This is a genomic window from Paenibacillus sp. LK1 (assembly GCF_002750415.1).
GTDB lineage: Bacteria > Bacillota > Bacilli > Paenibacillales > Paenibacillaceae > Paenibacillus > Paenibacillus taichungensis.
In genome coordinates this window covers 1-57,671 of sequence record NZ_PEII01000020.1, presented here as the reverse complement: position 1 = coordinate 57,671, position 57,671 = coordinate 1, and the positions used below count along the sequence as shown (strand labels likewise).

The following is a 57,671-nucleotide window of genomic DNA, read 5'->3' as shown; positions in this document are numbered from 1 at the left end:
TTGCCGTAGGGATAGGTTCACTTGAAACACATCCCCTTGCCGGATATATTCCTGCACTGTGCGTACCGCCTGCTCAAAGTCCTCTTGAGGAAAGGAGGTATGCCACCCTTCCGTTTCCCGCTCCGCATCCGCTGATTGCGCAGTGAGATGAATGTGGCTATGGCGATGCTCCAATGCCTGCTGCTGCTCTTCCGCCTGGGCAAATCCCAGAATATGCAACCATCGCTGCTGCATGGCTGCTGCCCGCTCTTCTGCTTCTGCGTACAGCATACGGAGCTGAGCTTCATCCTGATTCGGCCGTACAGCCAGATGAACCATGCAGAACAGTGCCTGCTGCTCATGGTCATACGCCCATATTTCTTCAAACCGCATCCACCAATAATCCGGGAGAGCTGGGTTGTCTTCTGCCAAGGTTGGCAGCTTTTCCAAAGATCTGGCTACGTCATAGCTTAGATAACCTGCACATCCACCACCAAAGTCTGGAGCCCCGCTCACCTTTGGTGCGCTGTACGGCGCAGCCCATCTTTTTAATACTTCAAGCGGTTTACCACAGTCTGTCCGGGTACTGCCTTGAATAAGATCATGAATAACAGCTTCGTTGCCCTTGCCGGAGATAACGGATACCGGGTTTAATCCCAGAAAGGTATACCTTCCGCCTTTACCATTCTCCAACACCATTGCATAGGGTGACGCCTGCTGCCAGGCTGCTTCCCACGTTAACGGTAAACCGCCATGATACGGTCCCTTATCCGACTTGATCATATACGGCATCATGGTCCAACCTTCTCCGGCCCACTCTGTCCAGTCGGCGTATGTTGTCATCAGGTGTGTCATTGCGGTTTGCCGCCCTCCATCTGTCGCTAGTTCTATTGTCTGATAGTATACTAAAGCGCCGCTGCTTTTAAAAGCATTCAGCAAAAAATCCTCCACACCCGGCATACGGGCAAGGAGGATTTGTTTCATCACTTGTTAGGCTTAAGCTTCGAAGTTGTAAAGTGGCGTACTGAGGTAACGTTCGCCGTTACTTGGCACGATCACGACAACGCGTTTGCCTGCACCCAACTGTTTAGCCACTTGCAGACCTGCACGGATGGCTGCACCAGAAGAAATACCGGACAGAATGCCCTCTTCCTTCGCTACCTGACGAGCCGTCTCGAACGCATCATCGTTCTCGATGTGAATGATCTCGTCATAGATTTCCTGATCAAGAATCTCAGGAATAAAGTTGGCACCGATCCCCTGAATTTTGTGAGGACCCGGTTTGCCACCTGCCAAGATTGGCGAAGCTGCTGGTTCAACGGCAACGATTTTAATCCCAGGGTAGGATTCCTTCAACACTTCGCCTGTACCTGTAATCGTTCCGCCTGTACCGATTCCTGCAACGAAAGCATCCAACGTACCGCCTACAGATTGAATAGCTTCAACAATCTCAGGGCCAGTCGTTTCACGATGGATCTTCACGTTGGCTTTATTTTTAAATTGCTCAGCCATGAAATAAGATGGATTTTCCTTAAGCAATTCCTCAGCTTTTTTAACTGCACCATTCATACCTTCGGCTCCCGGTGTGAGCACAAGCTCAGCTCCGTAGGCGCGAAGCAGGTTACGACGCTCCATACTCATCGTTTCCGGCATAACAATAACAGACTTATAGCCTTTGGCTGCAGCCACCATAGCCAGTCCAATTCCTGTGTTACCACTTGTTGCTTCGATGATGGTATCACCCGGTTTCAGCTTGCCTTCTTTTTCCGCTTCTTCCACGATGCTAATCGCGATACGGTCTTTGACGCTTGAACCTGGATTCTGGTATTCCAGTTTCACGAATACTTCAGCACTGCCTTCAGGTACGATACGGTTCAGACGAACAAGCGGAGTACCTCCGATAAGTTCTGTTACGTTATTAACTACTTTAGCCATATGAATGCCCTCCTTAGTGGGATGAATACTACTTAAGTCCTGTTGCCATATACATGTGTGGCCGAGCAGCCTCTAGATGTTATAGAAGAACTACGGAAATCCGTCTGAGTTCATTCCGTCTGCAATAAACCGGACAGAAACTGGGTTTTCGAAGATTTCTTTGTTCATATAAATGGTTTTATTCCGAGTAAATGAGTAGGTTTTTGATTATTTTTATCTTATCAACGTTACACCCTATTGTCAATATGAGTACTCAAAAAAATACTCCGCCTTGGGCCCTAAGGCCGTAGACAGAGTATTTTTATCAAGATGCAGTAGGACATTCGTTTGCAGGATAATCAGGATGCCGGAATTTCAGCGATGATGACAGCTTCATACTTGTTGCGTAACCTTTCCTCCACCTGGGGGAGGGGATCAGCCTGGCTTAGAGCAAGCTGCATCCGAATTTCTTCACGAACCTCTTCTGCAGATTGCACTTGACGCTCTTGTTTGTCATTCATTTTAATGATGGCGTAACCTTCTTCCATCTTCACTGGCCCCGCAATATCACCAACGTCCAGTTGAGCTGCAAGTTTGAGAATTGCTTCGGACTGAAACGGATCGTTCTGCTCAATCCATCCCAGACGACCGCCCGAATCACGGGAGTAACTGTCTGTCGATTCATTACGTGCGGTTTCTTCAAAGTCTGCTCCCTTGTCGAGCGCATCCAGAACTGATTTTGCCTGGTCCTCTTCCTTCAATACAATAATAGACAGATCATATTTCTCTGGGGAAACATAGTCTTCATGGTGTTCGTTCCAATAATGCTCGATATCTGCATCCTTGATCTGTATACCGCTCGTTGCGATTTTCTCAAGCAGAAGTCGGTATCCCGCCTCCAACTCAAGGTCCTGCCTGGATAAACCCAGTTGAGACTGCATTTCGTCAAAATAAGCCTTCTCCGAATCATATCCATCCATGGCCGCGGCAAGTTCCTTCGCAATTTCTTTGGGAGTCACCGTCAGATTACGATCGAGTGCTTCCGCATATACGGCTTTGCGATTGAGCATCTGGAGCAGCAATTCACTGCCATAGCGCCGTTTCAATGCCTCGGTCCATTCCTTGTTGGTGATGACCTCCCCATTGATCGTTGCTACCGCATTTCCCTCTTCCTGATTGGTATCCTGAGGCGAATCTGCTCCTTCACGTCCATTTCGTAAGCCTTGCACAACCATAACTGAACCCATCACCAGCATTCCAAGCGTCAAGACAATTACAGCCGTCCATAACCCTTTTTCCTGTCTTGTCATTCCGCGTCCCGTCCCCGCATAAAATCAGTTCTTGGCTTGCTCTAGGATGGTCTCAAGTTGTTCCTTGTTGAAATCGTAAGCCTCATTGCAAAATTGGCAGACCACTTCAGCCTGGCCTTCTTCCTCAATCAATTGTTCCATTTCGGATTGACCCAGACTGATCAACGTTTTCTCTACCCGCTCACGTGAACACTCACAGTGGAAATGAATATCCATTTCGTCCATGACCTGTACATCAAGCAGTACACGACGAAGCAGCGCTTCTAGTTCAAGCCCCTCAGCCAGCAGTGATGTCACTGGCGGCATTGTACCAATGGCATTTTCAATCACAGTAATTTCATCATCCGTCAAACCTGGAAGCAACTGTACAATGAATCCACCGGCTACAATAACCGAATTGTCGGTATCCACCAGTACACCAACGCCTACAGCAGAAGGCGTCTGCTCCGATTTGGCAAAATAGTACGTAAAGTCTTCACCAAGTTCTCCCGAAATAATTGGCACACTGCCGCGGTAAGGCTCTTTCAGCCCCAAATCCTTCGTTACGTTCACGAATCCTTCGGTTCCAACTGCGCCAGCAACGTCCAGTTTACCCATACTGTTGCTCGGCAGATGTACATGCGGATTGCTTACATAACCACGAACTTCACCCTTCGCATTAGCATCGGCAACAATCTGTCCAATGGGACCGTCACCTTTGACTTGAATTGTGAGCTTCTCTTCTCCTTTAAGCATAGCACCCATAATGGATGCTGCTGTAACCGTACGCCCCATAGCTGCTGTAGCCGTGGGAAACGTATCATGTCTTCTGCGCAGTTCCTCAACCAGTTCTGTCGTTTGAACAGCAAAGGCCCTAACCCGTCCGTTCATTGCTGTACCGCGAATTAACCGGTCTTGTTTGTTGTTGTTTTCCAAGTCATTCAGCCTCCTTTGGCGTAATCGCCAGTTATAGAAAAAACGGCATAACATATAAGACTGTAATCTCAGCCCGCTGTTTGCCGTCTCTGTTCTTACCTTTCCCGGTTCCGCTCATAAACGATACGCAGCCCTTCAAGCGTAAGCAGCGGATCCACTTCATCGATGCTGCGTGTTTCTTCTGCAATCAGCTTGGCAAGGCCTCCGGTTGCAATAACTCTAGGCTTGGCTCCCATTTCCTCGCGAATACGCTCCACGATACCGTCCACCTGTCCTGCATAACCATAAATAATGCCGGCCTGCATCGCATGAATGGTGTTGCGACCAATGACTTTCTTGGGCTTCTCCAATTCAATACGAGGTAGCTTGGACGCTCGTTCATAGAGTGCTTCGGTTGCAATATGGATGCCGGGTACGATAGCCCCGCCCAGATAATTTCCTTTCTCGTCAATACAGTCAAATGTAGTCGCTGTACCGAAATCGACCACAACGAGAGGGCCGCCATACTTCTCAACGGCTGCTACTGCATTAACAATGCGATCCGCGCCAACTTCACGAGGATTCTCATACCGCAGGTTCAGGCCGGTTCGGATACCAGGCCCAACAAGTAACGGTTTTTTGCCTACGTATTTCTCACACATGGCTTCAATCACATTCACCAGCGGTGGAACCACGGATGAGATGATCACACCTTCAATGTCGCGTGTTGAAATACCCGACATATGAAATAAATTATAAATCAATACGCCGTATTCATCCACTGTCGACTGCCGGGATGTACTCAGGCGAAAATGGTGGAGCAACTCCCGGCCTTGATACACGCCGAGTACGATATTACTGTTGCCCACGTCTACCACAAGAATCAAAGAGGTTCACCCCTCTTTCTTTTCGTTTAAATCCAGGCTAATATCCAGGCTCTCAAAAGAGTAGGTTAACCTGCCAACTGAAATTACATCCACTCCGCTCTCTGCAATACCACGAATGGTATTTAGCGAGACGTTGCCCGATGCCTCAACTTTCACATGCGGAGCCTGCTCACGAATAAGAGCAACGGCCTCACGCATCCGGTCTGGGTGCATGTTATCCAGCATAATGATATCTGCCCCAGCCTGCAAGGCTTCTCTGACCTGTTCCATGTTTTCGGTCTCTACTTCAATGGTCATTGTATGCGGAATGACAGATCGCGCACGCTGTACAGCTTCAGTAATCCCGCCTGCGCCCTTGATGTGGTTATCCTTAATCATGACGGCATCATAGAGGCCGAACCGATGATTTGCTCCGCCACCAACCCGCACTGCATATTTTTCAAGCAAGCGGTGTCCCGGTGTTGTTTTACGAGTATCGACCAGACGTGTAGAAAGGCCTTCCAACGCATCAACATAAGTACGTGTGCGGGTAGCGATACCAGACATGCGCTGAAGCAGGTTAAGGGCCAGACGCTCTCCTGTCAGCAAGCTATGTGTGCTTCCTTCTACCTCAGCCAGAATCGTACCATGCGTAACTGCATCACCGTCTTTTACCATCGGTGTGAACGCAAGGCCAGGATCCACTACCTGAAAGACGAGTTCTGCTACCGTAATTCCTGCAATGATTCCATTGTCTTTGGCATGTATCACGGCCTTGGACTGACTGCCGGCGGGAATCGTCACAGTTGTTGTGACATCCCCTGCACCAACATCCTCACGAAGCCAGTTTTTAATTGATTCGATGAGTCCTTCATTATATCCGTTCAGTATCATGACATCAATTCCTCCACAATCGCTTGTTCTCGCTGCTGCAGACTATGCTTCTGCCATACGGCATCGTCACGCTGCGGGAAATCCTCACGGTAGTGTGCTCCCCGACTTTCCTCGCGGTGTAATGCTCCAGTGGTAACCAACCAGGCACAGGTCAAAAGGTTGGCATATTCCATCTCTTCTTTGTGAGTAAACTTCTGATCAAAAAATTGCAGTTCATGTTGCAGTTTCTCTATTGCTGCTTGCAGGTTAGCGCCATTCCGGCGCAGCCCCACTTGACGCACCATCATTTTTTGCAGACGCAAACGTCTTTCGGACACCGGCTTCTGCTCTTCCTTTATGATCCTGCGAATACTTGTTAATGTGGGAACCTTTGTCTGGATTGAAGCAAGCGGAGGAAGGGATTGAATTCGATCCACGATTCTCCGGCCAAATACGATTGCTTCAGACAGAGAGTTGCTCGCCAGACGATTGGCTCCGTGTACTCCAGTAGAAGATACCTCACCACAGGCAAATAACCGGCTAATGCTGCTCTCCCCACTGAGATCCGTCTTCACTCCGCCCATCATGTAATGTGCAGCAGGAGCAACTGGAATCCAGTCTGTGGTCATATCCAGTCCGTATCGCATACAGGTCTCATAAATGGTAGGAAACCGATGTTTAATCATCTCCGCTGGTTCATGAGTGATATCCAAATATACAAAGGTACTGTTTGTCGATTCCATCTCACTGACAATGGCCCGCGCAACGATATCCCGTGGTGCCAGTTCAAGTTGTGCATGATACCGTTCCATGAAGCGCTCGCCTTTCACATTGCGCAAATAAGCTCCTTCGCCACGTACAGCCTCGGACACCAGGAAACGTGGTGCTCCCGGATAACAAAGGGAGGTCGGGTGGAATTGGATAAACTCCATGTCCCGGACAACTGCTCCGGCACGATAGGCCATCGCCACGCCATCTGCTGTAGCCACTTCCGGATTGGTCGTATATCGATACAACTGTCCAGCCCCACCAGAGCAGAGAACGGTTGCCTCTGCCTTCACAAATACTTGCGAACCGTCAGCCTTCTGTACTAGCGCACCTACACATTCTCCCTGCTCTGTAATCAGGTCAATGACAAAATGCTCATCCCACACTTTAATCCCCGGATGTTCATTCGCCTGTACAGCCAGTGCACGCACAATCTCATATCCCGTTGCATCCCCATTGGCATGCAAAATACGGCGGTGGCTGTGCGCACCTTCCTGCGTCAACGCCAACTCGCCGTTCTCCAGATCAAACAAAGTACCCAGTCGAATCAGTTCTTTCACTCCATCCGGGCCCTCGTTCACCAATGCTTCTACTGCTTCGGAGCGGCATAATCCCGCTCCTGCAACAAGTGTATCCTGCAAATGGTAGGCAGGTGAATCATCCTCAGCGATAACCGCAGCGATTCCCCCCTGCGCATACCGGGTGTTACTTTCCAGTAACGACTTCTTCGTGATCATCAACACACTGCGTTGTTCACTCGCCTTGATCGCAGTAAACAAACCAGCAATGCCCGAACCAATAACCAGCACATCCGTCTCCACCATCGGCAGCGCGGACAGATCAAAATCCACTAAATATTGCGGTATCATGTTATTTCACCTGTCTTGGAGCAAGAGTAACGCATGCTACTTCACCAGTAACATGCGCTCTAGTGATTCTCTGGCTTTGTCGGCAACGGCTGGAGGCACGTAAATTTGCGGCTTCATCGTTTCCAAGCATTTAACCAGCTTTTTCAAGTTATTGACTTTCATGTTCGGACATACGAGGAACTTGGTAGCAAAGTGGAATTGTTTGTCCGGGCTATCGAGACGCAGTTGGTATCCTGTACCGTCCTCGGTACCTACGATAAATTCTTTAGCGGACGAATTCTTACAATATTCCAGAATGGCGGTTGTGCTACCTACGAAATCACCCATCTCTACAACCTCAGGACGACATTCCGGGTGAACAACGAACTCGGCATTTGGATGCTTCGCTCTCATCTCTACCACGTCTTTGACAGTCAGCATATCATGGGTATTGCAGTAACCTTCCCAGATAATCATTTTCTTGTCTGTATGTTGTTGCACATAATGTCCCAGATTTTTATCCGGTACCCAGATGATTTCATCGGAATCAACAGATTGAATGACTCTGACAGCATTGGCCGATGTACAACAGATGTCGGTCTCTGCCTTGATCTCAGCTGAGGAATTGATGTACGTTACAACTTTGGCATTCGGGTGCTGTGCTTTCAATTTACGTAAGCCTTCAACGTTCACCATGTCCGCCATTGGGCAGCCTGCACGCTCGTCGGGGATGATAACCGTTTTGTTAGGGGCAAGAATTTTAGCGCTTTCACCCATAAAATGAACTCCGCAGAAAACGATAACATCCGCATCGGTTTGTGCCGCCTTCTGAGCCAGCAAAAACGAATCTCCCCGGAAATCAGCGACTTCCTGTACCTCGTCACGTTGATAATAATGGGCAAGAATAATGGCATTCCGTTCCTTCTTCAACTCCATCAGCCGCTCGCGCAGCTCCCGGTTCATCTCAGCCTTGCGCTCTAAAGCCAGAGCTTCCACCTGTGATCCTCTCCTTATCGGGACAGCCTTATACGCTGTTTCATATGGCAAATCCAAGTCGTTATTTTCGCTTGAGAAACGAATCACAAGCGGTTTAACACCTAATGTACACAACGTTCACGACTCTGTCAATAAATGAAATCGCCCCAGAACAAGGGCATAACCACCCATTTCCTACGTAGTTCGCCCTATAGCTCCCGGTTATCATTATCTATACAATTTGAAGGAATACATAAAAAAAGAGAGCCCGAAGGCTCTCCTTGTCATCTGCCACTATAGGACAGATGGTGTTATAAATTAAGACGTTGGCTTCGTTCCACCATCATCCGGGTCATTGCTGTTTCCTTTGTCCAGATTCGGAGCTTCGTTAGGAATATCTCCGGCTGGTGGTTCAGGCGTTTCATCTTTGCCTTGGATACGGACGCGTACATCACCGATGTTGTCGATGATCGCTTCTCCGCCTTCGCTAGGCGTACCTTCTCCATCGTTGCTGTTCTCATCTTTTGGAGTCAGGGCACCTGTCTCGATCAATTGCTTGATCTGATCCATTTCCAATGTCTCCACTTCCAGCAACGTGTTCGCGATCAGATGCACTTCTTTAGAATGTTTAACGAGTAAGTCTTTACACTTCTCATAGCATTCGTTGATGAAGCGTTGCATCTCCTGATCGATCTCGTAAGCAATGGAATCTGAGTAATTCTGTTCGTGACCGATATCACGACCCAGGAATACCTGTCCCTGCGAACTACCGAACTGCATAGGTCCCAGCTTCTCGCTCATACCGTACTCCATAACCATGCTACGGACGATACCCGTCGCTTGTTGGAAGTCACTGTATGCACCCGTACCGATTTCACCGATAAACAGTTCTTCGGAAACGCGGCCACCAAGGAGTCCAGTAATTTTGTCCAGCAATTCTTGCTTGGTAACAAGCATACGATCTTCTTTTGGCAACATGATTACATATCCACCCGCACGTCCGCGCGGAATAATGGTAACTTTATGTACCATATCGGCATGTTCCAGGAAGTAGCCTACAATGGTATGACCTGCTTCGTGATAAGCAACAATACGTTTTTCACGGTCACTGATAACACGGCTTTTCTTCTCCGTACCAACAATGACACGGTCAATCGCTTCGTCTACTTCACGCATGGAGATATCTCTGCGATTACGACGTGCCGCAAGCAATGCCGCTTCATTCAAGAGATTTTCCAAATCGGCACCGGAGAATCCGGTAGTACGCTTCGCAATAATGTCCAGCTTCACATCTTTGGTGAGTGGTTTGTTGCGTGAGTGTACTTTCAGAACCGCTTCACGACCTCTCACGTCAGGGCGATCAACCGTGATTTGACGGTCAAAACGTCCTGGACGCAACAAGGCAGGGTCCAGAATATCAGCACGGTTCGTTGCAGCAACGATGATAATACCTTCATTGGCTCCGAATCCGTCCATTTCAACGAGCAACTGGTTGAGTGTTTGTTCACGTTCGTCGTGACCACCACCAAGACCAGCACCACGCTGACGTCCTACAGCATCAATCTCATCGATAAAGATGATACATGGGGCGTTTTTCTTCGCATTTTCAAACAAGTCACGTACACGAGATGCACCGACACCGACGAACATCTCAACGAAGTCAGAACCGGAAATACTGAAGAATGGCACACCCGCTTCACCGGCAACAGCACGAGCGAGCAAGGTTTTACCTGTACCCGGAGGACCTACAAGCAGTACGCCTTTAGGAATCCGTGCACCTACTGCTGCGAATTTACGAGGGTCTTTGAGGAAGTCCACGACTTCAACAAGCTCCTGTTTCTCTTCGTCAGCACCCGCAACATCTTCAAACGTAACCCGTTTCTTCTCTTCGTTATAGAGACGAGCACGGCTTTTACCAAAGTTCATTACTTTACCGCCGCCGCCTTGAGCCTGATTAAACAGGAAGAAGAACAGCAGGAACATAATGATCAAAGGAATAAAGGAAGTCAGCAACGTCAACCAGATGCTGTCACCTTTCATAGGTTCCTGATGATATTCGAAATTGTTCGTTTCGCTTGCAGCTACAAGCTCACTAATTGCCTCATCCGTAGGAGGAATATACGTTGAGAAATTTTCTGATTTGGCTCCGTCAGGCGTCTTCCTGTATTGACCGGTCACGAGGTACGTCTGACCGTTGAATTGAACCGTCAATTCAGAGACATTATTGGTCTTGATCGCCGCGCGCAACTGATCATATCTAGGATTATCGGTGGCTTCGCCGCCATTGCTGACGAACTGGACTATCCCCACCACAACTAAAAAAAGAATCAAATAAAAAGCAGAATTCCGGATGAACCGATTCATCCCCTACCTCCTCTCGAGACACTTTAATTATTTTAACATAGCCCAACATGGCTTCTCAACAGAAGCCACCAACAGATATGGGCTTGGAACTAGCTTAAGCATTAGTTGCTGTAAACTTCCGGTTTCAGAATCCCGATGTAAGGGAGGTTCCGGTACTTCTCGGCATAATCCAGGCCATAGCCAACGATGAATGCGTCCGGAATGTCAAAGCCAGTGTAATGGGCTTCAAGTTCGACTTTGCGACCTGAAGGCTTGTCAAATAGCGTAACCACGCGGACGGATTCAGCACCGCGGTTCTGCAAGAGTTCGATCAGATAACTGAGCGTGAGTCCACTATCAATAATGTCCTCTACAATCAGAACCTCGCGTCCCTCAACGGATTCATCCAGATCCTTAATGATTTTAACCACGCCGGATGATTTGGTGGAAGCGCCATAACTCGATACTGCCATGAAATCCATCTCAACAGGTACCGTAATGTTCTTAACCAAATCAGCCATAAATATAAACGCACCCTTAAGCACACAAATGACCAAAGGATTGCGATTTGCATATTCGGCACTTATTGTTGCGCCTAATTCCTTGATTTTACTCTGAATCTCTTCTTCACTGATCAATACTTCCTGAATGTCGTTCTGCAACTGTGCGAACCTCCTAAGTTATACATATGAAAGCCTTACCTGAACCATAACCACTACCCCTGAATCGCTGAATCGCCTACAGTCATGTACAGGATTGCGGAAGTATCCTCCCTGACAGGAGCTACACTAGACCGGCGAACACCCGGTAACCAGATGATATTGCCTGCTCCATCACATACCACGGGAACCCGTGAACGGACAGAAGGGGGAATTTTCTCATCGATGAAAATATTTTTCACCTTTTTGCTTCCGTTTAATCCCATCACTTTCATGGTATCTCCAGGTAACCGTGAACGCACAACCAGCGGCATAAGCAGTTGATCTGCATCAAATGCGGCATGATCCGCCGATTCTGGTACATGATAGTCCTCGGGACTCATCGGAACGATCCGAACATGCCGGTCGATTTCCGTGAGAGAAAGCTCATAGGTTCCGCTCGATTGAGCAAGACGATATTCGTAAGATTGACCCTGTACGTCAGTCCGTACGCCGAAAGAGATCAGATCATACTCCCGGGTGCAGGCGAGTGTCTGTCCTATATCCAGGCTCCAGGTCGTCGCTTCAGGCTGAATAACCTTGCGGCGAATGGTCTCAATACGGGTAAAGTCGACAAAATCACTGTCCAAAGGCAGATAATTCAATATTAGTTTAATCAACCTTCGTTGTAAAGCGACATGTAACTTCAAAAAGGAAGGCACCTCAAAGGTTTGCCTTCCGCCGTTCGCCTGCACTAGACACCTGTATGCGTCATATGCACCTTGTTCCATGAAATCGTCTTCATCGCCCACGATTTCGGCAAGTCGATTCAAAGACGGCGTCAACTGTCCATTATATTGCCCCAAAAATGGGAGCACATCCAAGCGAATGGCATTACGCCGATATTTACGCAGGGAATTGCTTTCATCATTAAAATACAGAAAACCCTGGGTATTACAAGCTTCTACAAGGTCTGTCTTGTTTATACGAAGGCATGGACGAATAAGTTCCACATTTTTTTCTCGTCTTTTAAACTTCATTCCTGCGAGTCCGGAAAGACCACTCCCACGCAGCAAATGAAGCATAACCGTCTCTGCTTGATCATCGGCATGATGGGCCAGTGCAATGCTCGCCGCATCGTATTTGGCAGCCACTTCATGCAGAAATTCATATCGTTTGTTGCGCGCGGCCTCCTGAGGACCTTGACCGGTAAGCTTCATATAAGAAGGTACATCGGCCTTTACCCATTCAAATGCTATGCCAAGCCGGTGCGCAAGTTCTTTCATCATCTCGGCTTCATGATCGGATTCAATCCGAAAACCATGATGTACATGGGCGCAGATCAACTCCAGCGGGACATGCCTGGTACTGATCTCATGCATGATATGCAAAAAAGCTACCGAGTCCGGTCCGCCCGATATTGCGACGACAATCCGATCCCCGGGAACCCATAACTGATGCTCTTCCGCTGCATCCAGCACGTTATTCACCAGCTTGTTCCAGCGTAAAGCCTCCATACCTGTTCCTCATTCCTTACGTTATGTATATGCACTCTCACAGGTCAGAATCGTAGTGCATAGATGAGTACCCCGATAAGTAATATAACGGATACAGCAAATGCATTTTTGAGCCAACGCGGTGTTGTACTTTTGGAACGTCGGCGAAGAGGAGAAGGGCGTGCCATCATCTCTTTCCAGACCTTAGCCGCGTGTCCGGCATCCTGAAACTGACCTCGTAATGCCTGAATAGTCCAGTTTCGAAAGGGGCGAAGACGTTCGCTGCGCTCCACAAGGGCTGTAAGCTGGTTTACACTTCGCAGTTGGGGTAATCCTTCTGCAGCCAGCGCTTTGAGTGCATCAGCTTCAAGTACATGAATCAATAATAGCGCAAAAGCAAACACATCATAGGTACCATCTGCTGTTCGGCTACCCGCATTCCAGAATCCGCGATCATACCATTCAGTAAACTGCTTGACGCTCCGGCCGATAGAAGTCACTCCGCCATAGTCGATAAGTTCTACCTGCCCATAATCCGATACCAGTACATTTTGAGGTTTGAGATCGCCAAACACCCATCCAGCCTGATGCAATTGAGCCAGCTTCTGCAATAGTCTGAGTCCAACCAGAAGTGTCCAGTCCGTTCCCTGTCGCCGAATGAAGTGGTTCAGAGACTCCCCCCGAACGTAACGCATCACATAAAAGGGAATATCACGACCACGAATGGCGTAGTCATCCACATCTTTCAGATAAGAAGGAATGCCACTCTGCCGAAGGGCCTCATGATTACGCTGTAATTGAAAAGATTTGAGCACATTAATTTCCGATTGCAGATCTACTGGGTCAAATCCCATTTTAAGCGCATAATGTTTGCCATTCTCACCCCGCTGGACAAGAAAAACGATGCCGTTGGCTCCTTTGCCCAGCAGCTTCCGAATCGTATAGCGGCTGCGATTCCATTTCCCTGTGATGACTGTTCCTGGCGGGAAAGAGGCGTCAGACAACGTTGTCACCGAGCATCCCTTCTCTTTCAATGCGATAGTTCCCTTCTATTTCCTGCTGTCCCTCCAGTGTACCATAACGGTAAAAATCAATCACCCTTTGAATCGCAGGACCTGTCGGCGTCGCTCCCTTCATTTGCAAACGTCCAAACAGCGAACGAACACGGCTCGGGTCAACTGTCCAGTCGATGTCCATGACAGCTTCTTCTCCGCTATGTCGTCCAGGAAAATGAAAGACGGAAAGATGGCTCTGACCCATACGTGCCTGCAGGCTAAGCATTAAATCCCGAATCCCTTCCTCCACAGCAGCAAGCTTCGGCTTCATACTGGCACTTACATCAATGAGAAGAACGACTTGAAGCGGTGTTGTCTCCGCCATATCCTCCATCACTTCAACCACCTGTGCACGTTTAGCCGGTTCAAGGTCGGTTACCGTTTTGGGTTCGTGCTCTCCCAGAATTTGTGTTAACTCTCTATTAACCGCCTGTTGAATGGTCTGAACCACTGTTTTTCTTGTCATCATCTGCATCGTATGGGCAAGCTGCCTGGTACCTACGATCTGACTGATTCCACCCCCGGCTTTGGCAATATCCTCGATCTCTCGACTACCTAACTCACCAATGGTTCCATAATCAATAACACCAACCACGTTGACCGTAATTCCCTCTTCCCGCGCTTCCGCCGCAGCCAGCACCGGGCTTGCACCTACATTGGAACAACCGTCGGTGATCAACAAGATTTGTTTCATCCGATATCCCTCCGTTTTGGGTTACTCTCCAACTCTATGACTAGCATTGCCAGAATGAAGAGACTTCAAACAGAGGAATATGCAATTAACTAACGGTACGCGGACGTTCCATCCGGTTTATTCCGGGGACTCTCAATGTCGCCCACTCTGGGCGATAATGTTCTATTTTGCCTACAATTACAGTCATGTCATCATAGATCTCATGTTGCTGATAACGAATAACACTTTCAAGCAGACAGTCTGCTAATTCCTGAGGATCGTCACTATCAATTTCCTGAATGAGCCGCTTCATCCATAGTTCTTTGTTGACGGCATACCCCGGCGCATCATAGATACCATCTGTCATCATAATTAAAACGTCCCCTGGCTGAAGCTGTACGGTTACCAGATCCACCTCAATATCTTTGATAATACCAATCGGCAGATTGCTTGCCGAAACCTGAATAACCTCCTGCCCTCGTTTAATAAAACTTGGAGTCGATCCGATTTTCATAAACGTGGTCTCTGCCGTATATTCATCGATCAGAGCCATATCCACCGTTGCATACATTTCTTCAGGAGAACGCAGCATCAGAACGGAATTCACCGATTTGATCGCCAACTTCTCATCCATGCCCGACTGTAACAACTGCTCCAGTATATTTAGTGCAGCACTGCTCTCCATGCGTGCCCGTTCCCCATTGCCCATGCCATCGCTAAGCGCAACTGCAAAGGTTCCGTTACCCAGTTCAACTGTACTGAAACTGTCCCCGGACATCACATCTCCCCCTTTGGCAGCGGCGGCAACACCCGTTGTTATCTCAAAAGTTTTGGCAGAGCCAAAGGTAACTGTCGCCAGCCCTTGGCGAGGGTCAAGCATCGTCTCATTCAAGACGGCAATATGCTCGTCCAGTACATCTGAGATCAGCGGAGCGATCATTTTCCGGCACTCGTCAAATCCGCGTGTATAGGCATGAACAATCTCAATTTCCACATTCCCCGCTTCCAGATTAATAATTTCAATAGAATGTATGGACAGACCTAACGATTCAAGCGCATCTCGAATCTGCTCCTCTTGTTGTACCATCTCCTCACTTTCCCGTTGAATTTCTTTCGCCAGGTCCTCCATTACCTGAGATACCCCTGATAATTGCTCTGCAACCAGCTGTCGACTATCTATAATCTGACGTTTCCATTGCATGTTATGTTGATGCAGACCATACTGGGCGCGCATCACTTCAAGTACCTCCTCCGGTTTCGCACATACCCTGTTCCATTCCACCGGAATTTGCTTGCCTGACATCTCCGGGTTGGCTTCAATGGAACTCATCACATCTGTCATATATTTATAGGTCTGAATAAACTTCGCATCCCAGCATTGGGCCTTCTTAAAGCAACCCGAACATGTGCCTTCGGCTACGGCATTCATGAAGTGCTCCATCCCGCCTTCGTTCTGTACCGGCTCCCCCGCGCCAGACATCTGATCGAAGCTGCGTGACAACTGACGGAATACCTGCGAGAAGCGGGTAACCCGTTCTGCGGTGACATCACGTATTCTCTTCGCATATTCATGCTGCGACTTCGTATGATCCTGCGTGCCAGGAACATATTTGGATATGGCCGTCAGCATACTTTTTGGCGTTAACATAAACAAAACAATGGCTGCACATGTCTCCCATAAAGAATTCATGACATCTCCCGGTCCACCCAGATATATGGATAGAATAGAGGAACCCAGCAGCATGCCCAGAGCAACAGCCGCACGTTTTCCTTCCCGGAGCATACCTGCCAGCATGCCAGCAAAAGCAAGCAGACTCATCTGATATACCGCCGACATATCGGCCAAACTCAGAATGAGGCCAGTAATAACCCCAACCGAGGCTCCGAGGGGGGCTCCGCCCACCAGCGCGAAGATCAGAATGAGATACCGGGAGAGCATATGCTCTACAGACAGGGACTGGATCGTCCAGCCCACCGCCCCAGTCATCACGGAAGCCAGCAAGATGATCAGACAGAGGATCTCCTCGTTCTTTAGGTTGAATTTTTTTTTGCGATACGTGAAGATCGGTATGGCCTGTATGAAAACCAGGGTAAGCACAAAGCTGAGTACGGAATCCATCGTGAGCATTAACATGGCGTACCAGCTGAAAGACGGCCCAATAACGACGGCGAATAACTTGACCATAAAAGTAGTCGTAAACACCATCGTTGGCGCATAAGATAATTCAGCGCGGTCATAAGACTCCAGTCCTCTGAACAACAGATAGAAGATAGCGAGCTCCGAAGCAACAATCAGAGGTACCGGAAACGGTGCAAAGAGACTTCCTGCCAGCAACGCAGCCCCTACCGGAATAATGTAATCCCTACGCATGAAGGCGATAACCGCAAAGTAAGCAATCGCAAAGGGCGATAATTCATTCAGAATCATGGCCTTGCCCAGCAAAAATCCCATAAAGGTAAGAAGCAGCACCCATTTACGTGCAGCAACGATCTGGACGGCCTTGCGGGAGCTAATCCACTGTTTTAGGCGTACCGAAAGCTCCTCCCGAGCTTCTGTACCTCCTTTACCAGCTTTCATTCCCGGAAATTGAATGACATTCCACTTTTCCATCATCCTCAAGGCACCCCATTCGATTAATTTAATTTTCGTGTTTCGTTCTCGATGGTTCTGATTATAGATAGAATAGAAGACGTAGTTTGTCACAATTGGTGGGTAGGGTCCAAAAACTTTACGACAAAAGAAACAGACGCGGCGCGGTGGTGCGAAACCCCCGGCCTTATTGTGGTTTCATCCATTTGCCCAGACCCTTGCCGACAAGGCACTTGTCTGATTTTGAACCGGACGCGGTTCGTCATCGCCACGATTTGAGCAGGATACCTGTGGAATGCCACGGAAACCTGTCGGTAAAAAATGGTAGACGACAAATGTTCTTATGTACTTTTTTTCCTGCGCAGAAAAACTGGGGATATGGAGCTTCACTTTACAAAAACGGCTATGAATCCGGTTAAATGTCTATATCTGAACGGTTAAACCCCAACATTAAAAACAAACGCAAAAAAACCGTCAGCCCCAAGGCTAACGGTTTTTCTTATATTTTAAATCAGGTTGAACCAGATTACACGCGTTTGGCTCCACGGCCACCACGTTTGCCTTCTGTGTTCTTTTTCAGCGAAGAGATCCGCTCTTCACTATCTTTCAGGAAGCGTGACATTTTATCCTCAAATGAAGGTTTGCCTGCTGCGGGCTTGAAAGAACGGCCTCCGCGGTCACCACGGTTAAATCCACCGCCGCCACCACGACCTTGGCCACCACTTGGGCCTCCGCCGCTGAATCGTTCGCGATCTCCTCCACTGCGTTCCGGTCTAGGAGCTCTCGGGGGTCTGGACTGTGTTTGTTGCTCAACCGGTTTGTCAACAGCTTGCTTAATGGAAAGCCCAATCTTGCCATCCTTGTCAACGTTGATGACCTTAACGGTAACGAGGTCATTAAGCTTCAGGTGGTCGTTGACATCTTTGACATAATTGTCGGCGATTTCCGAGATGTGAACGAGACCCGTGACACCTCCTGACAGATCCACAAATGCTCCAAAATGCGTGATGCCTGTCACCTTGCCCTCTAACTTGGTGCCCACTTCAATTGCCATAGAATAAAATGATCCTCCCTTAAAAATATACAACCCGATTTTTTGAATGCCAAAATCAATGCTGTGCTAAATTAATTATACCTTATGCCGCAAACCAAGGTCAACTGAGCACTACCCCTTAAGGTAGCCTATTTTTTCCGGTATAACGGCTTCAGACATATAGATAACAATCCTTGCTCAATAATGAGCCAAATTACATCAGTTCCCTGACTCTTCAACCTGAATTGGTGTTTCCTCAGGCAGATAGTATCCTTTTTTCCGAGCCAGCTGTCCTATGTATTCGGGATCCTTCAACCGACTGACTTCGTACTTCAATTGAGCCAGCTTCTTCAACGTCTCTTCCTTTGAAGATTGCTGGGCAGCCAGATGAGAACTCTTGTCCGAAATTTGCGCAGTCTGCACAAGGAACGTATATCCTGCCCAAATGATAAACACAACCATAAAGGTCATCCATAGCATGAGACGCCTTTTGGCACCTGCAGATTTTCCTTGGCCTGCTGGAGCTTTTGATTTGTTCATAGGTGTTTTACCCATTATCGGACCTCCTTAAAACCAGCGTTTCCACATCGCTGCGATACTTGAACCCGCACGGATCAGGAAGCGTGGCGTAACCCAATGTTTCAGGATTGGCCTAAACATCCAGCGGAACAACTTGCCGAAAGGTACCAAACATTGCAGCACCAGCTTACCCAGGAATAACAGTATGGCGAGTACGAAACCAAATAATACGCGCACTAGCTTGTATAGTCCTTTAGCGGGCATAACGATCAGGATGTTAAGGATATGTCCACACCAATGAATCAGCGTTCTTGCGAGTTTAATTAACATTACCACAAAACGCTGGGTTGTAACACTTAAAAGCCAAAAATAGAAGCAAACCCCTATAATCAGCCCCAAAAAGACATAAAACCGCAGCTGTCCGTGGTTCCCGGCGTACAGCATCCGGAAGACGAACAGCGCGGAAGCGACCCAATACAACAGATCTAGCGTGTGGACGCTCCATCTCGGGAACCGCAGCTGACCGGACAGTACCCGGTAACTGTCGTAGGCCATCCCCATCACGGCTCCCGACATCAGCATCCACATCAATGTGATCCATTGAGTATCCGGACTCATCGGAACATCTTGCCGAACAGGCCTTTACCGTTTTTGGACTGAGAACCGGGGTCCAGATATTGAAGAGAACTGACAGTGCCCTCGATGGATAACAAACCGTCCTCCAGGCTCAGGTTTTTGATATGTAAATTGTGCCCCCGGATGGTCAGATGCCCAAGTTCAGTTTGCAGCAAAAATTCCTCACTGTCGAAGCTCTCCACATTGGAGACACCCGTCAGATCCAGCAGTTTCCGATTCTGCATGCTCAGATGATGCTGTTTCGTTTTACTTTGCTCAACCATGGCATGTACCCCTCCTTCTTAACCCTAGCTTATGGATCAGAAGTGCAGAATAGAACCAAGGTTGGATGAAAGCAATTGTCCGGAAAACAGGTGGAACACAAAAACGCCCTTCCCTGCACGGGAAAGGCGTTTCTCTTCATTTTGCAATGAATGTTGTAGAAAAGTATATCAGGCATCCCTGTTACCAGTTCAGACCGTTATCCTTGGCGATCGGCTCTTCCTTAACCAAGGTGTAGAGGCTGCTCGCCTCATCCTTCTTGGTACTCTCGGCAAGACGCTCCACCTTCACGGTGACCAGCTTTTGACCGAACTGAACCGTAAGCTCATCGCCCACTTTGACAGCGGCGCTTGGCTTCGCTTCACGTCCGTTCACCAGCACACGTCCCTGTTCGGAAACGTCCTTGGCTACGGTGCGGCGTTTGATCAGCCGAGAGACCTTCAGGAATTTATCAAGACGCATTATTTTACGGCTTCTTTAAGTTTGTTGCCTGCTTTGAACGCAGGAACGGTGGACTCAGGAATCACGATTTCATTCCCTGTTTGTGGGTTACGTCCGGTACGACCGGAACGTTTGCGGGTCTCAAAAGTGCCAAAGCCGATCAGTTGTACTTTGTCTCCGCTGGCAAGTGCATCTGTAATTTCTCCCAAAAAGCCGTTCAATACGGACTCAACGTCTTTTTTAGTCAAACCGCTTTTGGTGGAAATGTTGTTAATCAGATCTGTTTTGTTCATTTTTAAAAGCCTCCCAAATTGAAAAAAAAGTATCTGCGAATCCGTGACAACAGATCTGCTGCTGCTGCTGGCTCCGCGCAAGGTTACTACACATGTATTCTGGCTTGGCATCTGAAATCCTGCCTCGGTCTTCGACTTTTTTCACTTTTTGTCGGTCCTGCCCAAGAACAGTCTAAGTCCAGTACCCGAAACACCTCTCCGTTAATCACACGCTTTCTCGTGCAATTCGCTCGAGATGCTTCGACGACGATACGCATGATGCAACTAATGATATCGGATCAGCGCCCAAAATGCCAGAACCCTTTACAATCCAGCTTTTTTCGCTGCCTGCCAGTATTGCTCCATTTCATCGACATTGCTGTCTGACGGAGTTCTTCCCTGTTCACGTAGACGCTCCTCGATATACTGAAAACGCTGAATGAATTTCCGATTGGTGGCGGCAAGCGCCTCCTCCGGATCTGTATCAATAAATCTCGCAACATTGGCCGCTGCAAACAATAAATCGCCCAGTTCCAACTTCCGCTCTTCCGCAGATTGGTTATGCTGTACCGCTTCTTTTAGCTCTGCCAGTTCTTCCTCGATCTTGGCAAAGACACCTTCCACGTCATCCCAATCGAAGCCAACTTTGGCCGCTTTTTTCTGTAATTTGTACCCTTTCATCAAGGCGGGCAAGTCACGGGGAATGCCGTCCAGCACAGAAGTCTGCTGTAGATCCTGTCCCTTGCGCTTTTTCTCCTCTGCCTTCATCTGTTCCCAGTTTTGCAACGCTTCATTCGCATTCCCTGCCTGTTGTTCACCGAATACGTGCGGATGACGGAAAATTAGCTTGTCGTTCAATCCTTCAATAACATCGTACACGTTAAACGTGCCAACCTCTTCTTCCATCTGGGAGTGCAGCAAAATCTGCAACAGGAGATCACCTAGCTCTTCCTTCATGTGATCAGGATCATCTTCATCAATCGTTTCAATAACTTCATAGGTTTCCTCAATCAGGTTTTTGCGGATCGACTGGTGGGTCTGCTCCTGATCCCATGGACAGCCGCCTGGACTGCGAAGAATATTCACGATTTCATGAAGTCGTGCGAAGGAGCGCCGACGAAGCGCGTCATCCGTATTTTTGGGCACATATATCAATGAGAGATTACCGTACCCTTCAATCCGGTCCAGATCATGCAGCGGTACCTTGTGTATGATTTCCTGTCCCTGTACACCCAAGGCATGTCCGACAAATACCGGATAATCGTCAGGATAAACGTCCATCAGGCACAGTTTAACGTCGGAAGCGGTAAACACATCATATACTTGTCCAATCAAGGTATGAAGCTGCGGCTGCACCAGTTCCGTATTCAGACTGCTGGCATCGAGAAGCTGAAACCCTTCAATAGGATCGAATCCAAGACGAATAAACGCCTCATCCAGAAAGCTTTCCCCGCCCATAACGCGCAGCGAAATGCCCATTTGTGGGCAGCGCTCCTTCAACAGGCGTACACTCGCTTCAGCGACCATGGGATGCCCTGGCACGGCATAAACGATCTCGGTACCCGGCTCGCCCTTGCGTGCGGCCTCAATCAGCCGATCTGCAATTTCGTCGTACACTTCCGGAAAAGAATCCTTCGCCTCATAGATGGCATCAAAGGATGTCATCTCCAGCCCTTCCTGCTTGAGATCATTCAATACAGGATGATCCAGTGTGCGCACATACAGCGTCGCTGCATGTTTCATTTTTTTGATGATTCCTACCGTCAGCTGATCTGCATCTCCAGATCCAAGACCGACTACTGTCAAAGCTGCACTCATCTTTATAAGCCTCCATCCGAACTATCCTGTTCCAACTTTCCATCCTTGATCAAAACCAATCGTGGACGGGACATACATAGTACAGAACAGGGCTCTATAATTACACGTATTATACCAGAATTAGACGTTATCCTATAATTGCATTTGCATATTACACAGTGTGACTCATTCAACCTCTGCTGCTCCGCTTTAGAATGGAAGAGGCGAGGTGAATGGACGGCGTGGCGCTAAGTGTAGCAGCGCAACACGAGGGTTAGCGCAGCACACGCAGTCTGCGCAGCAGCTTGGCCAGCAGCGGCCCCAGCTTGGGCACGGCCGCCAGCTCTGCGGCGGTCAGCAGTCCCGTTCGGGCCGCTGCCAGCAAGAACACGGCCGAGCCTGCAGCTATGCCAAGCAGGCTCACGCCCATCGCGGCCAGCCTGCGGTCGGCCGCGATACCGATGCCGCCGAGCACAGCTTCGGCGGCCCAGGCAGTGCCTGCCGCCGCCACGCTCATGGCGGCGATAACCAGCGCCGGCTTCGCCAAGACGGCGCCAGGAGCGGGGCGCAGGGCGACAAGTCGCGCCAGCAGCGCCACATTCAGGCCAGCCGCCAGCATGTAGGCGACTGCGCCTGCCAGGGCCGCGCCGCTGATGCCCAGCGCCGGCACAAGCATGACGTTCAGCAGCGCCTTGACGCCTGCGGCGGCCAGCATGCTGAACGCAGGAGCGCGCACGGCGCCGAGGCCTTGCAGCAGCGCCGCCGCGATAATGCTGACGGTGCTGCCCGCAGCCGTCAGCGCCATGTACCGCAGGGCTTCGGTGCCTGCGGCATCCCCGTACAGCATGCGGTTAATCGGCTCTGCCAGCACCGCCAAACCTGCGGATGCCGCCAGGCCGATTAACCAGAACCAACGCAGCGCAAGGCCTGCTTGCTGCTTCACGGCTTCTGGCCCGCCTTTCAGTCGGGCTTCGGCCATCGCCGGAATAAAGAGCACAGACAGTGACGTGGCAAGCATCGTCACCAACTGAACCAGCGGCAAGCCCCGGTTGTAAATTCCGAAGGACACCATGGATTGAAGCTCATCCAGCCCTTCTCGTTTTAACAAGCGGGGTACCGTAAAGGTATCCACCAGATTCATCAATGGCACAGCCAATGATCCAAGACAGACCGGAATGGCATAGATCAGTAGCGTCCGCATCCACTCACCGTTGGATCGCCGCTCCTCAGACAGAAGGCTGCTCCCCACGCTTCGGTGTTCTTTGTTTTTCTCCATTTGCCCAGCTGCCTCAGTACTTTTCATAACAGCGAGCCTTTCCCCATTTTTCCGTCGATGATGGTACACATATCCAAGCATCGTAACTAACCCGGCAAACCCTCCTGCCACTGAGCCAATCATAGCTCCAGCTGCTATAGTCTCCAATGAAGCGTCCCGTCCCATGAGCCACAACAACAGAACAATCATCACCGTGACCCGTACAGTCTGCTCTACCACCTGGGATACCGCTGTAGGCACCATTTGCTGCAACCCCTGGAAATATCCGCGCAAGCCTGTCATCACCGGTACAAACAACAATGCCATCGAAGCTGCCCGAATGGACGGTACGACACTTCCGTTACCAATCAGGTTTCCAATAAGCGGTGCACCGATATACATTAACAAAGCCAGCGCCAGTCCAATTCCACCGAGCAGCATCGAGGACAAGCGTATAACCCTCCTGCCTTCTTCCGGTCGACCAAGTGCATTCTGCTCGGCTACGAATTTGGATGCAGCCACAGGCAGCCCTGCAGCAGCAATGGTAATGATGAGCATATAGAACGGGTACACCGTGTTGTAGATGCCAAAAACACCGTCTCCCCCCAGATTCTGAAGCGGAATCTTCTGAAAAGCACCAATGATTTTGGATATAATGGCGGCAAGCCCAAGTACAAATGCGCCCTGAAGCAATCTTGAGCCTGTAGACAACTGTTTCATATGTCCCTCCTGCGTATGTCCATGCGTTCTTTCTCCAAAGTATACTTAGTTATTATACCTGTCCAAAGGCGCACAGACTAACCCTTCCAGGTATCCTGTCCTTCAGGACATCATCCACACGGTCTACAGCTTCCCTAAAATGCAAAAACTCCTGGTTGCCCTCAGGGCACCAGGAGTTAATCTGCTTTTTTTATTGCTCCATCTGTTTGCCAAGGAACCCGGCAGCCGTTTCAGACATTTTGATTTCCATCTGAGACATCTTCACCGACTCATCCTTGTTGAAAAGGATAACCGTTCCGATGGGGTCACCACCCGAAATGATTGGGGCGATAACAAAAGACGATAACGTCTCGTCATGATCTTTGCTAAGCTCATAAGAACCATTGTTGGTCTCCAAAATCGTCTTGCGGTTTTCCATACAACTCTCCACCAGTTGACCTACCTGCTTGTCCAGATACTCTTTCTTGGAACCGCCTGCGACCGTAATAATCGTATCGCGGTCAGAGATCATCGTTACATGGCCTGTACTTTCATACAGCGATTCTGCATATTCTTTGGCAAAATCACCAAGTTCGCCAATCGGCGAGTATTTTTTAAGAATAACTTCTCCATCGCGGTCCACAAAAATCTCAAGTGGATCGCCTTCACGGATACGTAACGTACGGCGGATTTCTTTCGGAATGACCACTCGACCGAGGTCATCTATACGGCGGACAATACCAGTAGCTTTCATTTCACATGTTGCCCCACTTTCTCGAGAAGATTTTTCAACTACTGTTCCTTAATGGGTAGAGGAAAGTCCCAGAACGTTTAGTGTGATATCTTGACCATAGTATTCATCTGTTCCCATTTCCTTATACATACTTTGGAGAATATAGTTGTGTAAACTTCCACAGAAGGCGACCATGTACCCACTTTGCTCCATAGATACAAGCAAAAGCAAGAGGGAGGCCTTAAGTCCCCCTCTTGCTTTTCTGTATGGTTGTCCATATTTGAAGCGTTCAGTGTATCACCCAGACAAACGTATTAGCTGGATGTACGCATTCGCTATCTTACTTACCGCTTGTATCTGTACTTTCATCTGTTTTTGTATCCTTGTCGGTTCCAGTTGTTCCTTGATCCGTTTTGGTATCGGTACCCGCATCGGTTTTTTCACCCTCAGTACCAGTTCCTGTACCGGTTGTGCCTTCGGTAGTACCTTCAGTCGTACCTTCTTCAGCCTTGTCTGTTTTCGGCAGTTTTACTTCTTTTACGATTTTGTCCAGTTCGCTGGTCATGAATGTATCGATCTCAGCAGCGGCCAATTGGCTTTTGAGTGTTTCTTTTTGTTCAGCAGTCAATTTCGCGTAGTCCGCTTCTGTACGTTTTTCTACTTTCATGATGTGATAACCATATTCAGTCTCTACAGGATCACTGATTTTGTTCAATGGCAGCGTTTTTGCTGCTTCCTTGAACGCATCTACCCAGCTAGCTACAGGTGTATCTTCATACAATCCGCCTTTTTCTGCAGAACCTGTGTCTTCAGAGTATTTCTTCGCAATTTCAGCAAAGTCTGCTCCGCCGTCCAATTTGGCTTTCACTTCTTTTGCAAGTTTCAGAGCATCTTCCTTTTTACGCTCTTTTTGCGTTTTTGGATCAGTAAAGTTAATCAGTACGTGACGAACAGACGCCGTTGTGAACTGATCTTTATTTTTCTCAAATTCAGCTTTAATCGCATCTTCAGTAACGCCAGTTTCTTTGTCCTTAATTACCGTCATAATGCGAGTCATGTAATCCTTAATGTTCTGGTCTGTCAGATTCTGAGCTTTCAGCATCTCAGTCCATTGGTCAGCTTGAACAGAAGCTTTCATTTTGTCGAATTGCTCTGTCGCTGTTTTTTCACCTTCGGTTTTGGCTGCATCACTTGCTTTTCCACTCAAATATTCATATGCAACTTCCTGTTTTACCAGGTACTCCTTGAAATCATCCATATCCATCATTTGTGCATATTCCGGATAGAGGAATTTCATGACCCGTTGCTCCATGTCGAATTCATTGGCTGTAATTGTACCGCCATCATACGTAGCGACTACTGCACTTGTATCCTTTGGTTCCGTTGTCGCTTCTTCCTTCTTGCCACAAGCAGCAAGCAGTGATAGGGACAGTACTGCTACCATACTCACAGACAGTACTTTCCCTACTTTTTTATACTTTGCTAACATCCTTTAGTTCCCCCTTTGATTTAAAAGCACTTTTCATGGACTCCAGAAATTTCTCTACCAGCTCCATCAGTTGCTTGTCCCCAAGCCCTTTGCCCTTGACATGAATAAGCATATGGGGTCCTTGTTCAAATTGTACACGTCTTTCGAACTGATTTCCAATGTGTGCGATTTTTGAGAGTTCAAATGCATGTTCTCGGCCTTCATAGAACTTCACTGTAAGATCATCTCCGCGTTGGGAGATGGATTCGATACCGTAGATCTTGCCATAGACTTTCATTCTGGCCACCGCCAGCAGATTGATCACGGCTTCCGGCAGATCTCCGAATCGGTCAACCAATTCGTCTTCCAGTTCCATTGCATCGTCGAAGGAGGCAATAACCGCCACTTTTTTATAAATTTCAATCTTCTGAATACTGTCATAAATATAATCCGACGGCAAGTACGCATCGATACTGAGATCCAGCGTTGTGTTCCACTGATCGGATGGCACCGGCTCTTCGCCAAGCATCGTAACTTTGCGTTTGTTAATTTCCTCTGCCAGCATCTGAGAATACAGATCGAATCCGACAGACGCAATAAAGCCGTGCTGTTCAGCTCCGAGCAGATTACCCGCGCCGCGGATCGACAAATCACGCATCGCGATCTTGAATCCCGAACCCAGTTCGGTGAATTCCTTGATCGATTGCAGACGTTTCTCAGCAACTTCGGTCAGCACTTTGTCCCGTTGGTACGTGAAATAGGCATACGCAATCCGATTGGAACGTCCCACCCGTCCACGCAGCTGGTACAGCTGGGAAAGACCCATTTTGTCCGCGTCATGCACGATCAGCGTATTTACGTTAGGAATATCCACCCCGGTCTCAATGATGCTTGTGCTGACGAGCACGTCATATTCACCATCCAGGAAGTCCAGAATAGTTTTCTCCAGCTCCGTTTCCGACATCTGGCCATGCCCCACACCCACCTTGGCTTCAGGGACCAATTCGGAAATTTCGGCAGCCATCTCCTGAATTCCCTGCACACGGTTATACAAGTAGTAGACCTGACCACCACGAGCTAACTCACGTTCAATCGCTTCACGAACAAGCGCCTGACTGTGTTCAACAACATACGTCTGTACCGGAAAACGGTTTTCCGGCGGTGTCTCGATAACCGACAGATCCCGAACGCCCAGCATGGACATGTGAAGGGTACGCGGAATCGGCGTCGCTGTCAGTGTCAGCACGTCCACGTTTGTTTTCAGCTTTTTCAGTTTTTCCTTGTGAGTTACACCAAAGCGCTGCTCTTCATCTACAATTAACAGGCCAAGATCCTTGAAGACTAGATCCTGTGACAATAACCGATGAGTACCAATGACGATATCGACGGTGCCTGCCTTGATACCTTTGGCCGTCTCATTCTGTTCTTTACGTGAACGGAATCGACTAAGTACATGAATGTTGAATGGATAACCCGAGAAACGCTCACGGAACGTTTCATAATGCTGCTGTGCCAAAATGGTTGTAGGTACTAATACAGCAACTTGTTTCCCCTCAATGGCAGCCTTAAATGCAGCACGGATCGCAACCTCGGTTTTGCCGTAACCGACATCCCCACACAATAAACGGTCCATCGGACGATTTTGTTCCATATCCTTCTTGATTTCTTCAATTGCACGCACCTGATCACGTGTCTCATCATAAGGGAACATGTCCTCGAACTCCTGCTGTTCCGCAGAGTCTTTGTCGAAGCCGAAGCCTTTTGACGTCTGGCGTTCCGCATAAAGCTTGATTAGATCATCAGCAATATCCTGTACAGATGTGCGGACTTTGTTTTTAACCCGTGTCCACTCATTACCGCCCAGCTTATATATTTTCGGCTCTTTCTCTTCCGAACCGACATATTTCTGAATCAGATCAATCTGCTCAATCGGTACAGACAGTTTGTCTCCACCTGCATATAGAATATGCATGTAATCCTTGTGAATACCGCCAACCTCAAGTGTGCCGATCCCGAGATACTTACCAATCCCGTGATTCTGGTGAACGACATAATCGCCCACTTTCAGCTCACTATAGGATTTAATGCGTTCAGCGTTGTCCACATTGCGAATCGGTTTGCGCACTTTGCGCTGCTTCTGTGAGAACATCTCACCTTCGGTAACGACAGCCAGATGAATAGAAGGCATTTCAAATCCGGTTTGCAAGTTGCCAATAAGCATCTCCGGCTCAGGGATATCATAGTCCATGAGTACCCGGCGCATCCGATCAAGTCTTTCCTCACCGTTAGCCAGCATGAGTACTTGAACTCCGGCTTTCTGCCAGCGCTCCATTTCTGCTTTGAGCACATTCATCTGACCATGGAAGTCCTGCATTCCACGGCTGATAAAGTTAAGGATATTCTGCGGTTGGGTATGAGGAACCTGACGCAAAAAGATGGACATAAACAGCGTCTGGAATGGACGTTCATAGATCAGATCATCCCCATCTGCCGACAGATGCAGGTCCGGAAGAGTCTTCCCGTTTTGCATCAAATGTAGATTCCACTCCGACTCATCCCGGTCAAGCTGTTTCGACGTCTCAGCGAGCCTTGCTGGCTCGTCGAGTACAAGTAACGTATCTTCTGGCATGTAGTCGTAGATCGTCTTGTTTTCCGGATAGAGCGGTGAAATATATTTATACATTTCGGAGAAATACACATGCTCCCGTAGAAGTTCGATCTCGCGATGAATTTCTTCTCGCAGACGCAGCTTAGCCTGCCGATCCGTCATTTTCTCCAACTGTTGGTCAAGCAAAATAACGGCTGCATCGGCAGCCTTCTCCATACGTTCGCGATCTGCAATTAACTCTTTGCACGGCAGAACCGTCACTTCATCAATTCGTTCAATGGAACGCTGGTCTGCAGGATCAAATGTACGAATGGAATCGATCTCATCATCGAATAATTCCACACGATACGCAATGGACGATGTGACTGGATAGAAGTCAATAATTCCACCACGCACGCTCATCTCGCCGCGTGATTCTACACGCTCTACACGTTCATATCCGAGCTTCACCATCTCCAGCAGGAATGAATCCAGCTCCAGTGTATTACCTTGTTTAATTGTAATCTGAGCATTAGCCATCACTTCTGGAAGTGGAACATAGCGCCGTACCCCGGAAAACGGGATAACAACAACGCCCCTGAATCCCTGGGCGCAACGGACCAACACGTCAATACGCTGACCCAATGTTTCCGGACTGGAAACAGCAGCTTCAGCGGCAACAAGTTCGTTGGCAGGATAGAGCAGCACCTGATCCGATGAAAGCGCTTCCTGTAAATCTTCTGCGATTTTTTGAGCGGAAAACATATTGTGTGTCACAACGAGCAGGGGTCTGTTCATTTCCTGATGTAAGGCAGCCAGCATAATCTGACGTGCCGAACCGGATAAGCCCGAAACCAATTGCTCCTTCATACCGGATGTAATCCCGGCCGTAATGGATCCGAAGTCCGGATCTTTGGAAAAAGCCTGTATAAGTGCTTGTAACAAAAGGGGCACCTCTCTTATAACTTACTTGAGTATCTCACGCCTGCGCGCAGGTTCACCACATTAGAAATTGGATACAAATTCCTTTTTGTCCTGTTTCATCATAAAGGATAAGTCGCTTCTTTGCCACATCCGTTTGATGTAGCTGAAGGGTAATTTCACATATAGTCTGGTTTCATCCCAACTGAAAAGAAGCCTCAGCAGGCTGCCAAGGCTATAAAGGTGGAGCGGTATTCCTCAGCCACCATCATCTGTCATAAGTTCTAGCTGCGGGCGAGTTAATTACTGAAGCGGACTCGCAAGCAGGCTCAGCTCAGGATTGAATTCCAGAGCTTCTTTGCAATAATCACATGTAATCCGAACGGTTATATCGCCACCGGAATTATACGCTATTATATCCCTCCGCTCGTCGGGGGTCAAGAAATGAAAGCCCAATTGCGCTTCCGTTATCCGGGCAGAATCGATTCGTCCAATAAAAGTACGGCAATGCCTGCACACATAATTCACTGACATGTTTATGCCTCCTGAACATGGTTTATACGTCCAGTATGCCCATTAAGACTGAATCGAACCCGAATCTTGATCATTTTTCCAGTGTCAGTTGCAGCGGTTCACCCGTTGAACTTGGCCATTGTCTGTTCAAACGTATGATCCAGACTATACTCCAATGCATCACAGGTCTGTTCGATCGTTTGATCGAGTGCTTCCTTTTCGTTCTTCATAAACTTGGACAGTACGTAGTCTACAATGGCATGTCCCGGTTCTGGTCGGGATATTCCCATCCGCACCCGGTTAAACTGCTGTGTACCGGTATGCTGGATAATGGATTTGATTCCATTGTGACCACCTGCACTGCCCTGGTAACGCAATCTGACTTTGCCTGTTTCCGTGTCCATGTCGTCATAGACGACAATCAGGTCTTCCAGACTAACTTTATAAAAATCCATATAAGCCCTTACCGACTCACCGGACAGGTTCATAAACGTCATTGGTTTAATCAGCACCGTTTTGACGCCACCAATTACACCTTCTCCAATCAGCGCCTTGCATTTGCTCTGCGTTATGGAGATATTATGCCGCTCTGCAAGTCGATCAAGTGCCATAAAACCGATATTATGACGGGTTTTAGCGTAGTTCGGGCCTGGATTTCCGAGGCCGACAATCCACTTCATCTTGTTCCCTCCTTCGGATCAGCCTAAGGTGAAGCATAGACTTCGAATGTTATATTTCATATAATATCAACAAAGTGAGATTCGAATTGGTTATATAATTTGAACTAAAGAGNCAGCCTAAGGTGAAGCATAGACTTCGAATGTTATATTTCATATAATATCAACAAAGTGAGATTCGAATTGGTTATATAATTTGAACTAAAGAGTATTTACACTGGCACTCCGATGACAGAACAACTTTCCGATCACTGTTATCCCCAGATTTTTTTGAATTCTTTATGAAAAGGGAAAATCCGGGAATAGCTTATGCTTCCGATGTAGCTTTCTTGCAGAAAGCTTTCAGGCGCACGCTTCGCTTCTTCAAGTTATTTCTGTCCTCTCCGTTATCGTGTAAATGTTTAGTTGATCTTATATAGTGTTTACATTTATTATTTCATCAACCCAGGAAGGTGAGCGGGTTTTGCGCGAAGACAACGGACAACTGACTCAACATAGCGATTTTATCTATCATCTGGAATATCACGTACCTGTACAGGTATATGACCGCGACACCCATATTGAGATCGGACTAATCACACGTTTCGATAATCAATTTGTCGAAATTGCCGACACTCTTTTTCATCGGCGCCGGTTCCGTTTTATCTCCCGCCCCGGATACTAGAAATTCGGCAGGCACTGTTTCACTTCCAATATAACGGCACGCCGACAGGGGTTACATTTTCCATTGATCCGGAAAACGTAACCCCTCTACTACTTTATGCAGACATCCTTATTCAATTTCAAACAGCTTGCTGATTGACAATTCCTCATGAACCCGGATAATGGCTTCTCCGAGCAAAGGTGCTACAGACAACACTTTAAGTTTGCTTGTCGGGTTAGCATGCGTAATCGGAATGGTATCCGTTACGATAACTTCCTTCAGTGGTGCATTCTCCAAGCGTTCCATCGCAGGTCCGGACAATACTGGATGAGTACAGCAAGCGTATACTTCCTTCACGCCACCTTCCATCAGAGCATTCGCTCCCAGTACAATCGTTCCCGCTGTATCAATGATGTCATCGATCAGAATTGCTGTTTTACCTTCGATGTTACCGATAATGTTCATCACTTCGCTGACGTTCGGCTCTGGACGACGTTTGTCGATAATTGCGAGAGGTGCATTCAGGAAGTCCGCCAGTTTCCGAGCGCGCACTACGCCGCCGTGGTCAGGCGATACAACAACCGGATTTTCGATCTGTTTCGAGCGGAAATATTGAGCCAAAATCGGCACGCCGAGTAGATGATCGACCGGAATATCGAAGAATCCTTGAATCTGCATTGCATGCAAATCCATTGCAATTACACGGGTTGCACCCGCTTTTTCGATCAGATTGGCAACCAGTTTGGCTGTAATCGGGTCACGCGAACGGGCCTTACGGTCCTGTCTTGCATAGCCATAGTACGGAATAACGACGTTAATCGTCTTGGCAGATGCCCGCTTAAGTGCATCAATCATAACGAGCATTTCCATCAGGTTGTCATTAACCGGCAAGCAAGTAGACTGCACAATATAAACGTGACAGCCCCGAACACTCTCAGAGAGTTTCACTTGGATCTCACCATCACTGAAGCTGGTTGTGTGAGATTCACCCATTGGAATTCCGATATAATCAGCAATTTGATGGGCAAGCTTGGGGTTAGAATTGCAAGTAAATATTTTTAATTTCGAATCAAAATAAGTCATAAAATAAAAACCCTCCGTGCTGGTTCATTGGAATCTATAAGCGTCTGCGACATGTCGGCACCCCCCGATGTTCGGGAGGCAATTCTTAATATCAATACCCCTTATTCGGGTTTTGCATTTTGTTTCTTAGCTTTGGCACGACCACGAATTTTCTCCGCATATCCAGGTTTGTTCTCCTGGCGTGGGCGGGCAATCGCAAGATCGTTTTCGGGAACAGAATGGGTAACGGTAGAGCCTGCAACAACATATGCGCCTTTTCCTACCGTGACAGGTGCAATCAGATTGACATTGCTGCCTACGAACGCATCATCTTCAATCGTCGTTACAGCTTTATTATATCCATCATAATTCACCGTTATTGCCCCACATCCAACATTTACGTTTTTCCCTACTTTAGCATCCCCAATATAACTGAGATGAGATACTTTGGAGCCTTCATCAATTGTAGCATTTTTCACTTCAACAAAGTCACCAATTTTTACTTTGCGGCCCAGTTTGGTGCCTGGACGCAAATAAGCAAATGGACCTACAGTTGCTTCTGATCCAACCTCGGCTTGTGACAATACAGAATGCTTGATTGTAACCCCATCCTGAATGATACTGTCTTCCACATCTGCCTGAGGACCAATATGGCATGCTTCGCCAATGGTAGTAGTACCTTTGAGTATGGTACCCGGATACAATACTGTATCTGATCCAATGGTAACATCCGCCCCGATATATGTCGATGCCGGATCGATGATCGTAACACCGTTCAACATATGTTTTACCGCCAAACGTTCACGCATGAACGCTTCTGCTTGTGAAAGGGCAAGTCGATCATTAACTCCGATGGATTCCGCGATGTCATCTGACATGTAAGCTTCTACCACTTCTCCATCATTACGGAATATGCCAACCACGTCAGTGAGATAATACTCTCCCTGAGCATTCTGGTTCGTCACTTTCTCCAACGCAGCAAACAACTTGGCATTATCGAAGCAGTACGTGCCTGTGTTGATTTCGTTCACAGCATCTTCCTGCTCCGTGCAATCTTTCTGTTCCACAATACGTTGTACAGAACCATCTTCTCCGCGAATAACGCGGCCGTACCCTTTAGGATTGTCCAGTTCAGCTGTGAGAACCGTTGCTGCTGCTCCACGGCTCTCATGGAGCTTCATTAGTCCTTCCAGCGTCTCGCTGGTAACAAGTGGTGTGTCTCCACAGACCACAATGGTTGACCCTGCTTCACTACCGAGCAGAGATTTAACCTGCTTCACCGCATGTCCTGTTCCCAATTGTTCAGCCTGAAGCACGTACTCTGCTCTGGAACCCAAAAATGACTGCACCGCTTCGGCACCATGACCGACCACAACGACGCTGCGTTCAACGCCTGCGCGAAGAGCTGCATCCAGCACGTGACCCACCATCGGTTTACCGCATACGGGATGCAGTACCTTGTACAATTTCGATTTCATCCGTTTGCCTTGCCCTGCAGCAAGAACGATTGCCATTCTTTTCAAAATTTACGACCTCCTGTTCTGAAAAACCCATCGTTTGACCTTACCTGTATATATCCGATGAGTAACGTTCAGCCGGCCCTGCGCCGGTCTTGTTCATCGCCTGCTGTCTCTGTAATCACGCGTAACAACGCGGACACCAAAAAATCGTGACCTATATGTATACGCCGTGTACCTGCGAGCTTAACCGATTCCCATGATTCCTAAGATGCCGCCCTGTTACCAAGCGCACGCTGCGCTTTTTGTTCTTTCAACATTTTGCAACATTTAAGCTGCGAAAATGCTCTTCTGTGAATAAACTCAATACTGAATATATCTTATTCCGGTCAAAAAGAAAAGAGAGCCATAAGACATGGCTCTCTTTTCCTTCGAACCCCAATAATGTTCTCAGGCACCTTCTTCAATGACTTCTTCCTCAGTTGCTGCGCGATCATACTCAGTCAAAACAGCTGCTTGAATCTTCTCGCGAGTACCGGAAGAGATCGGGTGGGCGATATCACGGAATTCTCCGTCAGGAGTCCGCTTGCTCGGCATAGCAACAAACATTCCGTTATTGCCATCGATGACGCGAATGTCATGAACGACGAATTCGTTATCGATGGTAATGGATGCGATAGCCTTCATTCTCCCCTCAGAGTTAACACGGCGGAGTCTGACATCCGTAATTTGCATGTGTGTGTTCACCACCTTTTTCCATCAGAACTTGGTGTATAATTCCACACAGCACATGCGAACTCCTTCTTTTTATAACCACAAAAATGTCCTAATTTCAGGAATTTTTTTATTTAATACACAATTCGACAATGTTAGTGCCAGGTCGATGGAAAAGAACCTTTCCCGACATGTAATTCGTCATGATTCTACAGGTCAAAATAGTTGCCAGGCTTGACGGAAATGTGTCTGCTCTTCGCATCAACCGCCGTCAGCTTCGCCAGAGATATGTAGTCCGTCAGCAGTCGTTCTTCTGAATCAACCGATCCAGATTCTACTAATACGCCTACCCCGGCTACCGTGGCATTAAACTCGGCCAATAGGTCGATCATCCCTTGGACGGTTCCCCCGGCTTTCATAAAATCATCTACAATGAGCACTCTGGAGTGCTCACGCATTGCCCTGCGAGATAGGGACATGGTATGTAGGCTTTTATGGGACCCGGATACATAATTGATACTTACGGCCGATCCTTCCGTAGCCTGATGGTCCCTGCGCACGAGCACTACAGGCAGATTGAGCTGGGCTCCGGTAGCATAAGCTAGCGGAATCCCTTTAGTCTCGACCGTCATCACCACATCAATATCCATGTTGCCAAAGGCCGTTGCAAAAATCTTGCCGGCTTCATTCATCAATGCGGGCTGTCCAAGCAGGTCGGACATGTACAGATATTCACCAGGGAGTATCCGATCCGGCTGCGCGAGCTGGGTAGAAAGTCGTTCTGCAAAAGCCAGTGCCAGTTCTCTGGACACCTTTGGAATCCACTTTACTCCCCCGGCTGCTCCAGCCAGTGTATGCAGTTCTCCCGAACCACCTTCTTCGAACACTTCCTTGATAATCGCCAAATCTTCACTGATCGACGACTTCGCAGCTCCATAGCGTTCGGCAAATGTGGTCAACGGAATAACCGTATGCGGTCTAGACAATAAGTACTGCGTCATTTCAACCAGCCTTGCGCTTCGTTTTAATTTCTTCACAGAGATCCATCCTCACGATCACGGAAAACATCCAAATCCGAATAATTATTTAAAAATATACCACCTTTATACGTGTTTGTACATTATAAAAGCGAATATTAAGTTAGCATACGTACGGCATACACTTCTTTACAGAAGCCTCGCAGTCCATTGTAGACTCGGGCAACCTTGGACTCTTTGGAGACAAGCCCAAACACGGTTGGACCACTGCCTGACATTAATACTCCGTCTGCTCCAAGCCGAATCATGGCATCTTTCAGATGCTGAACTTCCGGATACAGCTTCAACGTTACGTCCTCAAGCACATTCCCCATCTGCCCGCAAACTTCGGCAAAGGATTGATTGCGAATGGCCTGCTCCATTTTGGCAGCACTTGGATGACGAACAATCTTGTCGCTGCGGAAACGTCCATAGACGTCGGCTGTGGACACATTAATCGGTGGCTTGGCCAAGATCACCCAACATTGCGGGGGATTCGGCATCGGTGTCAGCTTCTCACCACGGCCTGTAGCGAGTGCTGTTCCACCTGTAATGCAGAAAGGCACATCAGACCCCAGTTCGGCTCCGAGCTCCTGAAGCTCTTGATCCGGAATGTTGAGACGCCAGAGGCGATTCAATCCACGCAGCGTTGCTGCTGCATCACTGCTGCCACCAGCAAGTCCGGCGGCCACCGGTATTTTTTTGTCTAGATGAATATGAACTCCAGTTTTCACATCATAACGCTCTTTGATAAGCCTGGCTGCCTGAAATGCCAGGTTCTTCTCATCCAGGGGGATATATCCCGCCTGACTGGAGATGAAGATCGTGTCACGAGGAAGCTCAGACATTTCCAGTCGATCGGCAAGATCCACCATCGTCATAATCATCTCAACTTCGTGAAATCCATCTCTTCTTTTATGTAGAACGTCTAGCATCAAATTGATTTTAGCAGGCGCTTTTTCGTAAATTTTCAAGGCGTTCACCCGTCCTCACCTTTTCCCTAAGACAACTTAACATATTATATCAAAATGGGGCTGTCAAGTCATTTCTATTCCGCATCCATGGGGAAAAAGCGAGGTCATTCCTGCCGGATTGCCCCGCTCTCCAAACCGATTGAACCGGATTACGATTTGCGTGCCGCTTCTTCCGCAAGTTGAATGGCCCGTTTCACCATATTGCCCGCATCCTTCGCTTTGATCCCGCCCCAACCTTCCTGCTGGACGGTATCATAGAACCCTAGGTCTTTTGCCAGTTCATTCTTGAGTTCATCCGACATTACACTTCTTCTTCTCCGGCTCATGGGTCATCCTCCTCGAAATAGTTCATTCATAATAAGTCCATTCGTATCCGGGACTATTTGCCCTCAGGCCAAGAAAAATGCCTTGAACCTGTCCAAATAGTATGCCGCTTCTTCTCCAGACTCATTCCTGATCAACTATGCCTCTCCGATGAATCGAGCGGGCTTATTGCAAAAATAAAAAAAGCGACCTGCCCAAGGGGGCAGAATCGCCGTAAATCGATACTTACGTCTCCATGTAGGAGCTATGCGTCTGGCTGCCTGGATCAAATACCATGACTTCCACCGATTCCGTAAGTATATCAGCATAACTGTAGGATACTCGCTTGAAAGTTTCTTGCTCCTCATCAAGCTTGACAATAAAAACAGAAGGGTACGTTTCTTCCAATACACCCGTACGCTCAATGGTCTTACGGCGGCCACCATTAGCCCGCAGCATAATTTTCTGACCGATATGTGCATCGAGATTGCGTTTGATATCCAATAGCGTATTTTTAGCCATTGTCGACGACCACCTCTTTTCTTGTCCATTATACCGGATTTTACAGTCATTGTCAAATCAAAACTAATTATTATATCAGTATCAAAAAGTTGTTGTCAATGAATTTTTTTGCAAACAAAAAAAGCCCCTAAATGGGGCTTTTTTCTGCCATCTTCAGACGGCTGATGGATTCACTTTTAACGTGGATAAATCATTCAATCCGGGCAGACCTACGCGATAACTTCCCCTTGTCTCTACGCCGCCCACACCCTGGCTACCACTAATCGTGTTATGCAAAATGTCATTCATGTTCACGGTTTCCCGCACCGACGTGAAGGCTGCCTTGGCTGCCACATAGACTGGATCCAGAGCATGAATGAGAATTCGGCCTGGTGAACTGGCAAAGTTCGCTCCAGCCCGCAGCAAGGCCTCAAAGTGGGACTGACACGCGCCAGCTACAATCGTGAGCGCATCGAGATGACGTTCATACTGCCTAGCCACTTGAATAGCGGACACGAAGTTCTGCGAATTCTTGTAGCTGCCCAGACTATATAAGTCGTAGGGCTGACGAGTCTTGAGTACGCCGTCATGGCCAGTAATCACAACAATATCCGGACGCACTTTCGGCAGCAGACGATATAACGTGTCAGCCATGGCAGACTCATGTACATATTGGCCCTCTGCGGGAACACGAAGCTGCTCATAAAGGTTCATGCTTTTTTTTAGATAATTAGGATCACCATCCAAGTGCAGCACTTTGCCAGGCATCTCGAAATAAGCCGGTTCTTGTTGCACAGACCATTCCTGAACTATTCCTTCACGATTGCGCTCAGCCTGTTCCATTCGATTCTGCTGCAGGCGTGAGAGCGTCTGATGTGCCTTCACGTGAGCCTGCCTCGTCTTCGCACTCTGCGGTTCATAAGGAACCTGTATCAAATCGTCCACAGGGGAATCGGCTAACAGCCGGAACTCGGTCCCTTTAATGATGGCACCGTCCGACTGGAGGCCTTGCACCCGAAAAGTCACATCTCCACCGTATGACTTTCGAACGACCAAGTCTCCGATATTCATCAACATAATCACCTCTACCCCATCGTATGGGCAGAAACCCGGATTGGTTCATCCGAATTTTACAGAGCTGCGCGTACTCCAGCTTCCCACATTACGGTACAGAGTGTTGCATACTCCTGCAGGCTCAATGTTTCTCCCCGTCTTGAAGGTTGAATACCGGCCTGCTCCAACAGCTGATCAGCCTGTTCTCTGTTCTCCTTTGTGAAGAAACGAGCTTTCAAATTATTTGAGATTGTTTTTCTACGCTGCGCGAAGGAAGCCTGTACCACTTCGAAGAAATGTGCTTCGTCGGGAACTTCAACCGGTGGTTGCTCACGCACCTTTAACTTGATTACTGCCGATTCCACATTAGGTTGCGGAATGAAAACCGTGGGCGGAACAATACAGACCAATTCCGGCATACTGTAGTACTGAACCGCAATGCTCAGACTGCCATAGTCCTTTGATCCCGGTGCAGCAGCCATACGTTCAGCCACTTCCTTCTGGATCATGACTACAATACTGTCTACAGGCAGCTTCTCTTCGAGCAGCTTCATCATGATTGGTGTCGTTACATAGTAAGGCAGATTGGCCACAACACTCACTTTATCTACCGTTCCAAAATCGGTGCGGAACAACTCGGCTAGATCCAGCTTCAGCACATCCCCGTGATGCACACGAACGTTCGGATAAGGCTGCATCACTTCACCCAGAATCGGAATCAATCTCTGATCAATCTCTACAGCCGTTACAGGACCAGCTACACGAGCCAGACGTTCTGTGAGTGCGCCAATACCTGGTCCGATCTCAAGTGCGCCCTTAGACTCGTCCAGATCAGCTGCATTTACAATTTTGTTTAATATATTTTGATCGATCAGGAAGTTCTGACCCAGGCTCTTCTTGAATGAAAATCCGTGTCTTTGAATAATTTCTTTGGTTCGTTTGGGTGTTGCAATCTCTACGGTTTCTTCCATGCCTTTCATACGCTCACAATCCTTCACGTTCAATTTGCGATAATGCTTCGGAGAATTCTTCCCGGGTAATCTGGAATACACTCAACCGCTTGTGGAACTGCTTGCCGTTGCAATAACCTATACCCAGAAGATTGCCCATCTCCATACGACGTGCAGCAGCCTGTGGGTGCACAATCAGTCCCGCCGCAATCAGATCCTCCCAATCGATCAGACTTGGGGCGCCTTCATATGACGTGTGTACACGAGCCAGTGCATGACGAATCGCCTCCGGTGAGGCGTTCTCCACTCCGATATCGCCCTTGCGCGTAGCATCTGCCTCCGGAATGAAAGCATGCTTGCAACCAGGTACCTTATTGGCGATGATTTTACGAATACGTTCACCAGCATGATCCGGATCTGTCAGTACAATGACACCACGTCTCTCTTGAGCAAGTGCAATACGCTTTAGAATGCGCTGGTTGATGGCAGATCCACCAGTCTCGATCGTATCTGCCTGAACCGCACGTCGAATGGCTACGGTGTCATCACGACCTTCTACCACGATCACTTCTTTTATCATGTTCCATTTCTTCCTTTCTAACGCAAAAAGAAGAGGAATATCCTCTTCTCTGCCAAACGGCGGGGGAGACTGAATTCAGACCCCTCCGCCGTATATTCCGCATGAATCATTCATGCTTATATTTTATAGCATTCCCATTTCAAAGTAAAACGATTTTAGTTCGCTTCCGGCTTCACCGGACCAATCACATATACCGTCTTGCCTTTCTTCCGTCCGAAGTTCAGGGCATGCTTCACACTATCATAATACACATCAATTTTGTTGCCTTTAATGGCACCACCTGTGTCTTCCGCACGACGGAAGCCAAGGCCCTCGATATACACCCACCAGCCAATTGGAATGACTTTGGGATCAACTGCAATGGTACGTCCCTCGGTTACCCGAGTACCTGATGCTGTTTTTGTGCCGATACCGGGCTCTTCAGAAGAGTATGCCGTCATGGATACGTTTTTTAACACTTTAGAATATTTAAAAGAATTTCCTGAGACGGTAATTACTTTGCTGCCCGAGGCAGCGGTTTTCTTCGAGTTCGTGGTTGTTGCTTTTTTTGTCGTGGAAGTCTGCGCTGATACCGTCTGAATCACTGGCTCTTTCACAACAGGTTTGGCTTTGGTACCAACGGCGATCACTTTATCAACGCGATTCGTTGCGACCGATTTACCCACCATTTTTTTGGAGACCAATTCTCCATCCTGGAACACCTTTTCAATATGCTGTACAAGCGTGCCTTCTTTACCGCTCACAATGACACGATTGTCGCCTTTGTACAAGCTAGGGTCAGCCGTTTTGATCACTTTATAAGCAATCGGCTGTTCCACTTCCACCGTACGCTTTGTTACCCGCACTACACGAATTTTCATATCCGCTTCGATAGTGGTTCCAAGCGCCGGATACACTTTGTCTTCACTTGCAATCTGAATACCTGATTTTTTAATCGCATCTTTTACCGATGAATCGGTTGTATACAGAGTCTTGGTGTCTCCGTCTGCCGTAATCTTAACTGGAACGGCCCGCTCAATAACGATGCGGTCTCCATCTGTAATCGCCCCATTCAAGGGCATGGATACCTGATCGTGAGGGCTGACTGTGATTGACTGCTCCTCCAGCATTTCCTGAAGCATTCCTGTACGAGTCTCTACCGCTTGAGCCTTGCCATCAATAACCAGTGAAATTTGTTTCCCGGCCTGACCGTAAACGACTAACAAGATCATGATTGTAAGCGCAATTGAGAAAATCGCGATCAATGCCATTTGACGCATGTTCTCATGCTTCCACCGCAACGCGAAAGACTTACTGGATGATCGTGACTCATGGGTCTCTTCTGGTTGGAATGTGCCCACTTCTCCGTCCTCCTTCATAGCCTCGCCGTCTAAAGTAATGCATGATGTCTTTGACGCGACTATACCAAATTTTCTACAGAACACAGATCGGACCAACATAATCCGGTTCTGCACCATGAATCAATCTTCGCAACATGATGTCATCCTCCTGAATACTTACCGTATGATGACAGTATTTCTTTTATTCAAAAACAAAAAAGCCAAAGAAAGAGTTTAAGAGGAACTCTTTCGTGGCTTCCGAATGATTCTGAATATCGGAAATTCATGCACGAGGTTGCCTCTCTTTTTCCGCTTGCGAGGTTAGCTGTCGGGTTCGGGCGAAAGAGAGCCGCCCTATCTCCGGTCATCCGCTCATGGCGGACGCCCTTGAATTCACCCCGAGACCCAAAGAAGAAATCAAATACGGCTTCGCAGATTCATACGCTGCTTTTGGGTCAGCGCATGTTGCGCATCGGCTGCAAACACCGATGTTTAAGCCCTATTGGTTCCCCCGCTCTCCGTTAACGGAGACTCAGCGAGACTGATTCATGAAAGTAATGTTGTTTCATCGGAAAGTGTCCCTTTGTTCATCCCCCGAACATCTGTCCAATTTTCCGCACAACAATTCACTGAAAAGATGATATCCTGTTTCTATGCATGTTGTAAAGCGTTGTTCAAGTACGTTTTTCTAAATATTTGGTTAAAATATTGTAATATTCTTGATTTATTTGGATCAAAAAGCAAATTAACTCCGCCTAACTCACTTTTTCACCTGTTTTGCTCGATATTTTAACGAATCCCAAATCGTTCCATGGCATTTTTGGTCGTTATTGCTGCAATTTCCTCTACCGAAATGCCTTTAATTTCCGCAGCTGCTTCTGCAACCAGACGTACATGCGCTGTCTCATTTCGTTTTCCACGATAAGGGTGCGGTGTCAAATAAGGGGCGTCCGTTTCGATGAAAAATCGGTCCATAGGAACCTTCTCAAGAACCTCTTTGGGCTGCTTCGCATTTTTGAACGTGATTGGCCCTCCGAAGGAAAGATGAAAGCCCAAATCCAGGCACATCTTCGCTGTTTCCCAGCTGCCAGAGAAGGAATGCATAACACCGCCTACTTCCCCGGCCTTCTCTTCACGCAGAATCTTTACAATATCCTCATGCGCATCCCGGTTGTGAATGACAATTGGCATATTTAACTCACGGGCAAGACCAATCTGTTGTCGTAATACGCGATGTTGAACCTCTTTCGGTGAAGTGTCCCAGTAATAGTCTAGACCAATTTCACCAATGGCTACCACTTTTTCATGCTTGCATAAAGATGCAATCCATTCCAGATCACCCTCCTGCATCGTGATTGCATCCACTGGGTGCCAACCTACCGCAGCATAGATAAAATCATAGGTTTCAGCCAGCTTCATCGTGGACGGAATGGTCTCCCGATTAAAGCCCACGTTAATCATGCGACCAACTCCTGCATCCACGGCACGCTGAATCATTTCCTCGCGGTCCTCGTCGAATTGTGGTGCATCCAGGTGTGTGTGTGTGTCGAACAACATCATGCTGTATTTCTCCCTTCATGTCGAATAAACGACTATCTCTTTTTAATGTATCCTGTACATCTTAACCAGAACATAAATATTACTAAATTGGATCATGTTTTTTTATATTTCATTCCATTAGTTTATTGAACACAACATGTAGAACGAACAAGTTCCTTCATATCTATATGTGCTTATTTTTAGCAACTCGGGTTGTATTCTAATTGCTCAGATTACAAAATTATGTCGATCTACATGTACTCTCCATTAAAGCAGATTACTGTATCATGAAAAATAGCTCTTTTCGAAAGCTTTTTTGCATCATGATTCTTGAACAGCATTGCACATCATTTAATGTGAGAAATAGGGGCGAATATGGGACGGTAATTCATGAACAATCGCATCCACCTTATTCTGCGGATAATACAAATGATGTTTTCCGCGATGAAGACCACTGATTGAACGGACAATGTCGGACACCTCTGACAACTCATGTAACTTGTCTTGCCGATCAAGCAGCAAAATCTGCTTGTCCGTGGATTCATCCGGACGAAACACATCATACGGATTATCCGTTGGAAAATCAATTTCTAGATCATACTCGGGATTGAGACCGGCTACAATGAAGGCTTCCCGAATCTCTTCAATCATGTTTACGTCGATCTGTTCAATCTCTACATACTTATATAATTTGCGATCTATAAATCGTTCGCATAACTCACTTAGAACAGTATCGTCCTCTTTGCGCCACTGCATAAATGCCGTCTGAATCAAAGCTTCGTCCAGTTGCAAATATTCTTCCACTGATAAATCTCCATTGAATAACTGGGGCAGTGGATCAATCATGAAGCGGAATTGAAAACCTTGCTGTATGAGACTTTTTGCCCGCTTAAATATTTGCCGCAATATAATTTCCGAACTCCGGGTAACCGGATGAAAGTAAATTTGCCAGTACATCTGGTACCTGGACATCAAGTAATCCTCCACGGCGTGCATGCCAGACTCCTTGACCACAATTCGTCCATGATATGGACGAAGCATACGCAGGATACGGTCAAGGTCAATCGTCCCATAATTTACACCTGTAAAGTAGGCATCCCGAAGCAAGTAATCCATGCGGTCCGCATCGAGCGGGCTGGTAACCAAATTAACAACAATAGGTTGCTCATACGTTTTTTGAATAACAGAAGCCACCTTCTCGGGAAAATCAGGAGCATACCGTCTTAAGATCGCCCCTACTTCGGTATCACCTGTAATGATCCGACAAGTCCAATCCTCATGATTCATATTGAAAGCTTCTTCTATAGAGTGAGAGAATGGCCCATGTCCAAGATCATGGAGCAATGCTGCGCAAAGGGCTACCGTCTTTTCCTCCTTTGGCCAATCTGAATAGTGACTTCTTTCGAATTGGGAAATAATCTTACGCGTAATTTCGTAAACGCCCAAGGAATGTGAGAAGCGGCTGTGCTCTGCACCATGGAAAGTAAGAAACGATGTTCCCAACTGACGGATTCGGCGTAAACGTTGAAACTCGGGCGTGTTAATCAACTGCCATATAATCGGATCTTGCACATGGATATAATTATGTACCGGATCTTTAAACACCTTTTCTTCCGTTAAACGCTGTTCCATGTCTATTCACTCCTTTAAATATCGTTTGTATTTGTCGCTTTTCAGTATAATACCACCAAGGATTCGACACGCTTTGACGAATCTTGTCGAATAAGGTAGTTTTGTCGTTTTCCAAATCGACAAAGCTGACATTGATGTTTAAATACGAAAAATGGCTTCCAATCCCTTACCACTCGTAATCTTATCAAAAACAGCCTTTATTTTAAGCTAATTTTAAGGTTGACTGTTTTGGGAATCGTTGGTATGATGAGTATCATAAAACATAAAATAATGTCGAATAATGACAATGATCGTTAGCTGAGAGGAGCACTGATTATAATGATGAAATCAACAGGTATTGTAAGAAAAGTGGATGAACTGGGACGGGTAGTTATTCCAATCGAATTGCGCCGTACGCTCGGTATTGGTGAAAAAGATGCTCTTGAGATCTATGTTGACGGCGAGCGCATCATGTTGAAAAAATACGAACCAGCTTGTATCTTCTGTGGCAATGCAGAGAACGTTACTTATTTCAAAGGTAAAATTGTTTGTAACGAATGTATTTCCGAAATCCCTGCACCTGTGACAAAATAAGAAATATCCGCTATAATAGTCTTATTAAATTGTTATTTCTAACCTTTTTATATTCCTTGATCGCCTTCCCGGTGTGAACCCCACCGCTGGAAGGTATTTTTTTGCTTTATTATTGGTTTTCATTACCCCAAAAATAGAGCTACGAGTCTATACAACTCCAAAAAGAAGAGCGGTGACGTTCGTAATATATTTTTTTCTCCGCTCTACTCGTTTTCATATTCCATTAAGGTTGGACCTAAGGTTCCTTTAAGTGTATGTTCTCTATTTATTGATTCGTTATTAGATTAACGCGTTATATACATCTCGTTTCGTCAAACCCCGATCTGTTGCCGTTTTCTTCATCGCATCTTTTCGACTAAGTCCTTCATTCTCATAATGGCTCACATGATCATCCAAAGACAGCAGCTGCCACCAGGCTTCCCGCTCCGCCTTACGCTCCTCTTCCCTGATACCTTCTACAAGCAAACAATATTCTCCAAGGGGCGGATGTTCCTCAAGCCATTCTATGCATTCTTGGATACTGCCTCTTGCGAACTCCTCATGACGTTTCGTCAGCTCACGTGCCAGTACGATCGAGCGATCACCCAAAATCTCTTCGAGATAGGCCAACGTTTTGCGAATACGGTGAGGGGACTCATAAAATAACAACGTACCGTTGGACTCATTAAAAGCTTCCATCACTTTTCGCATGTCTTTTTTCTCCCGCGGCAAAAAACCGCCGAATGTGAAACGCTCCGTCGGTAAACCGGATACGATCAGAGCTGATAACGCGGCATTGGCTCCAGGGATGGGAATGACCGTAATTCCAGCTTCAAGCGCAAGTTTTACAAGATCGGAACCAGGGTCCGAAATGGCCGGCAGACCGGCATCACTGACGAGTGCCAAATTTTTTCCTTCTATTATATAGCGTATTAGTTCAGGCCCACTGGCTCCCTTATTATGCTCATGGTAACTGAACAACATCGATGGTGTAATCTCAAAATGGGTAAGCAGCTTTCGGGTCTGACGTGTGTCTTCCGCTGCAATGATGTCACAGCTCTGCAATGTTTTAATTGCTCGAAATGTCATATCGTCCAGATTACCGATTGGTGTTCCTACTAAATATAGTTTACCGGCATCATCTGACCGCTCTGCGTAGCTCTTCTGAATATGCAATGTCATCTATAACCCTCCTTCCGTTGTACGTTGTGCATGCTGTGCACCGTAATATATGTCCATAATTTCTTCGCAGTATTTCCCCTCTTCATTGTAGACAATCAGTGGTGGAAGCATGCGTACCTCCGGTTTCCCATCCTTGAGTGCTTCAATCAACACCATATTAGCTTCCAAATGAGCACGGGGATGTACCATCCGAATCCGCTTCGGTTCAAGTTTATACTCACGCATCAGAGAGATGATCTCACCTAAACGCTGCGGACGATGAACCATGGATACTTTACCGCCATTGCGCACCAGTCGATTGCAGGCCTGAATGACTTCCTCCAGCGTACATCCGATTTCATGACGTGCCATGGCCTGATGAGTGTTCATCTTGAGGTCACTTCCATTCAAGGGCATATACGGAGGGTTAACCGTTATAGCATCGTATACAGCATGGCCCGTTTCTTTCACGAGTTCACGTAAATCACCTTCATGGATCGTAATGGATTCTTCCAATGCATTCAGTTGAATGCTACGGCGTGCCATATCTGCCAATCGCGGCTGAATTTCAATGCCTTCCAGACTCGCCTGAGTCCGTGTGGTCAACAGAATGGGAACAACCCCATTGCCTGTACACAAATCAAGCACACGACCACGTTTCGGTACTGAAGCAAATCGGGCCAACAATACGGCATCCATTGAAAAACTAAACACTTCATCACTTTGAATAATCTTCAAATCATGAGAGAGCAAATCGTCGATTCGCTCCGAATCTTGCAGTTTTACTGATATTTCTGTCATATGATACACTCATCCTCCGGTACTCTATATCTCAGACAAGGTTCTTAACCTTGAAAAAAAACCGTAGGGGATCCCTACGGCCACTTCATTTATTCAAAAAAGACAGGCAGAACAGACAATCGCCTTCCGTCCGCAAATGTCCATAATAGACATTGCAGATATGGAATCCTTCGTGATACAACCGAGCAAGATTATCATATCCTTCACCTACAACATCTTCACCAGTAGCAGGACCCGCAGGCCTTGCTACCGGAGCGAGTGCAGATGCGATGGGCAAATCTGCCGGGGCCTCACGCTTCAGCAGTTTGCGTAACTGCTCATTCTCGATGGTAAGCCGCTGATTATCTTCAAGCAGCTCTTTAACAATCATTTTTAACTCTCCTAAATCACTGTGCAACTGACCCAATTGGGTTTCCATTTCATGAATGTGCGTAAACAGATTTTTCTTTTCCAAGTTTCCACCCCGAAGCAACCTTTATGGTTTACTTGATAACGACGTCATCCAGCGGAAGTTCTTTGACTTTACTGATGTCGAACAGTTGAACATGGACTGTGCGATTACCGGCATTAATGCCGACAACTTTTCCTTCACCCAATGAGGTGACGACCAACTTGCCTACAGCCGGCAATTCTTCTCTCACACTTTCATAGTTATCATGCTCAAATTTCAGACAACACATGAGTCTTCCGCACAACCCGGAAATTTTCGTCGGATTCAGTGACAGGCTCTGATCTTTAGCCATCTTGATTGATACCGGCTCAAAGTCTCCCAGCCAGGAAGAACAACATAATACTCGGCCGCAAGGTCCGATTCCTCCAAGCATCTTTGCTTCATCACGTACACCAATCTGTCTCAGTTCGATCCGTGTCCGGAAAATGCTTGCCAGATCCTTGACCAGCTCCCGGAAATCTACTCTTCCTTCAGCTGTAAAATAAAAAATAATTTTATTGCGATCAAACGTAAATTCCACATCGACCAACTTCATTTTGAGGCCGTGGTCTTTGATTTTATTTAAACAAGTACCGAATGCTTCTTTTGCTGCGCGCTTGTTCTCATCTACGACACGGGCATCTGTCTCGCCCGCCACCCGGATGACCTTTTTGAGCGGCAACACCACATCAGACTCGCCTACTTCTTTCTTGCCAACGACAACCTTACCGTACTCTACCCCCCGCGCTGTCTCCACGATAACGCAGTTTTCTTTTTCAATGGGAAGGTCCAGGGGATCGAAGTAATAAATTTTGCCCGCTTTTTTGAAACGGACACCCACTACACTGTACAAAAAATTAACCCCCTCGTAAGCCAATCCCACTTCGTCTGAAGCCCTGTCTTCTTAGGGAACCCGCCGAAGTTATAACCGTTTGCATATGATTGGAACAAAATCTTCCTCTCCCAGTCTTATGCCAAACCGATCAAAAATTGCTCCAGACAAAGCTGGCCATTGACATTGAAACGCAATTTTTTTCTGCATGCTGCGGCCATATCCATGTAGGAAACCCACTGCTCGGTGCTGCGGGTATGGGCCAACTGAGACAGCATGTCCAACTGATCTATAAAAACGATATGTTCATGCCTACCATACTGGACATACAGCATATCCCTGAACCATAAATGGAACAGGCTAAGCATCGTATCCAGGTGTTCTGAGAGTCCGGTTTTAAAAAGCTTCTGCTGTGCAGAGATCAATGATGTACTTCCTCTACCCAGGGACTCCTTCCCTAATTGTAACATTACGTTTCTAATTTCTGCAAACCAATTCTGCTGGAGAATTTCTCTACATGCTTCCAATCCTGACGCTAAATGGACGGCAGAGCGAGCCAGATTGGCAGGGTGCCCTTCCGCAATCAGCGATTGCAGCATCTCTTCCGGATTTAATGCACTGAAAGGAACCAATTGAGAGCGTGAACGAATGGTGGGCAGCATAGCCTGTCCATTATCCGTAATCAAAATGCCTACCGCGGGCACCTGAGGTTCTTCCAGAAACTTCAGCAAGCTGTTGGCCGCTTGGACAGTCATTTTCTCAGCCTGTTCAATAATATATACTTTGGGATGCCCCGCCTCTGAACGGTACGAAAAGATACGCTGCAGATCCCGAATTTGATCAATTTTAATGTTATTTCCATCCGGTGCAAGCATGGTTAGATCCGGATGATTTCCATGTTCCACCTTACGACATTCAAGACACTGTCCGCAGGCATCATCTTCAAGCTCTGTACAGAATATTGCTTTGGCAAATGTGATCGCCGTCTGCAACTGTCCACTGCCGGATGGTCCGCTAAACAAATAGGCATGACTTATGGCATGACGTCTCAAACTGCTCTGTAACATCTGCTTGGCTGCCTGCTGACCCATAATTTGTTGAAAGGACATACTTCCTCCTCAGAAGCTTAAATTAATAAGCATTCCCCGAATTTCTCCTACTTGCTGTAATAACGTAATCTTGCCCTCTTCTGTTTCCAAAAGCTCATCAGCCATGGATAATAAGGCAGAGTCAATCTCATCAATTAACTTGTAACGTTTCCCTCTTCCCCGACGATCCCATCCTCGAGTCTCTTTCATAGACACACCACGACGGACCGTTTCCTCCAGAAATCTTTTTACAAGCTGCTTGTATGCTTTTAATTCTCGAATGGTCATGGAACGTGACAAACGATCACCCTGCATCTGGATTTCACTTAATCGGCGGGTAAGTTCAGCCTGTGATGCCCGTTCACCCTGGTGATTCATCATATCAGAGAAATTTTTGGATTGAACCGGTTTGGAGCCGGAATCGGAAGAACTGAGTCCACTCTGCATCGGTCGGAATCCAGGATTGATTTTCATGAAAACGCCTGCTTTCTACCTTAGTAGGCCAATCGACCATCAGCACAGTGCGCGCTGCGCCTGTGCATGGAGGAGACCTTATATATGTGCTACATCATACTCTATATATAATAGTAGTTAAATATCACCACATGGATCTATTCGTTGGTTAGTCAACCTCTGTCCGAAATAAAATCTTCCCTGATCGAAAAGTTTTTTCCGGACAGAGAACGCGATTCTTGATAACAAGAAGGACGCTCAATAGGATTTATGCGAAATGCATCATTAAAAGTGTTCGAATCGATCTACCGGAAGAACAAACACGGTAGCTCCACCTACTTGAACTTCGACAGGTAGCGGCAGGTAAGAGTCGGTTGTTCCGCTCATCGGAGTGACTGGAGTCACGAGCTGTTCACGAACCTTACAGCTGCTGCGAATGACGTTCATTACGGACTCGACCTGACCATCATCGACACCGATCATAAACGTCGTGTTGCCTGCCTTCAAAAATCCACCGGTACTGGCCAATTTCGTAGCCCGAAAATTTGCTTTGACCAATGCGCTGGATAATCGGTTGCTGTCTTTATCCTGTATAATCGCAACAATCAGTTTCATCCTGCATAACCTCCTTCAGATAATAAGCACCTTGTGAAATGCCCTGTCTATATATTAGACAATTACTCGTCAAAATCCTTCAAAATCCCTGTCTCAAGCGACAAAATCATTGCTGCCAAGACCTCTTCTTGCTTTTGAGAAGCATCGATGACTTTGATCCTGTCAGGAAACTGTTCCTTCAGCAGAAAATAGCCTTCACGCACTTTGCGGTGGAACTCCAGACTTTCGAGATCCAGGCGGTTAACTTCACGTCCATCGTGGGCATCAATGCGGGCGAGCCCTGCTTCAGGCTCGATATCCAGATAGAGCGTGACATCTGGCATTAGTTCACCTATTGCAAACCGATTGATGGCCCAAACATTCTCTACACCAAGACCACGAGCGTATCCTTGATAGGCCAGACTGCTGTCGACAAATCGGTCACAGATAACGGTCTTCCCTGCCTTCAATGCAGGCTCCACCTTCTCTGCCAGATGCTGGCTGCGTGCAGCTGCATAGAGCAGCGCTTCGGTTCTTGCATCCATTGCCGTATGAAGAGGATTGAGAATGATGGCACGTATTTTCTCCGCAATTTCAATCCCGCCAGGTTCCCGAGTAACTACATATGGTATACCCTGTTCTTCAAAGTAAGAACCTAGCTTACTGATCATCGTTGTTTTGCCGGACCCTTCTCCCCCTTCCAACGTAATGAATTTACCTCTGCCCTGCATATGCTTCCCTGCTTTCTATATCGATAATTGCTCCTAATTGTGCTGCGATAACTACAATCTCGATCCTCCATACTCCAGACTATGAATGAACCCGCCCAGAGGTGTATGTTCATGAATTACTCCATAGATTGGTTTGAAAGTATTTCGAGTTTGGTACAAGCTTTCTTATTATAACTACTATACATGATCCCGCGTTAACGGTCAGCTATTCTCCAATATTTCCGTTAAGGCACATAGCCTGATCAGCCGTAAATCAACCATACCCATAGAGGGAGCATGACAGAGCCGGCAATAGCACTGACAATCATGGATACGGAACTCAGTGCTACCGCATTTTCTCCATACTCAAAGGATCTTGCCATGCCCAGTGCGTGGGAAGCCGAGCCGAGTCCGATCCCATACGCATTTTTGCTACTTACTCTGGCCCATTTCAATATCAAGGGTCCCAATAATATCCCCGAAAATCCGGCTATCATCACAAATAACGAAGTGAAGGATGAATTTCCTCCCACCTGATCAGCCAGTTGAATGGCAACAGGTGTCGTAATGGATTTGGGCAATAAAGCGATAACGATATCTTGCGGATAACCGAGCAGCAGCGATATGGCGGCCCCTGTGGACATACCAACGATGCTTCCACCCAAGGTCCCCCCTAATATCGGGATAATATTCCGTTTCAGTACATCAAGGTGTTTCGCCAAAGGAAATGCCAGAGAAACTACAGCCGGCCCCAATAACTCCTGTATCCATTTGCCACCAAGCATGTACGTATCGAGATTAATACCGGAAAGGACCAGAATCAGTACGATTACAGTCGTTGCCGTCAAGACGGGCATAAGGATCGGCCACTTCAACCTTCTATATAGATGAGTCGCCGGAATATATATAGCCACGGTCAAGGCAATCATTCCGATTCCGAGGATGAATGCGAGCATGAGATCGCCTCCTTCTTGCCTTGATGCGTCGATCTCCACGCCATGAGCCATTCACTAATTTTCGCAGACAACAGACAGGTAACCAATGTACTAACGACCAACCCCAGAACAAGCAGCACGGTATTGGCTCTAAAAAAATCAAAATGATTGATTATGCCCACCGTGGGAGGGATAAATAATAATTGCAAGTTCGATTGAAGCCAGGATGATCCTTCTTCGCCCCAGCTTATTCTGATCCATCCCAGTTGAATGACGATGAATAGAAGCAGCATCCCGACAATACTTCCTGTTAACGGCAGATGCAGTACAGCCTGAACCAGGTTTCCTATCCAATAAAAACTGTACATCAGTATGACTTGCAGGACTATTCCCGTATATTTTTTTAGCGGAATATCCAAAGTTTGTTCCCTTCTTTCTTATGTCCAGACAACAATGATGTCCTAACTTGTTTGAGCATTTTGCATGAATTCAAAGCGTGTCTTCTAAACTCAATAATTCCCTGATGATTTTCAATGATTGCAGCGAAGTATCCGATACACCATGAAATCTTGCTCCTTCATCTCTCAGCAGCTTAATACGTGTTATCATGGCTGCACTTATTCGTTCACCAGCGTACACAAGGGGTATACCGGGAGGATACGGAGTGACCATCTCCGCAGAGCGAAGACCTACACAATTATCAATGGATACCTCTGTCGTATCCTCCTCCATAATCGGCTGCAACGTAAACGGGATAGGCTCCGAAAAAGGAGTGCCTTCTTGAAAATTGTTCCACGTGGAAATATAATTTGCAGCCTCTTTTGTAAAACGCTGTGATTGCTCACCAAGAGATTGGCTCTGCTCCTGTTCAAGGCTAATTTGCTGTAAAGCCTGCAACAGGTGCTCGGCATCGCGCAGCGTCGAGCCCAGGCTAAAGAGCAGAACGACGTATCGTTCGTCGCTCATTTCGGGCACGCAGCCGCGCACTTCCAGCTGCTGCTGCAGCCCATAACCGCTCAGCACCCCTGTGCCGTCATAGATGACGGCCTTGAACGGGTCCTGAGCGGTGTACCCCGCGGCTGAAGGCAACGCCGCCGCGGGCAGAGCTTCAAGCCGCCCCGGTGCACCGGCGGCCTCGGAATTACCGCCAGCTGCCGGCTTCGTCCCGGCTGGCGACTCTTGCTGCAGCAGCTGCCACGGCTGCAGCATCCGAAAGCGCGGCAGCTCCGCGAGGCCACGCTTAAAGGCGTCCACGGCGGCAAGCCCCGCCGTGAAGGCATTCGCGCCCTGCGTATGCAGCAGGCGGCGCGCCAGATCAAGCGAAGCCATCACCGGGTACGATGGGCTTGAGCTTTGCACCATGGCCAAACGCTGACGCAGCAAAGACCGGTTTAACCGTGGTCCTTGAACGTGCAGCATGGCTCCCATGGTGAAAGCAGACAGCATCTTGTGGGTCGACTGCACCACACCGTCTGCTCCGCATGACAGTGCGGAGGCTGGCAGCTCCGGATGCTGTCCATAATGCGCGCCATGCGCTTCATCCACGAGCAGCGGTATGCCTGCCTCATGGCACACCTCAGCAATGGGCTTCAGATCAGCACCCATGCCATAATAATTGGGCAAAGTCACAAGTACTCCCTTTGCCTCAGGATATGCTTGGACAGCGGCCTGCACCGTCTCAAGCGACGGCATCACCGCAAGTCCACTCGTTGGATCAACCCATGGCTCCAGGAATACAGCCCTTGCGCCTGCCAGCATCAACCCGTGAATGACGGACTTGTGCACATTACGCTGTACCAGTACAAGACTATTAGGCTCATTACATACGGTCAGCAATAAAGACAAGTTACCAGACGTACTGCCTCCGACAAGAAAGAAGCTCTCCTCTGCTCCAAAACAATCCGCTGCCAGCTGCTGTGCCTCCAATATAACCCCTTCTGGATGATGCAAGTCGTCCGTCCCCGAGATTTCCGTTACATCCAGCCGCATCATCTCCAGAAACGCACTCACCGGTACAATATCTGCTGCAGATCCGTCAGTTCCATTCTCAGCATGAACCGTCAGCCCGTGAATTTCATTGCCATGCCCTTGTTCCTCAGCTTGTCTGAAGCACTCTTCCCCATCTTTTACTGAACAACCTAAACTTTGTTTTCCCTTTGCCTCACCCTCATTACGGTGAATTTCACCGGCTTCCCCATCTAACTGCTGCTGGTCCGCTTGCTCCAGTAACCCCCGATAGACTTGTCCGTTCTTATGCCCAGGTACATGAAAAGAACGCTGCCCTGAATCACGATACGCAAGCAACGCTTCATATAAAGGTGCGGTATTTGATTTATGCTCCATTGAATAATCATCCTGTACATTCATAAATTTTGATATTGTTCGTACCAATGCTCTCTCTCTATAACAACAGACCTCTCCAAGCATGTTTCTATCCTACGATCTGCTGTATTCAAAACGTGTAGGTAAAGCACTTCTCCTTTCATTATATCAGGAATTGTCCAGCCCCCCATGCAAACCACCGTTTCCACCGATGCAGCATCATCATATCCAGTCACCCCATGGGTGCTTATCATGTCCATTTTCCCCTCCTTATTTACATAATAGAAACAGAAAAAGGCCCCTAGGGCCTCTATGCACATCGATACAAATCAATGTGATGTTCATTAATATGATTTAACGCTCTTTATGCGTTCTTTTGCACCCAAATCTGCTTCATTTGATGAATAAAATAATTGTACTTGGCATCTTGTGCATCCGTATGAACCATTTCTGCTTCGCAAGCGTCACATATAAATTCGGATACAATAAAAATGCCTTCTCTTTTGGTCTGTTCGCAGATAATGCATGTGTGTTCGGCGTGTCCTTCCATCAACCATCCCACCTTGTTTTACGTATTACTATCAGTATTGCACAGTTTCTATTATTTTAAACCTTTTCATAGTGCTTTCTTTCTATAAAATATATATATTCGCTTACCCCTCTGTGGGTGTCTGTACCGAAAACAAACATAAGAAAAATGCCATTCGTTCTATACTTCAGCGAGACAGCCTGCATTTGTTACCCCTTCTCCTTAACCTTATAACGTCTCTAAAACCTCGCAGACCTGTAATTTCTTCTATTATATGAAAACCATTTTGAACAGCCATTACAAGAAACATTCCCGCATTTCATTGTATTTCTTATGTAATTATCTCCTCCTTCTACAGCTACGAAAAACTTATATTCTATAATCTTAAAAAAACTTGGATTTTCAGCCGATATATAATACATCACCATTCAGAACCTGACAGCCAGGTCGTTTCAAAGGTATACTTGTATAGAATTATTCTACTTCCATATCTTGTACATCAATCTGGAGTACATACAAGGTTCAAATGTGCAACTCAGCGTCATCCATTTCCTTATTTATGAAAACGAATACCTTTTACGAATGAACATGATCCCAGAAGGAGGATTTGTAATCGTATGATCGCCGAACCGGAGAATAAAGCAACCTTTTATCAATACCGGCTTCTGAAAAAAAAGGCCATTGCCCGCAGCGTAATCTTCAGCTATCTGTCTTTACCTGTAATTATGCTTTTGTTTAATCTGTTAGCATTCTCCTGGACCGGCCTCTTCTACTTTATCCTGGCAGGCCCGATCACACTATGGATTCATTATGTCATCGCCAGAACCATATTACTGCTGGTCCGTACCTCCTATGCACGTCGTTGGCGATGGAATCTCAAAATGCCTTGGTTTGGCTATATTCCAGACCAACATTTCAGCTACCGTATGTTCGTCCGGGTCCACCTCAATATGAGCTGGATTGGATTATGCATCATTACCGTCTGTTTAATATGGTCACCCTTGTCCTTCACCCTATCGTTGATTTTCTGGCATCTGTGGCTGCTTGTACCGCGTCTATATGTTGTACTTGTTCTGTCACGCGAACGTAAGGACGGGCTTATCAAATTAAATGAACAAGATGTCTCCTACTACCTGCAATAATTGTTCTTCTAACCGTTATCTATAACCTTGCCTACACGCAATATATAGTAGAACCCAGTAATACATAATCGCTAAAGCTAATCCATACCTTCTATTCAAACTGACGCAACCACTCCTATGACACGCTTCTTTGATTACTGCGTCATGCTTCCAAACCTTAAAGGTTATCCACTGTGGATAACCTTTATTCATTTCCCCTCCCTTTCTCCCTTATCCACAGCATGGGTATAGTTAAAATGGTTATCCCCAATAGAGTTCATTCATTTCCGTTCCGTCACTCCCTAGCTTATTGAATACCTTTTGTGATATTGAGTATGTATTAGGCTCATAATCGCTCCTTTCGGTATCTTCTCCCCTTTTCTATGTTTAGTTGCTCTACAGACGACTGAAACCAGCCTCTACAGGCACCTACTATCTTTGCTATCTATGCCTCATGTCTCCTGTGTGAGTGCTGTAAGCCTGCCTCTCTACAGCTCCTGGTTAAGTCACCGCCAAAAGAAAAACTCCGAACGATCCATTGCTCATCTAATATGGTTCATGACAGACAAAAATAAATATAAAAAGCCCCCGATCAGTAATCGGGAGCTTTACTATCATACGGACCATTACACCGTTAATTGTCGAACCATTACATCAAAGCACAACTCATTCAGTCATCATCATCAAGTGATTTTACTGTCGTCTGGGCAGCTTCATTTTTCGGAACCATTACCGTGAAGAAGCCATCATGTACAGCTAGATGTACAGTATGCCCTTCTTTAGCAAATACACGTAGGGAACTTGAGTCATTGGATGTACTCTTGGCTTGCTTTTCTGTCCAACCCCAGCTCTTAATCTCGTCTAGATACACCTCAGGAATACTAGTGCTCTCACTAATACCAGATAGCGTATATCGAACATAATCCATATCCGAATTGTTTTCAGACTGGTCAGATTTATTCGCCACTTTAGGAACCGGGAAACCCTTCTCGTTTACCGCTCCTTCATAAGAAGTCCATGCAGATCCTGCTTCACCACATCCTACAAGCACGCCTACCAGGCCGAGCAAGAGAAACGAATGAAGAACTAGTCTTCGCCAACTTGTCACACACACCCTCCTTTTCACAGCTGCACATTCCAGCTCTGTGGTCAGGTACTTTTAGCATATTTAACATAGTCCTATTATACTGGTTTCGAATGCGTTTTCCGTAACAAAAATGTTACCTTCATTTCAAGACTTTTTAAAGCATTCATTTACCCTCTTTTGAAAGTCAATTCAACCTCTATTAATATCAGCTTCCAACGCCAAATTTCAGTCCATCTTCAAAAAGCTAATCCTGTATTTTTGCTTATAAACAAATAAAAA

At 47.2% G+C, this 57,671-nt stretch carries 57 protein-coding genes and 1 riboswitch (1 of these 58 running past the window's edge); of the genes, 3 read left to right on the top strand and 54 right to left on the bottom strand.

The genetic code is table 11. The features are described 5' to 3' along the window. The 27 genes from CS562_RS30225 to pth form a co-directional block, all read right to left on the bottom strand. Positions 1-834, bottom strand: the 5' portion of a protein-coding gene (locus tag CS562_RS30225) for an anthranilate synthase component I family protein (protein ID WP_099859209.1). It extends 738 nt beyond the left edge of the window; 834 of the gene's 1,572 nt are visible here — the first part of the coding sequence; it begins with the start codon at positions 832-834; the stop codon falls past the left edge of the window. Positions 835-975: 141 nt separating this feature from the next. Continuing rightward, positions 976-1,914, bottom strand: coding sequence for a cysteine synthase A (gene cysK / locus CS562_RS30220; protein ID WP_063567563.1), 939 nt, complete (start codon positions 1,912-1,914; stop codon positions 976-978). Between the two features lie 338 nt (positions 1,915-2,252). Continuing rightward, the gene (locus CS562_RS30215; RefSeq protein ID WP_076292132.1) at positions 2,253-3,203 is read right to left on the bottom strand and encodes a peptidyl-prolyl cis-trans isomerase; all 951 of its coding nucleotides are present in this window, start codon (positions 3,201-3,203) and stop codon (positions 2,253-2,255) included. A 24-nt stretch (positions 3,204-3,227) separates the two neighbouring features. Next, on the bottom strand, positions 3,228-4,118 hold the full coding sequence (gene hslO / locus CS562_RS30210; protein WP_099859203.1) for an Hsp33 family molecular chaperone HslO: 891 nt from the start codon (positions 4,116-4,118) through the stop codon (positions 3,228-3,230). 95 nt (positions 4,119-4,213) lie between these two features. Further along, positions 4,214-4,984, bottom strand: a complete 771-nt coding sequence (locus CS562_RS30205) for a type III pantothenate kinase (RefSeq protein WP_024633734.1) — start codon at positions 4,982-4,984, stop codon at positions 4,214-4,216. Positions 4,985-4,990: 6 nt separating this feature from the next. Continuing rightward, positions 4,991-5,857, bottom strand: a complete 867-nt coding sequence (gene nadC, locus CS562_RS30200; RefSeq protein WP_099859202.1) for a carboxylating nicotinate-nucleotide diphosphorylase — start codon at positions 5,855-5,857, stop codon at positions 4,991-4,993. Beyond that, positions 5,854-7,473: an L-aspartate oxidase gene (gene nadB / locus CS562_RS30195; RefSeq protein ID WP_099859201.1), complete on the bottom strand. Its 1,620-nt coding sequence runs from the start codon at positions 7,471-7,473 to the stop codon at positions 5,854-5,856. Before nadB ends, nadC begins: the two co-directional genes overlap by 4 nt. Positions 7,474-7,509: 36 nt before the next feature. Beyond that, positions 7,510-8,448, bottom strand: coding sequence for a quinolinate synthase NadA (gene nadA / locus CS562_RS30190; protein WP_024633731.1), 939 nt, complete (start codon positions 8,446-8,448; stop codon positions 7,510-7,512). 297 nt (positions 8,449-8,745) lie between these two features. Then, the gene (gene ftsH, locus CS562_RS30185; RefSeq protein WP_076292128.1) at positions 8,746-10,791 is read right to left on the bottom strand and encodes an ATP-dependent zinc metalloprotease FtsH; all 2,046 of its coding nucleotides are present in this window, start codon (positions 10,789-10,791) and stop codon (positions 8,746-8,748) included. A gap of 101 nt (positions 10,792-10,892) precedes the next feature. Beyond that, positions 10,893-11,432, bottom strand: coding sequence for a hypoxanthine phosphoribosyltransferase (hpt, locus tag CS562_RS30180; RefSeq protein WP_024633729.1), 540 nt, complete (start codon positions 11,430-11,432; stop codon positions 10,893-10,895). Between the two features lie 53 nt (positions 11,433-11,485). Continuing rightward, a complete protein-coding gene (gene tilS / locus CS562_RS30175; protein ID WP_099859200.1) occupies positions 11,486-12,925 on the bottom strand; it encodes a tRNA lysidine(34) synthetase TilS in 1,440 nt (479 codons plus the stop codon). A 44-nt stretch (positions 12,926-12,969) separates the two neighbouring features. Further along, positions 12,970-13,917, bottom strand: a complete 948-nt coding sequence (locus CS562_RS30170; protein WP_099859199.1) for a serine/threonine protein kinase — start codon at positions 13,915-13,917, stop codon at positions 12,970-12,972. After that, positions 13,901-14,653: a vWA domain-containing protein gene (locus CS562_RS30165; RefSeq protein WP_076292125.1), complete on the bottom strand. Its 753-nt coding sequence runs from the start codon at positions 14,651-14,653 to the stop codon at positions 13,901-13,903. The genes CS562_RS30170 and CS562_RS30165 overlap by 17 nt, the downstream gene beginning before the upstream one ends. 85 nt (positions 14,654-14,738) lie before the next feature. Next, positions 14,739-17,246 (bottom strand): stage II sporulation protein E, encoded by a 2,508-nt coding sequence (gene spoIIE, locus CS562_RS30160; RefSeq protein ID WP_180287250.1) that lies wholly within the window; start codon positions 17,244-17,246, stop codon positions 14,739-14,741. A 502-nt stretch (positions 17,247-17,748) separates the two neighbouring features. After that, complete coding sequence (locus CS562_RS30155; RefSeq protein WP_076292124.1) at positions 17,749-18,276, bottom strand: S1 domain-containing RNA-binding protein; 528 nt, start codon at positions 18,274-18,276, stop codon at positions 17,749-17,751. A 198-nt stretch (positions 18,277-18,474) separates the two neighbouring features. Then, on the bottom strand, positions 18,475-18,810 hold the full coding sequence (locus CS562_RS30150; RefSeq protein WP_076292123.1) for an FtsB family cell division protein: 336 nt from the start codon (positions 18,808-18,810) through the stop codon (positions 18,475-18,477). Between the two features lie 12 nt (positions 18,811-18,822). After that, entirely contained in the window at positions 18,823-19,392 is a 570-nt protein-coding gene (gene yabQ / locus CS562_RS30145; RefSeq protein WP_024633722.1) for a spore cortex biosynthesis protein YabQ, read from the bottom strand. Beyond that, positions 19,389-19,673, bottom strand: coding sequence for a sporulation protein YabP (yabP, locus tag CS562_RS30140; protein WP_053778920.1), 285 nt, complete (start codon positions 19,671-19,673; stop codon positions 19,389-19,391). The genes yabQ and yabP overlap by 4 nt, the downstream gene beginning before the upstream one ends. A 181-nt stretch (positions 19,674-19,854) precedes the next feature. Then, positions 19,855-20,133, bottom strand: coding sequence for an RNA-binding S4 domain-containing protein (locus tag CS562_RS30135; protein WP_024633720.1), 279 nt, complete (start codon positions 20,131-20,133; stop codon positions 19,855-19,857). Then, on the bottom strand, positions 20,133-20,405 hold the full coding sequence (locus CS562_RS30130) for an HU family DNA-binding protein (protein ID WP_017691362.1): 273 nt from the start codon (positions 20,403-20,405) through the stop codon (positions 20,133-20,135). The genes CS562_RS30135 and CS562_RS30130 overlap by 1 nt, the downstream gene beginning before the upstream one ends. Before the next feature lie 303 nt (positions 20,406-20,708). Continuing rightward, entirely contained in the window at positions 20,709-22,202 is a 1,494-nt protein-coding gene (gene yabN / locus CS562_RS30125; RefSeq protein ID WP_099859198.1) for a bifunctional methyltransferase/pyrophosphohydrolase YabN, read from the bottom strand. A 253-nt stretch (positions 22,203-22,455) separates the two neighbouring features. Next, the gene (locus CS562_RS30120) at positions 22,456-24,156 is read right to left on the bottom strand and encodes a putative polysaccharide biosynthesis protein (protein WP_099859197.1); all 1,701 of its coding nucleotides are present in this window, start codon (positions 24,154-24,156) and stop codon (positions 22,456-22,458) included. 190 nt (positions 24,157-24,346) lie between these two features. Further along, positions 24,347-24,889, bottom strand: coding sequence for a stage V sporulation protein T (spoVT, locus tag CS562_RS30115; RefSeq protein ID WP_076292120.1), 543 nt, complete (start codon positions 24,887-24,889; stop codon positions 24,347-24,349). Positions 24,890-25,208: 319 nt separating this feature from the next. After that, entirely contained in the window at positions 25,209-26,357 is a 1,149-nt protein-coding gene (locus tag CS562_RS30110) for a peptidylprolyl isomerase (protein ID WP_076292119.1), read from the bottom strand. Further along, positions 26,341-29,868 (bottom strand): transcription-repair coupling factor, encoded by a 3,528-nt coding sequence (gene mfd, locus CS562_RS30105; RefSeq protein ID WP_099859196.1) that lies wholly within the window; start codon positions 29,866-29,868, stop codon positions 26,341-26,343. The genes CS562_RS30110 and mfd overlap by 17 nt, the downstream gene beginning before the upstream one ends. A 279-nt stretch (positions 29,869-30,147) precedes the next feature. Beyond that, positions 30,148-30,378: an anti-sigma-F factor Fin gene (gene fin, locus CS562_RS30100; protein WP_024633714.1), complete on the bottom strand. Its 231-nt coding sequence runs from the start codon at positions 30,376-30,378 to the stop codon at positions 30,148-30,150. A gap of 98 nt (positions 30,379-30,476) precedes the next feature. Continuing rightward, positions 30,477-31,037: an aminoacyl-tRNA hydrolase gene (pth, locus tag CS562_RS30095; protein WP_063567548.1), complete on the bottom strand. Its 561-nt coding sequence runs from the start codon at positions 31,035-31,037 to the stop codon at positions 30,477-30,479. Positions 31,038-31,497: 460 nt separating this feature from the next. On the opposite strand from pth, the gene CS562_RS30090 reads away from it, so the two are divergent. Beyond that, positions 31,498-31,698: a hypothetical protein gene (locus CS562_RS30090; RefSeq protein WP_024633712.1), complete on the top strand. Its 201-nt coding sequence runs from the start codon at positions 31,498-31,500 to the stop codon at positions 31,696-31,698. Between the two features lie 108 nt (positions 31,699-31,806). On the opposite strand, the gene CS562_RS30085 is transcribed toward CS562_RS30090, so the two are convergent. From CS562_RS30085 to CS562_RS30025, 13 genes are all read right to left on the bottom strand, one after another. Next, on the bottom strand, positions 31,807-32,760 hold the full coding sequence (locus CS562_RS30085; RefSeq protein WP_017691370.1) for a ribose-phosphate diphosphokinase: 954 nt from the start codon (positions 32,758-32,760) through the stop codon (positions 31,807-31,809). 101 nt (positions 32,761-32,861) lie between these two features. Continuing rightward, the gene (gene glmU / locus CS562_RS30080; protein ID WP_205525115.1) at positions 32,862-34,253 is read right to left on the bottom strand and encodes a bifunctional UDP-N-acetylglucosamine diphosphorylase/glucosamine-1-phosphate N-acetyltransferase GlmU; all 1,392 of its coding nucleotides are present in this window, start codon (positions 34,251-34,253) and stop codon (positions 32,862-32,864) included. 393 nt (positions 34,254-34,646) lie between these two features. Next, positions 34,647-34,931, bottom strand: coding sequence for a septation regulator SpoVG (spoVG, locus tag CS562_RS30075; protein ID WP_017691372.1), 285 nt, complete (start codon positions 34,929-34,931; stop codon positions 34,647-34,649). Positions 34,932-35,119: 188 nt separating this feature from the next. Next, on the bottom strand, positions 35,120-35,947 hold the full coding sequence (gene purR / locus CS562_RS30070) for a pur operon repressor (RefSeq protein ID WP_053778929.1): 828 nt from the start codon (positions 35,945-35,947) through the stop codon (positions 35,120-35,122). 98 nt (positions 35,948-36,045) lie between these two features. After that, the gene (gene ispE / locus CS562_RS30065) at positions 36,046-36,900 is read right to left on the bottom strand and encodes a 4-(cytidine 5'-diphospho)-2-C-methyl-D-erythritol kinase (RefSeq protein ID WP_076292144.1); all 855 of its coding nucleotides are present in this window, start codon (positions 36,898-36,900) and stop codon (positions 36,046-36,048) included. Between the two features lie 149 nt (positions 36,901-37,049). Next, positions 37,050-37,226, bottom strand: coding sequence for a small, acid-soluble spore protein, alpha/beta type (locus CS562_RS30060; RefSeq protein ID WP_053778930.1), 177 nt, complete (start codon positions 37,224-37,226; stop codon positions 37,050-37,052). 223 nt (positions 37,227-37,449) lie between these two features. Continuing rightward, the gene (veg, locus tag CS562_RS30055; protein WP_053778931.1) at positions 37,450-37,725 is read right to left on the bottom strand and encodes a biofilm formation stimulator Veg; all 276 of its coding nucleotides are present in this window, start codon (positions 37,723-37,725) and stop codon (positions 37,450-37,452) included. 153 nt (positions 37,726-37,878) lie between these two features. Then, positions 37,879-38,775: a sporulation peptidase YabG gene (yabG, locus tag CS562_RS30050; protein WP_099859195.1), complete on the bottom strand. Its 897-nt coding sequence runs from the start codon at positions 38,773-38,775 to the stop codon at positions 37,879-37,881. Positions 38,776-38,834: 59 nt separating this feature from the next. Continuing rightward, positions 38,835-39,737, bottom strand: a complete 903-nt coding sequence (rsmA, locus tag CS562_RS30045; protein WP_076292114.1) for a 16S rRNA (adenine(1518)-N(6)/adenine(1519)-N(6))-dimethyltransferase RsmA — start codon at positions 39,735-39,737, stop codon at positions 38,835-38,837. Positions 39,738-39,741: 4 nt separating this feature from the next. Beyond that, complete coding sequence (gene rnmV / locus CS562_RS30040; protein ID WP_024633704.1) at positions 39,742-40,287, bottom strand: ribonuclease M5; 546 nt, start codon at positions 40,285-40,287, stop codon at positions 39,742-39,744. 155 nt (positions 40,288-40,442) lie between these two features. After that, on the bottom strand, positions 40,443-41,627 hold the full coding sequence (locus CS562_RS30035) for a resuscitation-promoting factor (RefSeq protein ID WP_099859194.1): 1,185 nt from the start codon (positions 41,625-41,627) through the stop codon (positions 40,443-40,445). A 273-nt stretch (positions 41,628-41,900) separates the two neighbouring features. Continuing rightward, positions 41,901-42,154: riboswitch (cyclic di-AMP (ydaO/yuaA leader) on the bottom strand. 241 nt (positions 42,155-42,395) lie between these two features. Then, complete coding sequence (locus tag CS562_RS30030; protein ID WP_175382525.1) at positions 42,396-43,166, bottom strand: TatD family hydrolase; 771 nt, start codon at positions 43,164-43,166, stop codon at positions 42,396-42,398. Positions 43,167-43,496: 330 nt separating this feature from the next. Beyond that, entirely contained in the window at positions 43,497-44,777 is a 1,281-nt protein-coding gene (locus CS562_RS30025) for an HD domain-containing protein (protein WP_099859193.1), read from the bottom strand. Between the two features lie 318 nt (positions 44,778-45,095). On the opposite strand from CS562_RS30025, the gene CS562_RS30020 reads away from it, so the two are divergent. After that, positions 45,096-45,350 carry an AbrB/MazE/SpoVT family DNA-binding domain-containing protein gene (locus CS562_RS30020; protein ID WP_024633700.1) on the top strand — a complete coding sequence of 85 codons (255 nt, stop codon included), beginning with the start codon at positions 45,096-45,098 and terminating at the stop codon, positions 45,348-45,350. 279 nt (positions 45,351-45,629) lie between these two features. Here CS562_RS30020 and rsmI read toward each other — a convergent pair whose 3' ends face one another. The 13 genes from rsmI to CS562_RS29955 all read right to left on the bottom strand — a co-directional run bounded on the left by rsmI (position 45,630) and on the right by CS562_RS29955 (position 55,205). Then, complete coding sequence (gene rsmI, locus CS562_RS30015) at positions 45,630-46,511, bottom strand: 16S rRNA (cytidine(1402)-2'-O)-methyltransferase (RefSeq protein WP_099859192.1); 882 nt, start codon at positions 46,509-46,511, stop codon at positions 45,630-45,632. Further along, positions 46,512-47,291, bottom strand: coding sequence for a tRNA1(Val) (adenine(37)-N6)-methyltransferase (locus CS562_RS30010; RefSeq protein WP_076292110.1), 780 nt, complete (start codon positions 47,289-47,291; stop codon positions 46,512-46,514). Between the two features lie 85 nt (positions 47,292-47,376). Beyond that, a complete protein-coding gene (gene yabA / locus CS562_RS30005; RefSeq protein WP_024633697.1) occupies positions 47,377-47,745 on the bottom strand; it encodes a DNA replication initiation control protein YabA in 369 nt (122 codons plus the stop codon). A gap of 28 nt (positions 47,746-47,773) precedes the next feature. After that, positions 47,774-48,574, bottom strand: coding sequence for a PSP1 domain-containing protein (locus tag CS562_RS30000; RefSeq protein WP_024633696.1), 801 nt, complete (start codon positions 48,572-48,574; stop codon positions 47,774-47,776). A gap of 116 nt (positions 48,575-48,690) precedes the next feature. Beyond that, entirely contained in the window at positions 48,691-49,662 is a 972-nt protein-coding gene (gene holB, locus CS562_RS29995; protein ID WP_063567539.1) for a DNA polymerase III subunit delta', read from the bottom strand. Positions 49,663-49,671: 9 nt separating this feature from the next. Beyond that, positions 49,672-50,115, bottom strand: a complete 444-nt coding sequence (locus CS562_RS29990) for a YaaR family protein (protein ID WP_024633694.1) — start codon at positions 50,113-50,115, stop codon at positions 49,672-49,674. Between the two features lie 264 nt (positions 50,116-50,379). Continuing rightward, a complete protein-coding gene (locus CS562_RS29985; protein WP_017691391.1) occupies positions 50,380-50,709 on the bottom strand; it encodes a cyclic-di-AMP receptor in 330 nt (109 codons plus the stop codon). A gap of 62 nt (positions 50,710-50,771) precedes the next feature. Then, complete coding sequence (gene tmk / locus CS562_RS29980; protein WP_091001839.1) at positions 50,772-51,419, bottom strand: dTMP kinase; 648 nt, start codon at positions 51,417-51,419, stop codon at positions 50,772-50,774. A 242-nt stretch (positions 51,420-51,661) separates the two neighbouring features. Then, positions 51,662-52,354: an LrgB family protein gene (locus CS562_RS29975; protein WP_076292107.1), complete on the bottom strand. Its 693-nt coding sequence runs from the start codon at positions 52,352-52,354 to the stop codon at positions 51,662-51,664. Then, positions 52,324-52,752, bottom strand: coding sequence for a CidA/LrgA family protein (locus CS562_RS29970; protein WP_099859191.1), 429 nt, complete (start codon positions 52,750-52,752; stop codon positions 52,324-52,326). The genes CS562_RS29975 and CS562_RS29970 overlap by 31 nt, the downstream gene beginning before the upstream one ends. A 70-nt stretch (positions 52,753-52,822) precedes the next feature. Continuing rightward, entirely contained in the window at positions 52,823-54,676 is a 1,854-nt protein-coding gene (locus CS562_RS29965; RefSeq protein ID WP_099859190.1) for an aminotransferase class I/II-fold pyridoxal phosphate-dependent enzyme, read from the bottom strand. Between the two features lie 20 nt (positions 54,677-54,696). Beyond that, positions 54,697-54,915, bottom strand: a complete 219-nt coding sequence (locus CS562_RS29960; protein WP_099859189.1) for a hypothetical protein — start codon at positions 54,913-54,915, stop codon at positions 54,697-54,699. 104 nt (positions 54,916-55,019) lie between these two features. After that, positions 55,020-55,205 (bottom strand): sigma factor G inhibitor Gin, encoded by a 186-nt coding sequence (locus CS562_RS29955; RefSeq protein WP_024633689.1) that lies wholly within the window; start codon positions 55,203-55,205, stop codon positions 55,020-55,022. Positions 55,206-55,801: 596 nt separating this feature from the next. Here CS562_RS29955 and CS562_RS29950 point away from each other — a divergent pair. After that, complete coding sequence (locus CS562_RS29950; protein ID WP_063568461.1) at positions 55,802-56,326, top strand: hypothetical protein; 525 nt, start codon at positions 55,802-55,804, stop codon at positions 56,324-56,326. Between the two features lie 649 nt (positions 56,327-56,975). Here CS562_RS29950 and CS562_RS29945 read toward each other — a convergent pair. After that, on the bottom strand, positions 56,976-57,413 hold the full coding sequence (locus tag CS562_RS29945) for a hypothetical protein (RefSeq protein WP_099859188.1): 438 nt from the start codon (positions 57,411-57,413) through the stop codon (positions 56,976-56,978). Positions 57,414-57,671: the final 258 nt, after the last annotated feature.

What these genes read in the sequence shown, in the direction of transcription:
- cysK (WP_063567563.1), bottom strand. Translation starts at nt 1,914, where the DNA reads ATGGCTAAAGTAGTTAATAACGTAACAGAACTTATCGGAGGTACTCCG.
- CS562_RS30215 (WP_076292132.1), bottom strand. Translation starts at nt 3,203, where the DNA reads ATGACAAGACAGGAAAAAGGGTTATGGACGGCTGTAATTGTCTTGACG.
- nadC (WP_099859202.1), bottom strand. Translation starts at nt 5,857, where the DNA reads ATGATACTGAACGGATATAATGAAGGACTCATCGAATCAATTAAAAAC.
- nadB (WP_099859201.1), bottom strand. Translation starts at nt 7,473, where the DNA reads ATGATACCGCAATATTTAGTGGATTTTGATCTGTCCGCGCTGCCGATG.
- ftsH (WP_076292128.1), bottom strand. Translation starts at nt 10,791, where the DNA reads ATGAATCGGTTCATCCGGAATTCTGCTTTTTATTTGATTCTTTTTTTA.
- tilS (WP_099859200.1), bottom strand. Translation starts at nt 12,925, where the DNA reads ATGGAGGCTTTACGCTGGAACAAGCTGGTGAATAACGTGCTGGATGCA.
- CS562_RS30165 (WP_076292125.1), bottom strand. Translation starts at nt 14,653, where the DNA reads ATGAAACAAATCTTGTTGATCACCGACGGTTGTTCCAATGTAGGTGCA.
- spoIIE (WP_180287250.1), bottom strand. Translation starts at nt 17,246, where the DNA reads ATGATGGAAAAGTGGAATGTCATTCAATTTCCGGGAATGAAAGCTGGT.
- CS562_RS30155 (WP_076292124.1), bottom strand. Translation starts at nt 18,276, where the DNA reads ATGGCAATTGAAGTGGGCACCAAGTTAGAGGGCAAGGTGACAGGCATC.
- CS562_RS30150 (WP_076292123.1), bottom strand. Translation starts at nt 18,810, where the DNA reads ATGGGTAAAACACCTATGAACAAATCAAAAGCTCCAGCAGGCCAAGGA.
- yabQ (WP_024633722.1), bottom strand. Translation starts at nt 19,392, where the DNA reads ATGAGTCCGGATACTCAATGGATCACATTGATGTGGATGCTGATGTCG.
- yabP (WP_053778920.1), bottom strand. Translation starts at nt 19,673, where the DNA reads ATGGTTGAGCAAAGTAAAACGAAACAGCATCATCTGAGCATGCAGAAT.
- CS562_RS30135 (WP_024633720.1), bottom strand. Translation starts at nt 20,133, where the DNA reads ATGCGTCTTGATAAATTCCTGAAGGTCTCTCGGCTGATCAAACGCCGC.
- CS562_RS30130 (WP_017691362.1), bottom strand. Translation starts at nt 20,405, where the DNA reads ATGAACAAAACAGATCTGATTAACAACATTTCCACCAAAAGCGGTTTG.
- yabN (WP_099859198.1), bottom strand. Translation starts at nt 22,202, where the DNA reads ATGAGTGCAGCTTTGACAGTAGTCGGTCTTGGATCTGGAGATGCAGAT.
- CS562_RS30120 (WP_099859197.1), bottom strand. Translation starts at nt 24,156, where the DNA reads ATGAAACAGTTGTCTACAGGCTCAAGATTGCTTCAGGGCGCATTTGTA.
- spoVT (WP_076292120.1), bottom strand. Translation starts at nt 24,889, where the DNA reads ATGAAAGCTACTGGTATTGTCCGCCGTATAGATGACCTCGGTCGAGTG.
- CS562_RS30110 (WP_076292119.1), bottom strand. Translation starts at nt 26,357, where the DNA reads ATGTTAGCAAAGTATAAAAAAGTAGGGAAAGTACTGTCTGTGAGTATG.
- fin (WP_024633714.1), bottom strand. Translation starts at nt 30,378, where the DNA reads ATGTCAGTGAATTATGTGTGCAGGCATTGCCGTACTTTTATTGGACGA.
- pth (WP_063567548.1), bottom strand. Translation starts at nt 31,037, where the DNA reads ATGAAGTGGATTGTCGGCCTCGGAAATCCAGGCCCGAACTACGCTAAA.
- CS562_RS30085 (WP_017691370.1), bottom strand. Translation starts at nt 32,760, where the DNA reads ATGACTTATTTTGATTCGAAATTAAAAATATTTACTTGCAATTCTAAC.
- glmU (WP_205525115.1), bottom strand. Translation starts at nt 34,253, where the DNA reads ATGGCAATCGTTCTTGCTGCAGGGCAAGGCAAACGGATGAAATCGAAA.
- spoVG (WP_017691372.1), bottom strand. Translation starts at nt 34,931, where the DNA reads ATGCAAATTACGGATGTCAGACTCCGCCGTGTTAACTCTGAGGGGAGA.
- CS562_RS30060 (WP_053778930.1), bottom strand. Translation starts at nt 37,226, where the DNA reads ATGAGCCGGAGAAGAAGAAGTGTAATGTCGGATGAACTCAAGAATGAA.
- veg (WP_053778931.1), bottom strand. Translation starts at nt 37,725, where the DNA reads ATGGCTAAAAATACGCTATTGGATATCAAACGCAATCTCGATGCACAT.
- yabG (WP_099859195.1), bottom strand. Translation starts at nt 38,775, where the DNA reads ATGAATATCGGAGACTTGGTCGTTCGAAAGTCATACGGTGGAGATGTG.
- rsmA (WP_076292114.1), bottom strand. Translation starts at nt 39,737, where the DNA reads ATGAAAGGCATGGAAGAAACCGTAGAGATTGCAACACCCAAACGAACC.
- rnmV (WP_024633704.1), bottom strand. Translation starts at nt 40,287, where the DNA reads ATGATAAAAGAAGTGATCGTGGTAGAAGGTCGTGATGACACCGTAGCC.
- CS562_RS30030 (WP_175382525.1), bottom strand. Translation starts at nt 43,166, where the DNA reads ATGATGTTGTTCGACACACACACACACCTGGATGCACCACAATTCGAC.
- CS562_RS30025 (WP_099859193.1), bottom strand. Translation starts at nt 44,777, where the DNA reads ATGGAACAGCGTTTAACGGAAGAAAAGGTGTTTAAAGATCCGGTACAT.
- CS562_RS30020 (WP_024633700.1), top strand. Translation starts at nt 45,096, where the DNA reads ATGATGAAATCAACAGGTATTGTAAGAAAAGTGGATGAACTGGGACGG.
- rsmI (WP_099859192.1), bottom strand. Translation starts at nt 46,511, where the DNA reads ATGACATTGCATATTCAGAAGAGCTACGCAGAGCGGTCAGATGATGCC.
- CS562_RS30010 (WP_076292110.1), bottom strand. Translation starts at nt 47,291, where the DNA reads ATGACAGAAATATCAGTAAAACTGCAAGATTCGGAGCGAATCGACGAT.
- holB (WP_063567539.1), bottom strand. Translation starts at nt 49,662, where the DNA reads ATGTCCTTTCAACAAATTATGGGTCAGCAGGCAGCCAAGCAGATGTTA.
- CS562_RS29990 (WP_024633694.1), bottom strand. Translation starts at nt 50,115, where the DNA reads ATGAAAATCAATCCTGGATTCCGACCGATGCAGAGTGGACTCAGTTCT.
- CS562_RS29985 (WP_017691391.1), bottom strand. Translation starts at nt 50,709, where the DNA reads ATGAAACTGATTGTTGCGATTATACAGGATAAAGACAGCAACCGATTA.
- tmk (WP_091001839.1), bottom strand. Translation starts at nt 51,419, where the DNA reads ATGCAGGGCAGAGGTAAATTCATTACGTTGGAAGGGGGAGAAGGGTCC.
- CS562_RS29975 (WP_076292107.1), bottom strand. Translation starts at nt 52,354, where the DNA reads ATGCTCGCATTCATCCTCGGAATCGGAATGATTGCCTTGACCGTGGCT.
- CS562_RS29965 (WP_099859190.1), bottom strand. Translation starts at nt 54,676, where the DNA reads ATGGAGCATAAATCAAATACCGCACCTTTATATGAAGCGTTGCTTGCG.
- CS562_RS29960 (WP_099859189.1), bottom strand. Translation starts at nt 54,915, where the DNA reads ATGGACATGATAAGCACCCATGGGGTGACTGGATATGATGATGCTGCA.
- CS562_RS29955 (WP_024633689.1), bottom strand. Translation starts at nt 55,205, where the DNA reads ATGGAAGGACACGCCGAACACACATGCATTATCTGCGAACAGACCAAA.
- CS562_RS29950 (WP_063568461.1), top strand. Translation starts at nt 55,802, where the DNA reads ATGATCGCCGAACCGGAGAATAAAGCAACCTTTTATCAATACCGGCTT.